This window comes from Halobellus sp. LT62, assembly GCF_037031285.1.
Lineage (GTDB): Archaea > Halobacteriota > Halobacteria > Halobacteriales > Haloferacaceae > Haloquadratum > Haloquadratum salinisoli.
Window position 1 is genome coordinate 1 of sequence record NZ_JAYEZO010000001.1, and the last position, 57,671, is coordinate 57,671.

Below are 57,671 nucleotides of genomic sequence, written 5' to 3' on the forward strand. Positions count from 1 at the left end.
GGAACACGGACTCGCCGCCACCCACTCATACCACATACCCCACACTCCCCCGAGAAACATCCCCACCAGAGAGCCCACGAGACAGCGCGTCTCGTGGGCTCTTTTCATTTCGAAACGCACGCGGTGACCATCAAACCCCGCCCGACCGAACAGACACGCGCATTTTCCCTCCCAGCGCGCGGTCTCATCCGCATCCTTTCTTGATGGCTACTCGGCTCTCGTAGCGGACCGCTAGGCTTAAACGCCGAAACGGAATAGAAATACCTGCGCCAAGGTGGCAGAGTCCGGCCGAACGCGTCCGCCTGCAGAGCGGATCACCGCCGGTTCAAATCCGGCCCTTGGCTTTTCGACAGTTGACCCGCCGAGAGGGGTCTCGGTCACGCCGCGATCTCGACGCCGGTGATCTCGAATCTGGCACCGCCGCTCTCGCTTTCGGTCACCGAAACCGTCCACCCGTGCGCTTCCGCGAGCTGTTTCACGATCGAGAGGCCGTAGCCGGTTCCGTCTTCTCGCGTCGAGTACCCGTGTTCGAAGATCGAATCGCCGATGCTGTCGGGAACGCCCGGGCCGTCGTCGGCGACGTAGAATCCCGGTCCGTGGTCGAGATGCCCGACGCTGACAGTCACCCCTGCCGTCGCGCCGTCTTCCGGGACGCCGTTCTCTCCGGGGTTCCCCTGAGTTTGCGAAGGAGAGCTCGTAGAGCCGTGCTCTACGGCGTCCGTCTGAGCCTGCGAAGACGGGCTCGTGGAACCGTGTTCCACGGCGTTCCGAAAGAGGTTCTCGAACAGCTCTTCTAACCGGCTTTTGTCGGCGGTGATTGTTTCGAGACCGGATTCGACGCGCAACGTGGCCGCCCCGGTTTCGACGTTGTTCCACGCGTCTCGAACGGTGGCTTCGAGATCAACGGGTTCGGTTTCGCCGATGAAGCGCCCCTGTCGCGAGAGTGCCAAGACGTCGTCGACGAGTCGGTCGATCCGATCGAGTGCTTCGAGGACCTGCTCCAACTCGGGCGTCTCGTCCCGTTTGCTCGCCAGTTCGGTGTACCCACGCGCCACCGACAGCGGATTTCGAATGTCGTGTGCGAGGATGTCTGCGAACTCGTCGAGTCGCTCTTTCTGATCTCGGAGTTCGTCCTCGCGCTGCCGGCGTTCCGTGATATCACGGATGACCCCGGTGAAGTACTGTTCGCCGCCGTGGGTGTGCTCTCGGAGGCTGATCAGCGTCGGCACCTCGTGGCCGTTTTTGTGTAATGCCGGCAGTTCGACGCCCTCCCAGTCGATGTTTCGGGATCCGGTTTCGACGTAGGTCGCCAGCGCAGCGCCGTGGACCGGCCGTAATCGCTCCGGGATGATCTTCATTTTCGAGCTACCGATCAGTTCCTCGGGTGAATACCCAAGGATCTCTTCGATAGCGGAGTTGGCGTACACGATCGTACTCTCCGAATCGATCGTCAGCATTCCCTCCGCGGAACTCTCGACCAGCGTTTGGTAGAACTCGTCAGGACCGGCTGGGAGCGCGCTCGGTTCCATTCCGTCTCTCTGCTGGCTACGAACCCGACCCGTAAACACTTATTGCCAACTGACGGACAGCACCTCGTCGTATTCGCCGAATGGGGCAATGAAGTCCGCAGAAGCGTGTCGACGTACCACGGTATCGCGCGTCCGTGAAAACGGTAACCGTTATACGCCACGTGATCAAATTCGGGGATATGCAACGACGCGCCGCGGCGATTTACGTCGCACTCTTCATCGTTATCGGTGCGGCTTCGTACTCGCTCATCGCGACCGCGCAGACGCCGACCGTCGAGTTCGACAATCCCGAGTACGAGCTCGCACAGGGCGACCAGTTCCAAGTCGGAGACCGGGCCTACACCGTTTCGAGCGTTTCCGAGACCACCGGTGAGCTGCAGTACACCGAGGAATCGTCGGAGTACACCGCCACGTGGGAGAACGACTCGACGCAGACCGTCGACGACGAGGAGTGGCGAGTGCTCGTCGACGAGGGTGAGGAACCGTCCGGATTCACGCTCGAAGAGGAGATAAACGAGACGGCGATCCTGCAGGAGGACCCAGACGCCAGTGAGGAGACCGTCGAACAGAACGGGACGCGCTACGTCGTGATCAACGAGTCCGAACTCGTCCCCGCCGACGAGTACTTCCCGGAGCCCGAAACCCGCTCGTACGCCGAGGGCGACTCCTTCCAGTACGAGGGCAACGAGACGACGGTCGATTCGGTCACGGCCGACGCGGTCCAGTTGACGTGGACGGCACCGCGGACGAACACGATCACCGCCGAGCAGGAGGTGAACGTCACGCTGGGCGATGAGACGTACCTCGCGTACTTCCCCGACGGCTCGACGATGCAGCTCACCCAAGACTTCGAGAGCTACGACCGCCAGACCGCCGAGATCGACCGCGTCCAGACGCAGACCAACGGCCTGTGGGGCGTCAGCATCCTCTCGTTCCTCACGTCCGTCTTTATGATCGGCTTCGCGTACCTCCCCTCGCGGTACTGAACGCCGGACGGCCGTTCGGTTTCCTTTCTCGTGCCATCGTTCGTTACAGATCGGTAGAGTGATATACCGCCACAGACTCCGTGCGCATATGTCGACTCAGCGGCCACCGGACATCGGTTCGCGGACGTGTCCCGACTGTGGTGAGGAGATGTCTTTCAACGGCGTGCAACCCGCGGGATACGCGCAGTTCTTCTGCGAGCAGTGTCGGTATCGACGAGACACGTTCGTCGGGAGCGATATCGACGCGTAAACGCTCCTCGCTCCGCCAGTGACACCGGCGTCACTCCGATATTTATGATCGTGGCGATGCTACGGAGCGTATGAGCAACGAACCGAAAGTCACCGCGGAGCGACCGGACAGCCCCTTTCACACGACCGGCACTGACCACATCACCATCTGGGGAAGCAACGAGGAGGACACGCTCGCATTCTATCGGGACCTCCTCGGGATGCCGTTGGTCCTCAGACAGCCGAACCTCGACGACCCCTCGCAGACGCACCTGTTCTTCGACACCGGCGACGGCCGGATCCTGACCGTCTTCGTCGGCGACCGAGCGTCGAATCGCGGCCCCCAGCGCGGCGGCACCGGCTCGGTGCACCACCTCTGTTTCAGCATCCCGCCGGAGGACTTCGAGGACGTCGCGAGCGCGCTCGAAGACGCCGGTCGCAACTACAACGTCTTCGATCGGGGGATCTTCTTCTCGCTCTACACCCACGACAACAACGGTCTCGTGATCGAGCTTTCGACCGACAAATACGACATCCCGGACGACCGCCGCGGCGAGGTGCTCGCGAAGGCCCAAGAGCTGCGTGTCGAGGACGGCGCGGAGTACGCGAAGGACGAGCACCTCGCGGCCGCCCTCGAAGCGCTCGGGCTCGATGCCGACCCGTACGATCTCCCCGACGCGTCTTCGGGCGTCGGCGGCGTGAACTGATCGGCCTCGCGGCCGGGTCACGTCGCAGCGCTGTCGACCCGCTATTCGACCTCGACGAGCACCTTGATCGCTTCGCGCTCGTCCATCGCCCGATAGCCCTCGGCGACGTCGTCGAGCCCGACGGTCTTCGTGAAGACCGGCGCGGGGTCGAGCGTCCCCTGCAGCACGTCCGTCATTAACTCCTCCGCGTACGCGCGGACGGGCGCGACCCCGCCCCGAAGTGTGACGTTGTCGCCGAAGAAGTCGAAGAGGTCGAGCCCGCCGTCCAGCCCGTGCGGGACGCCGACGTAGCCGACCGTTCCGCCGGGTCGACAGACCGCGGCGGCCGTCTCCATCGACGACGCCGCACCGACGCATTCGAGCACGTGGTTCGCGCCGCCGTTCGTCAGCGTTTTGACTTCCTCGATCGCGTCCTCGCCGCGCGCTGCGACGAGGTCTGTCGCGCCGAAGTCGTCGGCGAGTTCGAGCCGATTCTCGTGGTGGCCGACCGCGACGATTCGCTCCGCGCCCAGACGGCGCGCCGCGAGGACGCCGCAGAGGCCGACCGCGCCGTCGCCGACGACGACGCAGGTGTCGCCGGTGTCGACGCCCGCGTTCACCGCCGCGTGGTGGCCGGTTCCCATAACGTCCGTCAGCGGGAGCACCGAGCGGAGCGTCTCCTCGTCGTCGGCGTGGCGGTCGGGCACGCGGACGAGCGTGCCGTCGGCGTGCGGACAGCGGATCTTCTCGCCCTGTGCGCCGCCGTTGTCGCCACCCCAGCCGTCGCCGTTGACACAGGAGGTGTGCAGTCCCTTCCGGCAGAACTCACAGGAGCCGCAACTGATCTTGAACGGCGCGAAGACGCGGTCGCCCGGGTCGACCGAGCGGACGTCGTCGCCGACGGCTTCGACGATCCCCATCGGCTCGTGACCGACGGTCGATCCCGGGTCGCGGTCGCTTTCCCCTCTGTAGAACCAGAGGTCGGAACCGCAGACTGCGGTGTGAGTCACGCGGACGACCGCGTCGGTCGGCGATTCGAGCTCGGGTTCGGGAACGTCCTCGACGCGGACGTCGCGGGGGCCGTGATAGACTGCGGCGCGCATATCTGTTCTCCGTTCGGCGCGAGGAAAAGGCGTGCGGCTTAGCGCGCGTTCGCGGCAGTCGCCGCCGACGTCCTTGGCGGCTCTGCCCGCGACTGTGTCGACCGGATGCGGTCGTAACCGTTATTATTGTTTAGGCATACCTAAAAGTATGTCCGACGTCGAGTCTGCGATTCGAGAGCTGACGGCGGCTCGACGCGTCGTCCGCGACGAACTCCGCGAGACCGAGCGCCAACGGTGCGGGTTCGAGCAGTTCCGGGGAGCGGTAACCGCGCTGGAGGCCGAACGGGGCGTCGCGAGCGGGGCGACCGCACAGCCGACGCCGTCCGCGCCGGGGTGGTCGACGGGAGCGGTCGGTTCGGCGACGGCCACCGCGGCGACGACGGATGACCGGTGTCGCCGCGTCCGCGCGGCGTTCGAGGAACTGGTCCTCCCGCACGTCGAGGAGGAAGCCGGCGGCGTACCGGCGACACTCGCCGCGGAGTTGAGCGGCGAAGTCGCGGTCGCGCTTGCCGCGGAGGGCGGCGGCAATCGATTCACCGAGCCGCTTCGGCGGGCTATTCTCGAACACGTCGACCAGCGTCTCGCCGAGAGCCGGGTGATGATCCGCGCGCTGACGCGCGAGCGCGACTCCCTCGACGAGGCGATCGCGCTGCTGAAGCGCGTCGACCGCGAGCTTCCGGCCGTCGACGACTCGGTGGTGTTGCTCTCGACTGACGAGGAGCTGTGGGAGCGTCGTCGGCGCGCCGCATTGCTCGAAACCGACCTCGAAGCGGCCCTCCGCGACCGACAGTCCACGCTTGGGGACGTCGTCGCCTCGGAGGTGAAAGCCGGCATCGAACACGACACCGTCGTCGAGTACCTCTTCGGCGAGCGTGAGGTCACCTACCCCGCCCTCGACGCGCTCACCCGCGCAGTCCGGGAGTGTCGAGGGCGGATCGACGCGCTCGATTCGACGCTCGACGCGGCGTGAGTCGCCGCCGTCTCAGTTCGCTGGGCTCGCGCGGCGTCACCACTCCAATGAACCGCCGCTCTGGTACTCGGTCACCTGCGTCTCGAAGAAGTTCTTCTCCTTGTTCAGGTCGACGGCCTCGCTCATCCACGGGAAGGGGTTGTCGGTGCCGTAGCTCTCGTCGAGGTCCAGCTGTCCGAGCCGACGGTCGGCGACGTGCTCGACGTACTCGACGAACTGCTCGGGACCCATCCCGAGGACGTCCTCGGGGCAGGCCTCCCGTGCATAAGTCGCCTCCAGATCGACGGCGGTCTCGATCAACTCGCGCACCTCCGCGCCGAACTCGTCGGTCCACGCCTCGGGGTGCTCCCGGCGGATCTGGTTGATGAGGTCGACGCCGAAGCCCACGTGCAGCGACTCGTCGCGCATGATGTACTCGAACTGCTGGCCGATCCCGACCATTCGATTCCGTCGCTTCAGCGCGAGCATCATCGCGAAGCCGGCGTAGAAGAACACGCCCTCCATCACGACGTAGAAGCCGACGAGGTCCCGCAGGAGGTCGCGGACGTCTTCTGTGTCTTCCAGTCGAAATTCGGAGTCATCGATGTTCTGCGTGAGATCGACGACGAACTCGTCCTTCTCGCGGATCGAGGGGATGCGGTCGTACATCCCGTAGAGGTACTCCGGCTCGAACCCCAGCGAGTCACAGCAGTAGATGAACGTGTCCGTGTGGATCGCCTCCTCGTAGGCCTGTCGCAGGAGGTACTGACGGCACTCCGGCGCGGTGACGTACTCGTAGATCGCGAGCACGATGTTGTTCGCCGTCAGCGACTCCGCCGTCGAGAAGAACCCGAGGTTCCACTCGACGAGCTGTCGCTCCGAGTCGGTGAGGTCGTCGCCGTTCCACTGGGTGATGTCCTCCTGCATCGGGATCTCCTCGGGAACCCAGTTGTTGGCGACGCCGTCGCGGTAGTACTCGCGGGCCCAGTCGTAGTCGATCGGCAGGATCTTGTTCGGATCGTGTTCGGCGTCGTGGTTGAGTAGTGGCATCCTCGGTCACCTCACTGACAGACTTCGCAGGTCGGATCCTCGACGCCGGGGAGATCGCCCCCGTCGCGGTCGTTCCGGTCGCCGTCAGCGTGATCGTTGCGGTCGTCGTCAACGCCCTCGGCGTCGCCCGAGTCGTCGGTCGCACCGCCGTCCGCGCCGTCTCCGCCGGAGCCGACACCCCGGCGCTGGGTGCGACCGTACTCATCCATGTCCAGCGTCGACTTCTCGATCTGCGAGGCTCCGAGCGTCCGAAGGTAGTAGGTCGTCTTGATCCCGAGTTCCCACGCCGTCTTGTAGACGTCGTCGAGCAGCGAGCCGTCGGTGCTCGGGAAGAACACGTTGTGCGAGATCGACTGGTCGATCCACTGTCCGCGGTGGGAGGTCAGATCGAGTTGGTGCCGCGGGTCGATCTCGAACGCGCTGCGGTACAGCTCCCGAAGCTCCTCGGGGATCTCCTCGATCTCTTGGATCGACCCGTCGTGGAACTTGATGCGATCGCGCATCTCCGCGTCCCACAGGCCGCGCTCCTTCAGGTCCGCGATGAGGTGGTCGTTGACGACGGTGAAGTCGCCGCTCATGTTCGATTTGACGTAGAGGTTCGAGTAGATCGGCTCGATCGAGGGCGTCGTCCCGTTGATCGTTGAGACGGTCGCCGTCGGCGCGACCGCCATCGTGTTCGAGTTCCGCATCCCGTGTTCGGCGACGTGCTCGCGCACGCGCTCCCAATCGAGCGTCTCGATCCGGTCGGTCGGGATCTCGCGGCCGCGCTCTTCTTCGAGCAGATCGACGGTATCCTGCGGGAAGATGTCGCGGTCCCACTTGCTCCCCTCGAAGGTCTCGTAGGCGTCGCGCTCTTTCGCCAGCCGTGAGCTGTTCAAGATCGCGTGATAGGAGACGAACTCCTGCCAGCGGTTCGCCCGCTCGATTCCCCCTTCAGAGCCCATCGGTGTGCCGACGCGCATCAGCGCGTCGTGGAAGCCCATCACGCCCAGCCCGATCGGTCGGTGTCGCATGTTCGAGCGCTCGGCCCGGTCGGTGGGGTAAAAACAGAGGTCGACGACGTTGTCGAGCATCCGCATCGCGGTTTCGATCGTCTCGGCGAGGGCGTCGCGGTCCAGTTCCGCGTCGTCGCCGTCGCGGTCGGACTCGTCGCCCTCGGCGCTCCCAGTGCTGACGACGTGGTTCGCGAGGTTGACGCTGCCGAGGTTACAGACTGCCGTCTCCTCGGCGCTGGTGTTGAGCGTGATCTCCGTGCAGAGGTTCGAGGAGTGGACGGTGCCGACGTGGTCCTGCGGCGATCGGACGTTACAGGGGTCTTTGAACGTGATCCACGGGTGACCAGTCTCGAAGAGTCGCGTGAGCATCGTCCGCCAGAGGTCGGCGGCGTCGACGCGCTCGTACTGCCGAAGCTCGCCCGAGTCGGCCTGTTTCTCGTATTTGCGGTACAGTTCCTCGAACTCCTCGCCGTAGGTGTCGTGCAGTTCGGGCACCTCGTCGGGCGAGAAGAGCGTCCACTGCTCGTCGGCCTCGACGCGCTTCATAAAGAGGTCCGGCACCCACGCCGCGGTGTTCATATCGTGGGTGCGGCGTCGCTCGTCGCCGGTATTGCGACGCAAATCGAGGAACTCCGGGAAGTCGAGGTGCCAACACGCGAGGTACGCGCAGGCGGCCCCGCGGCGCTTGCCCGAGCGGTTGATCGCGGCGGTGACGTCGTTGCTGATCTTCAGGAACGGGACCGTCCCGGTCGATTCGACACCGGTGCTCTCGATGAGCGCGCCCGCCGCGCGGAGATTCGTCCAGTCGTTGCCGAGGCCGCCGCTCCACTTCGAGAGCTGCGCGTGGTGCTTGTAGGAGTCGAAGATGTGTTCGAGGTCGTCTTCGACGGTCGTGAGATAGCAGGAGGACAGCTGCGGGTGCGTCGTCCCGCTGTGGAACAGCGTCGGCGTCGAGGGGGTGAACAGGTGCCGCGAGAGGACGTCGTAGAACTCCAACGCTCGCCTCTGTGGGTCGTCCTCCTCGATCGCCAGCCCCATCGCGACGCGCATCCAGAACGCCTGCGGGAGTTCGAGTGGTTCGCCGTCCTGTTCGACTCGAAGGAAGTACCGCTGCGTCAGCGTCGACGCCGCGAGGTACTCGAACTTCCGGTCGCGCTCCAGCGCCAGCGCCTCGGCCAACGCGTCGAGGTCGAACCGGCCGTCGGCGAGTCGCTCGTCGAGGCGGTCGACCTCGACGCCGCGCTCGACGTTCTCGACGAACGTCTCTCTGTACAGCGTCTCATACTCGATGTCAGAACCGCCTTCGAGTTCGACCGGCTCCCGGCCGGTCACCTCGCTGAAGTACCGATCGAAGTGGAGTTCGGCGGCGACCCGCTTGTACGCCGGGTCGCGCTCGATCCGTGCCGTCGTCACGTTGACGAGCGCCTCGTACACCTCCTCTCGGGAGGCTCCCTCGTAGAGGTCGCGTTCGGCCTCTCGTTCGAGTTCGGCGGCGGTGTCGTCGTTGACGACGTCGGTCTGTCCGCGCCGCGCTCTGTCGAGTATCGATCGTAGCTCTGCGTGTCGTGTCGTTGATGCGCTAGCCATCTGTTGGTAGTTCTTGATCCGCGTCGGGGCCGGACGCCGCGTTCGACCCCGAACCCGCGTCGGTTTCGTGTGATTCCGCGTCGGTTTCGTCTGTCTGTTCGTCCGCACTGGTCCCGCCGGCGTCCGCTAGTTCCTCGTCGAGAATCCGATCGAGCTCTTCGAGGAACTCCTCGGGGTCGGAGAACGCCTTGTACACCGAGACGAACCGGACGTAGGCGACGGAGTCGATCTCTCGAAGTCGCTCGGAGACCAACTCGCCGACGAGCGTCGAGGAGACGATGCGCGTTCCGCGCTCGCGGAGCTCCCGTTGGATTCCCTCGATCAACCGATCGACGTCGTCGCCGTCCACCGGTCGCTTCTCGACGGCACGTTCGACGCCGTCTCGAATCTTCTCGGGGTCGAACGGTTCGATCGAGCCGTCGCGTTTCTTCACCTGAAGCGTCTCCCACTCGGGTCGCTCGTAGGTCGTAAACCGAAACGAGCAACGGCTGCATTCGCGACGCCGTCGAACGGTCGCCCCGTCCGCGTCGCTTCTCGTGTCTACAACGCTCGTTCGGCCGTGGCCGCAGTCCGGGCAATCCATCGTTGTCACTCCTCATCCCTCCACGCAGGTAATCCCACATATTGTGGGTCAGTTATCTTGACCGCACTATGTCGTATCTGGCGACCCCCGCATAAAGCTTACCCAATTAACTTGATGTAATACAATCTAATTTGTATTAAGTCCCAGCGAAGCAGATCACCGACTCGTGGAGCAGCACCGAGTCGAGGCTATCGGCTCCGCTCTTCTGTCCTGCCAACCGACGGGTGAAAGTCGCCATCGGGCGACGGTGCTCTCGGCGTTTCAGTCGATTTTAACGCCGTCGTGGTCGCGCTTCCCTCCCGAACGGCGATCGGGTCGTAGTGCGGGAGCGCCGGATCGTATCGCCGAAGCGCCGCTCGGTACTCCTCGACGAGTGCCGCGGCTCGGGCCGCCCGCTCGCGAGCGACTCGATCCGAGAGCGAAGCGTCGTAAGCGTCGGTGCGGTCATTCTTGCGACCTCGTTGTGATCGGCGTCGGTTCCCCCGACAGCTACTCGTCGAGCGCGCGGTGCGGCGCGATGTGCGGGCCGGTCGCGCTCTCGGCGTCGACGCTGGCGTCGACGCGGAACACGGTTGACAGGAGTTCCTCGGTGACGACCTCCCGCGGCGGACCCCAGTCGTACGGCGAGCCGTCCTTCATCGCGATGAGGTTGTCGGCGAAGCGCGCGGCCTGTCCGATATCGTGCAGGACGATCCCGACGGTGACGCCGTCCTCGCGGTTGAGTTTCCGCACGACTTCCATCACGCGAAGCTGGTGGTGGAGATCGAGGTACGTCGTCGGCTCGTCGAGCAACAGCACGTCGGTCTCCTGGGCGAGCACCATCGCGATCCACGCGAGCTGTTTCTGTCCGCCGCTGAGGTTCGCCATCGACTTCTCGCGGAGGTGCTCGACGCCGGCCAGTTCGATCGCCCGCTCGACGGCGCGCCGGTCGTCGTCGCCGACGGACTCGAAGAACCCGCGGTGCGGATACCGCCCGTGGTATGCGAGTTCCTCGACCGTGAGGCTCGCGGGCGAGTCGTGCTCTTGAGAGAGCAGGCCGAGGCGGCGGGCGAGCTCCTTCGAGTCGAGCGACTGCACCTTTTGGCCGTCCAACCTGATCGCCCCGTGCTCGGGGGCCAGTTGATTCGCCATCGATTTCAGGAGCGTGCTCTTGCCGCTGCCGTTCGGGCCGACGAGCGCGGTCACCTCGCCGGAGGGAAGCAGGACCCGCTCGCACTCGACGACCGGCTCCGCCGTCGTCGGATAGCCGATTTCGAGCCGTTCGCCCTGTAGCTCGACGGCGTCGCTGGCGTCACCGGCGTCGGACGTCGGTTCGCCCGAGGAGTCGGCCGATTCAGTCGGCGTGGCAGAGGGGTCGTCGCCACGGTCGGCCGCGTCGCTTTCGGCTGCCGCGACGCTCGATTCCATCTCCGATTCCACCCGTTCGAAGCGTCCGTTCTCGCGCATTAGCTCGCACCTCCCGCGTCCGGTTTCCGCGCCGGACCTCCCCTCGCGTGCGTTCTCCTCATCAGATCTCACCCAGCGCCTCCTGTTTCCGCATCAGATAGAGGAAGTACGGGCCGCCGACGAGTCCGGTGACGATTCCGACCGGAACCTGCGTCGACGCGCCGACGAGGAGCTCCAATCCGAGCCGCGCACCGACGTCAGCGGTGACCAAAAGCGCCGGTCCGGCGAAGAGACAGCCGACGATCAGCTTTCGGTACTCGCTGCCGACGACGTTGCGGACCATATGCGGGACGATCAGGCCGACGAAGCCGACGATCCCGGCGACGGCGATGCTCGCGGCCGCTGCGAGGACGGCGACTCCCGACAGCGCGAACCTGACTTTCTCGACGGACATCCCGAGCGAGCGCGCCGTCTGCTCGCCGAGCAGGAGCACGTTCAACTGCCGCGCGCCCAAGAGCGACAGCGCCATAGCGACGATCGTCCACGGCAGCGCCATCCGGACCTGTTCCCAGTCGGTCCCGGTCAGCGAGCCCGTCGTCCACGCGATCGCCGACTGGACCACGCCGATGTCGTCGGCGAAGAAGAACAGCCCGGTCTGCAGAGACTGCAACACTGTCCCGACGATCACGCCCGCGAGGACGAGCCGCACCGGTGAGGTGCCGTTCTTCCACGCGATCGCGTAGACGATGAGAAACGCGACTGCCCCGCCGACCGCGGCGACGACCGGTAGAAAGGCCGATAGCCCCGAGAACACGACGAGCGTGAGCAGGATCAACAGCCCCGCGCCGGAGGAGACTCCGAGGATGAACGGGCTCGCCAGCTCGTTTCGCGTCACGGCCTGAAATATCGCTCCGGAGACGGCGAGGTTCATCCCGACAATGGCGGCGACGAACACGCGCGGCAGCCGGATGTTCCAGACGATGAGGCTCCGCTGGTTCATCTCCGGGAGTTCCGCGCCGAACAGGAACGCTTCCCACGCACGGACGTTGAAGAGCACTTGGGGGTCGAACACCGCCTGCCACGCCTGCCAAACGGTCATCGAGTACGATCCGAAACTCACCTGTATGAGCCCGCCGGCGACGACGACCGCGACGCTCGCGAGACAGAGGCTCACGAGCGGCGCGTCGACGCCGGCGAGCAGCCGCCCGTTCGTCGGCGGCTCCGATTCGGTGAGCGATTCGCCGCTCATCGGCCTTCGCGTTCGCCGGTCACGTCAGAACTCCCCGTTGACGATCGCACCGACGCGTTCTGTGTCGAACAGTTCCTCCTCGACGTCGTACAGCGCTCGCGCGAGCCGCTCGGTCACGACGAGGTTCGTGATCGGCCCCTGATACAGCGGGCCCGCCCGGTAGACGTCGCCGTTCTCCACGGCCGTCAGTTCGCTCGCGACGTTGTGGTCCCGCATAAACGCGACTACCGTCTCGCTGAACTCGGAGGCGCTCTTCGCCTCCTGTCCCCGGACGAGTAGCACCTCGGGGTCGATGTCGAGGAGCGTCTCGTAGTCGATCTCCCCGCGGCTGCTGTGGAAGTCTTTCACGTCAGTCTCCGCGAGCGCGTCTTTCACACCGAGGTCGCGGAGGTGTTTGAAACTCGTCCCCTCGCTTTGCACGTACGGGTAGAACGTCTCGGGCTCGTCGCCGCCGCCCCAGACGACGGCGACCGACGGCCGCTCGCTCCGACCGGGGACGACCGGGGCGAGATTCGACTGGAAGTCGGCGTGGACCTCCTCGAAGGCCTCGAACCGCTCGGTTTCTCGGAACACTTCCGAGAGTTTCTCGAAGGCCTCATACAGCGTGTAATACCGGTAGTCCTCGTGCCACGGGTACGTTCGCGAGAAGATGCTGTTGCCGAATATCGGGCCGACCTGCGTCTCCAGCCGCTCGATGTCGGTCTCCTCCCAACCGCCGCGTTCGAGCGGGAAGTTCGGATCGAAGATGTGGACGTCGGCGTCGAGTTCGTAGAACTGCTCTTTGCCGACGCCGCCGTCGCCCCAGAGCTGTTGGACGGCGTCGCCGTCGACGCTCACGTCGGGGATCTCCTCGTAGTACTGCGTGTGATAGCGACCCGGAAGCCAGACCGCCTTCGGCGGCTCCCGCCCGAGTGCGATCCCCATATCCGCCCAACTGCCGTTGTTGGCGACCCACGTTTCGGGGACCGCATCGAAGGAGACTTCACCGACCGGTTCGATCTCCACCGAGTACGCGCCCTCCTCCTGTGACGGTGCGGCGATTCCACCCGATCCGCCGGTACACCCGGCGAGAAGCCCGGTGGTCGATACTCCCGCACCGTATTGGAGCAGCGCACGTCGTGAAATTTCGCCGTCTAGGCTTGCCATATGATTTAGGCTAGCCTAAACAATAAATCCCTTTCGATGTTTCGGCGAGCCTAATCCTCGGCCATCGCTCGGAAGGATTAAGCCCCCTGACTATATAGCCTAAATAGAGAAAATAGTGGTATATACCAATATGTTCTATCTACTTCGACACCGAGCGGCCGGGGGATCGCGATGATGCAGATCGGACCCGAGAGCGTTCCGATCAACGTGGACGTGGTCAATCTGTTCGTCGCCGGAGCGTTGGGTATGCTTCTCGGCTTAGAGCGCGAGTGGTCCAACAAGTCGGCGGGGATTCGAACCTTCACGCTCACGAGCCTCGTCGGCGTCGCGGCGGCGACGCTCGGACAGACCGTCCTGCTGGCGCTCGGCGGACTGTTGGTTCTCACGCAGGGGATCCTTCTCGGCGTGCGCGGGATTATGGTCGAACTCCGCGGCGACACCGACGCCGAGGGTGGCGGCCTCGCGCTGACGACGTCGACGTCGCTACTGGTCGCGTACGTCGTCGGCGTGCTCGTCGGGATGGACCTGCTCTTGGTGGGCGTCGTCATCGCGATCACGTCGTCGTTCCTCTTGGTCCTCCGCCGGGAGCTCCACACCTTCGCGAACCGCCTCTCACACGAGGAGGTCCGCGGCGCGGCCGAGTTTGCGATCATCGCGTTCGTCGTTTATCCCCTCCTCCCGGCCGGGACGTACGGGCCGTGGGACGCCATCGATCCGCAACTCATCTGGATGCTGGTCATCGCCGTCAGCGCGATCGGGTTCGCGAACTACGCGATTATGCAGCGCTACGGCGGCCGCGGAATGCTGATTACCGGCTTCTTCGGCGGCCTCGTCAACTCGACGGCGGTCATCGGCGAGATCGCGAACCGCGCGAAGTCCAACGCGGGCATCATCGATCTCGCGGTGGCGACGATCCTCGTCGCCGACGCCGCGATGGCCGTCCGCAACCTCATCATCGTCGTCGCGTTCGTCCCGGAGTCCGCCTTCAGCGTCGGCCTCCCGCTCGGTCTCATCGCGATCGGCGGCGTGGCGCTCACGGGCTATGAACGCAACTGGACGGGAGACATCGACCTCGACCTCGACTCGCCGTTCAGCAGCGCGAATGCGCTGACGTTCGGTGGGCTGTTTCTCGCCGTGCTCGTGATCACCGCGGGCGCACAGCAGATGTTCGGCACCGCGGGCTTTCTGGTCACGAGCTTCCTCAGCGGCCTGCTTTCGAGCGGGACGACCACCACGACGGCCGTCTCACTCGCGAGCACCGGTCAAATCACTCCGGCCGTGGCCGCCCAAGGCGTGTTGGCGGGTACCCTCGCCAGCATCTTCGTCAAGGTCTGGCTCGCAGTCGGCATCAACCGAAAGCTGCTCGCGCCGGTTACGATCCGGTCTATTTACCTCTCGCTTCTCGGACTCGCGGGCGTCCTCGCCGTGCAGGTCCTTTGACACCCTCCCCGCCCTGAAGGGCGAGGTTTTAGCCTTGAAACTTCCATAACGTCCCGTGGTCGTCCTCTAACCGAGCAAAAACCGGACGATACGTGAGCGCCGTTATTCTCCCTCACAGAGCGCCGCCAACTCACAATCGTCGATCACGACGCCGTCGACGCCGCGGGCGTTCAGTTCGCGGACCGTGTCCGCGTCGGCGGCCGTCCACGCGTTGACCTCGAACCCGCGCTCGTGGGCGCGCGTGACGACGTCGGTGTCGAGACAGAGATCCACGCCGGGGTGGACGTACTCACAGCCGAGTTCGTCGGCGACATCGAGCGCCGCGCCGACGTCGAAGTCGGTCTCGCGCTCCTCCGTGACGCTTTCCTCGGACTCATCGTCGCCCGTGTCGTCGTAACACAAGAACGCGATCGCCGGTGCGCCCGCCTCGCGGGCGTCGGCGACGTCGCCGGGATAAAACGATGAGACGATCACCTCGTGGTCGTACCCGGCCGCGACCCCGACGGCGTCGGCGGCGACGTCCCGCCCCTTCAGTTCGAGGTTCAATCCCACATCTGCGGGCACCGCATCGAAGACGTCGACCAACCGCGGAACGGGCTCGTCGCTTCCGAGCACCGAGGCCGATTCCAACACGTCGTAGGGCGTCGAGGCGACCTCGCCGGTGACGTCGGTGACCCGGTCGAGCGTCTCGTCGTGAAAGACGACCAGTTCTCCGGATCCGCACCGCTGGACGTCGAGTTCGATCATATCGACAGCCTCGCTGGACCGTCGGAAGGCACGAAGGGTGTTCTCGGGGTACTGCGTCAGGCAGCCGCGGTGTGCGATCGCCCGCAACTCAGTGCTCCGCTTGGGTTTGCACGGCGTCGGACGTCCGCTCGCGCGGGGAGGAGTGATAGATGGCTTCGCCCGACTCGTCGAACACGTGGAGGCGCTCTTCGTCGACGCCGAGTTCGATCGTATCGCCCGCGTCGATCTCGCTGCGGGCCTCGGCCTTGACGTGTATCTCGTCGTCGCCGACGAGACAGTGGAGCAGCAGCGACTCGCCCAGCGGTTCGGTCACGGACACTTCCGCCTCGAAGGTCCACTCCTCGCCGTCGACGTTCCTCGCCAGCGAGACGTCCTCCGGGCGGACGCCGAGGAACGCTGCTCCCGAGTGTCCCGCGAGGTCGTCGGCGTTCGGAAGCGGGAGGTCGAAAGACTCGTGTCGCGCGGCGGCGTCGCCGCCCTCTCCGTCGAGTTCGATGGGAACTACGTTCATCGCCGGGCTGCCGATGAACTCCGCGACGAACCGGGTCGCCGGGTAGTCGTAGAGCACCTGCGGCGGATCCACCTGTTCGATCTCCCCGTCGTTCAGCACGGCCACTCTGTCGCCCAGCGTCATCGCCTCCGTCTGGTCGTGCGTCACGTACAGCGTCGTCGCGTCGATCTCTCGGTGCAGCTGCAGCAGCTCCGCGCGCATCTGCACCCGGAGCTTCGCGTCGAGATTGCTCAGCGGCTCGTCGAGCAGGAACACGTCCGGCTCTCTGACGATCGCTCGTCCGATCGCCACCCGCTGGCGCTCGCCGCCGGAGAGCTCCTTCGGCTGCCGAGCGAGTAACTCGGGGATGTCGAGGATCTCCGCCGCCTCCTGCACGCGCTGGTCGATCTCATCGTCGGTGTAGTCGCTGACGGACTTCATCCCGAACTTCATGTTCTCCGCGCCCGTCATATGCGGGTAGAGCGCGTAGTTTTGGAACACCATCGCGATGCTCCGCTCTTTCGGCGCGAGCTCGTTGACGCGGCGCTCACCGATGCGGAGTTCGCCGCTCGTGATGCTTTCGAGCCCGGCGATCATCCGGAGCGTGGTCGATTTGCCGCAACCGGAGGGGCCGACGAAGACGAGGAACTCTCCGCTCTCGATGTCGAGAGAGATGTCGTCGACCGCGGTTACGTCGTCGAACTGTTTCGTGAGACCGTCGATGTGAATGTCAGACATATTCTATCACTTCTGTTGAATCGCGAGCGTTTCGAGAAGCGGTTTGTGCAGCACGATGAGCACGGCCAGTGGGGGCAGGAGCGCGATCACCGCGCCGGCCATAATGATTCCCCACCGGGTGAGTCCCGACTGCGAGGCCGCTTGGAGGAACCTGAGCCCGACCTGTACCACCTGTTTGTTCTGATCACTCATAATGATGAGCGGCCAGAGGTACTGGTTCCACGCGTAGATGAAGGTGATCACCGAGACGCCGGCGATCATTCCCTTCGACATCGGAATCAACACCTTCCAGAGGAACGTCAACGGCCCGACGCCGTCGAGGTGGGCGTTTTCCACGAGCGAGGCTGGAATCGCCATAAAGTGCTGTCGGAACAGGAACACCGCCGTCGCGCTCGCGATGTACGGTCCCGTGATCGCCATCAGCGTGTTCCCCCAGCCGAGCCGCGCCATCAGATCGAAGAGCGGCACGATCCGAACGGGGACCGGTAACAGGAGGGTGAGCAGGATGAACATGAACACGGCGCGCTCGTAGGGGAACCGGTAGTAAACGAGCGCCAGCGCCGCGAACAGCGACAGCGTCACCTTCCCGACGACGATGATTATCGACATCACGACCGAGTTTATCATGTACTGTCCGAAGTTGTACTCGCCCAGTACCGTCCCGTAGTTCGAGAGCCCTTGGCTCCCGATTCCGACGTTGGTGACTTCGTACACCTCGGTCGTCGTCTGGGTGCTCATAATCAGCGCCAACAGCAGGGGGAGCCCCATCAGGAATATCGACACGATGAGCCCGCCGTGGACGAGGGCCTGCTCGGTGTCGACGTCCTCGGGAAGGAGCCGCGCGAGCGTCGATTCCGAGGTTGAGCTCGTTGCCATCTCTCAGACACCTCCGGTGGAGACGTCCGGCGTTGGCTCCGCTCTTCGCACCGATCGGGACTCTCGTCCCCGTCGCCGACTCAACTGTGTGTTCTCGCTCATCGTTTCACGCATAGGTAGTGTAACTCTCGGACAACCGCAACTGAACGTACATCAGTATCGCCACGACGGCGAACAGGACGACCGACTCCGCGGACGCGAGTCCGAGGTTGCTGAACTCGAAGGCGTCGCGGTACAGTTTGAAGATCAGCAGGTTCGTGGCCTCGTTCGGTCCGCCGCTCGTCATCAGGTCGACGAGCGGGAACGTCTGGAAGAACGCGTAGATGGTGTTCATCACCACGAGGAACACGAGCGTCGGCGACATCAGCGGGACGTACACCCGATACAGCATCTTGAGATGCCCGACTCCGTCTAACTTCGCCGATTCGGTCAGCGTCTCGGGAATGTTGTTCAGCGCGGCGACCATGAAGATGATGTTGTATCCTAACTGCTTCCAGATGGCAACGAGGGCGACGATCGCGAACGCTTGGGGTCCGTTCGTGAACCACTCCAGCGAGGTTCCGGTGAGACTCTCCAGTACGAAGGTGAGGATCCCGAGCGACGGGTGCAGGAGGAACAAAAGCACTGACGCAGCGACGGCCGTGGGCAGCGCGTACGGCCAGATCGCCGCGATCAGGTACGTCGACGAGCCCACGTCGACTTGGAAGAGGAGGTACGCGACGAAAAGCGACGCCGCGAGCGTCCCGATGACGACGACCGCAGCGAAGGCAACTGAGATCGCGAAGCTCCAGTGGTACGTCGACGAGGTGGCGAGGGTGATGTAGTTCTCGATACCCACGAACGTCTTTCGGGTTCCCAGCAGGATCGTCTGTTGGAGACTTAACCTGAAGGTCTCGATCCCCGGGTAGTACAGAAAGGCGATCAGTACGGCGAACGTCGGAAGCAGCAGCAGAAACGCCTGCCACCGCGACTCGTATGGTTTGGTGAATTCCGGCATACTCTCGAAGTGGATGGCCGATTACGAGACTCGGTCGTTGTAGTCCTGCAGCGCCGCGTCGACGTCGCTTTTGACCTGTGAGAGGCCGTCGGAGACGCTCGGGCCGCCGTCTTGGATCATACTCACGTACCCCTCCTCGATAATCGTCCGGACCTCCGGGAACGGACCCATCAGGGCCCCGCTGGTCGCGGGCGTACTTTCGGTCTCGTTGAGCTGATCGATCGCCGTCCGGAACGCCGGATTCTCCTCGTAGAAGCCCTCGTCTTCGAGCTGGGAGATCGACTCTTCGCGAACCGGGAAGTACCCGGTCCCCGTGTGCCACTGCGCCTGCTGTTCGGGCTGTGTCATGTACAGAAGCAGCTCCGCGGTCGCCTGCTGCTGCGCGTCCGAGAGCCCCCGTGGGACCCACAGCGACGCGCCGCCGATCGGGATGCCCGTTCGATCGCCGCCGGGAGAGGGCAGGTACGCCGTGTCGAGCTCGAACCCGTTGTCGGCAGCGCCCTGCTGCATCGGGGCGATACTCGACGTCGAGTAGATGATCATCCCCGTCTCTTGGGTCAGGAACGCCTGCTGGGCCTCGCCCCACGCCTCGATGCCCGGATTGAGGTACTGGTCCTGTTCGTACAGGTCGACCCACCACTCGAAGATGTTCTGTGCGGCCTCGCTCTCGAGGTTCGACTCGGTCGCGCGCCCGCTGCGCCCGTTCTCGTTGTTCACGAGCGTCGTGTTCTGTTGGGCGAACCACGACTCGACGAACCACGAGTGGTTCGGGCCCGTCAACCCAGTCTCGACGACGCCCTCGCTCGTAAGCGTGTTCGCGGCGTCCGTAATGCCCTGATAGGTCGTCGGCGGGCTGTCGGGATCGAGTCCGGCCTCCTCGAAGGCGTCCCGGTTGTACATCATAATCGCGTTACTGGAGTTGAACGGCATCGAGTTGAGCTTCCCGTCCACGCGATAGAAGTCCAACACCGGATCGAGGAAGTTGTCGAAGTTGATCCGGTCGCTCGGGATGATGTCCTCGACGGGAACGAACGCTTGGCTGTCGATAGCCAGTTGCGTCCCGATCTCGAAGATCTGAGAGAGCGCCGGCGGATTCCCGGAACTCACCGCGGATGTAGTCGCGTTGAGGTTGTCGCGGTAGCTGTTGCGCGACGTCGTCTCGACGGTGATTCCGTCGCTTTGCTCCTCGAAGCTGTTCACGATGTCGTCGATCCGCTGAGCGAGGTCGCCGCCCATCGCGTGCCAGAACTGGATCGTGACCGAATCGCTGCCGGAGTCGCCCGCGGTCGTTCCGTTGGAGTCGCCGCCGCTGGAGTCACCGCCGCTGTCGCCGCCTGACCCGTCTCCGGATCCGTCGCCGCCGTCTTGGCTCGAACAGCCGGCCAGTCCCGCGATGGTTGCCGCGCCCGCGCCTTTGATGAACGTCCGTCTGGATCGTGTCAGCTTCATTTGTACTCGATGTAGAATTATATTTTACCCACATAATTCTTTGGTATATTCTATATATACCACTCTGCAATGATTCCCTCTACTTGGTACGTGTCGCGATCTCGGCCTCGAAGACAGAGATCAGTCGGGCGGCCACGATTTCAACATTTAAAAGACCCATTTTACGAAACTTAGCCCGTCCACATAGGTACCCTTCGATCCGATTGACCGAACCGATACACCTCGTCTCGGTTTCTCCGCGCTGTTTTATCGCTTTTCATCCCTGAAACCGTAAAGTTAACGAAAATATGTGAATGAACTGCTTGAATCGATGTGTCGACGTTTCTTAATACGAACCTCGAAGATATGAGTTACGACCCCCTTGAACCGTTTATCCACGATATTCGGCATATTAACGCCTCAGGACCGAGTATGTGGTTGGTGCGGCGTCTTTCGACGTTTCTTTCGTCAACACATCGAGTTCTATATAGTCGAACTTCCCAAAATCATACACGTTATCGCACTGTTTTCGGCCATCGCACCAGACGTTCCACAACCTATAGTATCGCTCACAAGTCTTCACTCACTCGACCGCACGAGTGATCGAATGCGTGGAGGCTCGTCGACGATACTACCCGCTGTATCGTCTAGTCGGGGCGATACAGCACGAGAAAGCGTCGCAAGACGACGCAGGTTCCGAAAAAAGCGTATTCGCGGTTCAGCGAGCCTTCCGGCGGAGGTACGCCGACGTGATCTCACTGAAGATGACGATGCCGAGGATCGCGAGCAGGATCGTCAGCACCTGCTGCCACGCGAAGAAGTTGATCGACGTGTTCAGTTCGACGCCGATCCCGCCCGCTCCGACGAACCCGATGATCGTGGACGCTCGGACGTTGATGTCCCACCGGTAGGTGCTGACTCCGATGAAGGCGGGCTTGATCTGCGGTGCGATCCCGTAGATGGCTGCTTCGACCGAGTTCGCGCCTGTCGCCTTGATCGCCTCGACTTGACCGGGATCGATCTCCTCGATCGCTTCCGCGATGAGCTTCGAACAGAAGCCGATCGAGCGGACGGCGATGGCAAGCGTCCCGGCGAGCGCGCCGGAACCGAAGACGATGACGAAGACGAGCGCCCAGATGATGACGTTAACCGACCGGGAGGCCGAGATGATGAACTTCCCGATCACGAAGCCGAGCCGGTTCGGCGTGGTGTTCTCCGCGCCGAGCAGCGCGACCGGGATCGACAGCAGCACCGCCAGTGCCGTGCCGAGAATCGCGATGTGGATCGTCTCGATCATCGGCGAGACGATCTGTCCGGTGTACGCCACGTTCGGCGGATACATCCGGTTGACCAGATCCATAAACTCCGCGGGCGCGGTGCCGACGTAGTTGTAGTTGATCTGCAGGAGCTGCCACGAGATGGCCGCGGCGACCAGCGCGATCAGGACGAAGAGGTACCGCACGAACCGCTGCCGCGGCGTCCGTCGTTCCCACGTTCGGTAATCGGTCATTGTATCTGCCTCCTGACGTAGGTGCTGATGAACTCACCGACCATGACGATGGCGATGATCGCGAGGATAATCGTCAGGAAGAAGTCGTAGTCGTACTGGTCGAAGGAGCTCAGGAGCGTCGATCCGATACCGCCTGCCCCGACGATCCCGACGATCGTGCTGTGACGGATGTTGATGTCCCAGCGGTAGATCGTCAGCCCGACGACGCGCGGCATCACCTGCGGAACGACCCCGAACAACATCGTCTCGGTCTGGCTCGCGCCGGTCGATTCGACGGCCTCTTTCTGCCCCCCGTCGATATCTTCGATCTCTTCGGCGAGCAGCTTCGCGAAGAAACCGATCGTCTTGTACGACAGCGCGATGACGCCCGCGAGCGCGCCGATTCCGACCGCCTTGACGGCGATGATAGCGATGATGAGCTCGTGGAACGCTCTCGAGACGGTGATGATTCCCCGGCCCAGTACGTACACCGGGCGCGGCGCGATGTTCTCGGCGGCCATAAACGCCACCGGAATGGAGATGATCACGCCGATGATCGTCGCGATGATCGACATCGCGACCGATTCGACTAGTCCCTCGATCAGGAGATCCGTCTTGAACGGCGTGAACTCCGGCGGGAACATCCCGGTGATGAGTCCGACCGCCGAGTCCCACCCCGCAGCCATCCGGGCGGGCGAGATCCGCATATTCCACGCGCTCCACAGGAGGAATACGGCGATGACCGCGTACACCGCCCACTTCACGTAGTGGTTGTAGAACGCGGTCGGTCGCTGCCACGTCCGGCGGTCTGGTTGTTCTGTCGCCATCGGTTATCCTCGGCGCATAGCGCCTTCTTGCGTCGCCGAGTCGGACGCGCTCGAATCGTCGTCCGAGGGCGCTTTCACCGCAGCCTCGTCGGGGATCTCCTCCCCCCGGTAGATCTGTCCGCGGGCGGTCTCGTCGAGGTCCTCGGGAGTTCCCTCGAAGACTTTTTCGCCGTCGCGGAGGCCGATGATCCGATCGGAGTACTCCTCTGCGAGGTCGACCTCGTGGATGTTTATCAGTACGGGGATGTCGTCCTCGTTGGCGATCTCTGTCAGGAGGTCCATAACCGCGCGCGACGTCTCGGGGTCGAGGCTGCTCGTCGGTTCGTCGACCAGCAGGATCTTCGGTCGCTGGAGGATCGCCCGCGCGATGCCGACGCGCTGGCGCTGTCCGCCGGACAGTTCGTCTGCCCGGTTGTTCTCGTGTCCCTCCAAGCCGACGCGTTCGAGCACCTCGTAGGCCCGTTCGACGTCGTCGCCCGCGAATTTCCGGCGGAACGCGGCCCACGTGCTGACGTAGCCGAGCCGCCCTGACAGGACGTTCTCCATCACGGTGAGCCGCTCGATGAGGTTGTACTCTTGGAAGATCATCCCCATGTCTCGGCGGGCGTTCCGGAGTTCCTTCCCCGAGAGCCCTGTGATCTCTAAGCCGTCGAGTTCGACGTTGCCGCCCGTCGGCTCTGTGAGTCGGTTGATGCACCGGATGAACGTACTCTTTCCCGCGCCGCTGGGTCCGATCACCGCGACCGTTTCGTTACCGGTCACGTCGAGTGAGACGCCCTTGAGAGCCTCGTCGCCGGATGGATACGTTTTCTGTAAATCGCTTACTGAGAGCATATCTAATGTATCGTAGCTGGTTGTTACAAAGAAACGAAGCGAGACGGGCGTCGACTACTCTCCGATGTTGCCCGTCTGGTACTCGGTGTCGAGCGACTCTTGGATCTGGAGGATAATGTCCCAGACCGTCGCGTAGTCGATCTCGACCCACGTTCCGCGGCCCTCGAACTCCTCGGCGATCGAGGTGTCGCTGTAGTCGTAATCGAGGAACGCTCGGCGGACGCCCTCTTGGATGTCCGGATGGAGCGTGTGGACGTACGAGAAGGCGGTCGTCGGGAACGGTTCGGATGCCCAGATAGCCTTGATTTGGCTCGGGTCGAGCTGGTCGTCGCGGGCGACGCGGGCGTAACACGTCGAACAGACCGGTGCCGCGTCGTAATCGCCGTTGGCGACGCCGAGGGAACTCTGCTGGTGGCCGCCGGAGTAGCTCACTTCGTAGTCCTCTTCGGGCACGACGCCTTGGTTCGCGAACAGCGCTCGCGGTGCGAGGTTTCCGGAGTTCGAGGACGGGTCGGCGTGAGCGACGTTCTCTATCGGCTCGCCTTCTAAGTCCTCAAGTGAGCCGATCTCCTCGTTGTCCAGTTGCGTGATGAGCCAGAGTCGGTACCCGAAGGATCCCTCGCCGCTGCCGTCGATCTGGACGGAGAACGGGACGGCCCCTGCGATGTTGACCGCGAACGGGACGGTCCCCGTCGAGAACCCCGCGAGGTGGAGCCGCTCGGAGCGCATCGACTCGACCTGTGCCGCGTAGGAATCCAGCGTCGCGTACTCGACGCTCTTGCCAGTCTCCTCTTCGATGTTGTTCAGAAGCGGTTCGAGCGTGTTCTCGTACACCGTCGGGTCCTCGGTGGGAACCAGCGAGAACTGCAGCGTATCGGGGTCGAGCCACTCGCTCTCGTCGTCCGGGGTTTCGGCGACGGGCTGACCGTAGCGCGGCTCGTCGCGCGGGTTCTCCTGCATCCGTTCGAGGTCGGCCATCGCGCCGGTCTCGAATCCGGCTTCGAGAAGCGTGCTAGTCAACTGCGGGAACTCGGGATTCGACGGATCGAACTCCGGATACGTCGACGGATCGACGTGGTCGGGGGCGTCGGAACCGCCGTCGCCGCCGGAGTCTCCACCGGAGTCTCCACCCGAGTCGCCACCGCTGTCACCGCCGGAGTCGCCACCGCTGTCACCGCCGTTTCCACTACATCCCGCCACGCCCGCGAGCGCGGCAGCACCAATACCACTGACGAACTTCCGTCTGTCCACCTGACGCATAATACGTGGATCGATAGTGATAGAACTTAATTCTTTGGATGCGCCTGATGGGCAGTATTCACATAATTATTTTCGGGCTATGATTCTTGTGCATATACCGCCGTTTCGCGGGATCTACCCCGCGAATCTGGTATTCGCGCTGCCGGTTGGATCACTCACCGAGCGTCGTAGAGCTTCCTGAACGCGCGGATGGGGAACCGCGGTTCCACGCGGCTGGGGGGTCGCCCCTTCCCCGACGTGGTTCCGTGCGGCACCCGCTCGATGATTCCGATCTCGGCGAGCTGGTACAGAAACCGCTTGACGGTGCTCGTCGACAGCGACACCGTTTCGACGGCGGCGATCGCTGACGCCGCGGTCGTGACTGACTCTCGGTCGTCGTCGTCGAGATCGATCAACGTCCGCAGCACCGTTTGTTTGTTCGCCGGAAGGGAGAAAATTCGCCCGAGCGAGACGGCCGGTCTGGGGACGGAATCGATCCCCGCGGCGATGTCGGTCTCGCTGAGGTGGTTGTTTCCGTCTGACATCGCGACGTCAGCTGCCCCCAACAACGCCGCTAAGGCGTCGTGTGCGTCGCCGTCTGCCCACTCTGCGATCCGTCTGGCTCCCGCGTGATTGAGCGACTCGCCGGGGAACCCCTCGTTAGCCCGGGTCATCAGCAGGTCGATCAGCACCTGCTCTTGGTACCGGTCGACGGCGAAGCGCGCGTCCGCGTCGACTGGAATCGACGGATCCGGTGCTGTCCGGCCGACAGTGAGCCACGAAACCGCATCGAGCGGTTTCAACGCGTCGAGCAACCACTCAATGCCGTTCGATTCGACCTCGCCGAGGTGATCCACCGCCACTACGGCACCCGCCGCTTGCTGGGAGAGCGTGCGTTCTAACCGCTCGAACATCCAGTCGGTGCCGACTCCCTGCTCCGGGATGGATTCGTCGCTCAGTCCATTGAGGAGGTCGCGGTACAGCGCGAACGTCGTGTTGGATTTCCGGGCGTCGACGTACACGAACGTCGGCACGTCCGTCACCTGCACCCGCGTCGCGGTGTGGATCACCGCTCCCGGCTGCAGTGACACCGATGCGAGTCGATCGAACAGCACGGAGACGACGGCCGATTTCCCGGATCCCTTCGGCCCGTACACGCACCCGTTGGGTGGTAACTCACCACTGAACGCCGGATCGAGATGATCGAGGAGGCGCTCGACGACCGGCCCGCGCCCGACGGGGTCTTCGACGTGTGCGACCGGGCTGAGCCGATCGTAATCGATGATCAGGCGGCGATCCGTCTGAACGCGCTGCCGACGCCGGATTCGCGCATCGATGTCCATCTTACTGCGTTCGCTCCCAGTTCATCGCCCGAGTCACCGCCTCAGTCCATCGCCCGTACCTCTCCGCCGCTACCTCGGTGTCCATCTGTGGTGGGAACCGCCGCGCCCGTTGCGTGACCTCGCGAAGCGCGTCCAGCGACTCCCAGTATCTGACGGCCAGTCCGGCGGCGTACGCCGCACCGAGGGCGTTGGTCGCGTCGACCTCCGGTCGCACCACCGGCCGTTGAATCAGGTCCGCCTGCAACTGACAGAAGTAGTCGTTCTTCGTCGCCGCGCCGTCGACACGGAGTTCAGTGAGTCGCCGACCGAGGTCGGCCTCGACCGCCGAGACGACGTCACGGGCCCGATAACCGATCGATTCGAGCGTCGCCAACAACACGTGCTCGCGCTGGGTCTCCCGCGTCAGACCGAGGATCGTTCCCCGAGCGCTTTCGTCCCACTGCGGCGCACCGAGGCCCGAAAACGCCGGGACCACGTAGACGCCGTCGGAGGAGTCGACGCGTTGGACGGCCGCTGCGATCTCGGTGACGTCCGTCAGGAGCGAGACGTCGCGCAGCCACTCCAGCGCCGATCCCGCCTCGAATACCGGGCCTTCGAGTGCGTAGTGGGCATCTTCGCCGGCCCGCTGAAATCCGACGGTTTCCAACAGTCCGTGCTCCGAGCGGACGCGCTCTCGCCCGGTGCTCACCAGCAGGAACGAGCCGGTTCCGTAGGTGTTCTTCGCCTCTCCGGCGTCGAAACAGGCCTGCCCGAACAGGGAGGCCTGCTGGTCGCCCATCGCGGCGGTAACCGGGACGGAAGCCCCCAGAAAGCCGTCCGGGTCCGTTTCGCCGTAGGCGTCGGGGTCGCTCGACGGACAGACGGTCGGCAGAATCTCCGTCGGAACGTCGAAGGCCGAACACAGCCGCTCGCTCCACGACAGCGTGTCGATGTCGAACAGCATCGTTCGCGACGCGTTGGTGACGTCGGTGACGTGTCGCCCCGTCAGGTTGTACAGCAGCCAACTGTCGACCGTGCCGAAGCGGAGTTCGCCCGCCTCCGCGCGCCGCTGGAGCCGCTGAGAGTCGTCGCCGCCGTGTTCGAGAAGCGAGAGCAACTTCGCCGCCGAAAAGAACGGATCGGGGTGGAGACCGGTGATCTGTCTGATCAACGCGCCCTCCTCGTCGACGACGTCCTCGAACCGCTCTGTCGTTCTGCGGTCGCGCCAACCGATGGCGTCGGCGGCCGGTTCGCCGGTCTCGGCGTCCCACAGCAACGCCGTCTCACGCTGGTTCGCGATGCCGATAGCCGCCAGTTCCGCGGGATCGATCCCGGCGTCTCGAAGGCCGTTCTGCACGACCGATTTCGTGCACTCCCAGATGCGTTCTGGATCCATCTCCATCCGGTTCGGCTCCGAGGCCGATCGCTCGTGTTGGACGTGGGATCGACCGATCGGGGTTCCCGTGCGGTCGAACACGATGAACCGGGTCCCCGTGGTCCCCTGATCGATCGCACCGACGAATGTGTGGGTCGTCATTGAACTCTCAACACGAAGCGGCCGCCTCCCAACGGCCAGATACACCTTGGTATATCACGTGTCGAAATAAATGGTTCGCACGTCGACCCCGTCGATATCTGCTTTCACAGCCCGCTTCAGTCCGGTACTTTCTCCGCTTCGTCCGCCCTCGTTCTTCCATTCGTTCGGTTTCTTTACTGATGGTGTTCGGTCGCATATGAAAATATATGCTGTATGCCCACACAGATCGTGACATCGATGTACTCGTCTGCGCTGCACTCGCCCGTCGCCTCTGCCGTCGACTCGTCCGTCGGTCGCCTCTTGCGCCGGCACGTGAGTTTTATCCGCGAAGGCTCGCTCGAATCGGCTGTGCTCCCCGCAGTGTGCTCCGCCAACGGACTCGACGCGTCAGTGATTCCTCCCAGCTACGGCGGTGAACGATGAGCCGCCCGCTCGCGCTCGATATCGACGGGACGATGACTCGGCCAGACGGCGGCATCGACGAGCGACTGTTCGCCCCCTTGCGTCAGTGGGAGGAGCCGGTCGTCATCGCGACGGGGAAGTCGTTCTCCTATCCCGTGGCGCTGTGTACGTTCATCGGCGTCCCCGAGCGCGTGATCGCCGAGAACGGGGGCATCGTCCTCGTCGACGGCGATCTCACCGTCGACGGCGACGCGTCGGCCGCGCGGGCGGTCGCCGCGGAACTCCGCGAGCAGGGCTACCCCGGTGGGTGGCCCGACCCCGATATGCACAACCGCTGGCGGGAGACCGAGCTCTCGGTGACCCGCGACGTCCCGCGGGACGTACTGGAGGAACTCGCCGCCGAACACGGACAGGCGATCGTCGATTCCGGGTACGCCTACCACGTCAAATCCCCCGACGTCAGCAAGGCCACGGGCCTGCGTCGCGCCTGTGAACTCTTGGATCTTGATCCGAAAGAGTTCGTCGCGGTCGGCGACTCCGCGAACGACGCGGAGCTGTTCGACCTCGCCGGAGACGCCATCGCGGTCGCGAACGCCGACGAGACGGCGATCGCGCGCGCGGACAGACAAACCGAGGGTTCGTTCGCCGACGGCGTCCTCGAAGCGCTCGAATCGGTGGCCTGATGCACGACGCCTCCGACGATTCGCCGATGACCGACCGGCTCCGACTCCGCCGTCCCGAGTACACCGGCGAGAACCGCTGCCGAGCCTGCACGCTCGTCAACGCGGTCGCTCTCGCGGCGCTCGTCGTCGCGATCGGCGCTTGGCGGCCCGTCCTCGCACTCGTCGTCGCGCTCGTCGGCGTCGCCGCGATCTGGCTTCGCGGGTACCTGATCCCGTACACGCCCCGGTTCGCACCCCGGCTCGTGGCGCGGCTCCCCGAGCGGTTCGCCGCCCCGTTCTTCGAGCACCCGCGCCGGTCGGACACGCTCGGTGACGTGGGGAGCGGCGGCATCGGGAGCCACGACGACGGGAGCAGTGGCATCGAGACCGGCGGTGACGGAAACGGCGACGCGACCGGTGGTATCGGAGCCAGTGACGACCGAGCGACGGCCGGGGACGCCGACGGCGGACCCGACGCGGAGGCAGTCTTCGAGGCGCTCGTCTCGGCGTCGGTCCTCGCCGTCGACGACGACCGGCTGGAACCGACCGAGTCGTTCGCGTCGTCGTGGCGCGCGGAAATGACGAGGCTCGCCGAGCGGTCCGACGCCGCCCTCGCCGATGCGGTCGCCGACGGCGTCGCCAACGCCGAGTCGGCGCGCATCGAGCGAACCGGATCCGCGGTATTCGTCGTCGTTACCGGAGCCGACGGGTCCGTCACGTGGCTCCGTCGCCCCGTCGCGCTCGCGGAGATCGGGGCGGTGCGGGCGCTCGCCGAGACCGGCGTCCCCGCGGAAATCCGCCCGATCGCGGCGCACTCGCTGTGTGCGTTTCTGGACGTCTGCCCCGCGTGCGACGCTGAACTCGTCGAGGGTGCGCCCGACGACTGCTGCGGGCACACGCTCTCCGGTCTCGACGGGGACCCGCCGCCGGTGCTCGCCTGCGAGGGCTGCGGCGTCGTCTTCTACCAGTTCGAGTGACCGGCGTCGAAACGGAGAGGCGACCCCACGTCCGGCGCTCAATCGTCGAAGACGTGCATATCGAAGCTGCTCGGCGTCGCGGACGAGCCGCCCCGTCCCGTCGTGATGGCAGATTTCGTCGTCGGCCAGCCCGGCGTTGAGTCGCTCGATCGTCTCGACAGATCCCTTCTCGATCACCTCGAACTCCTCGATCGGGCTGAGAAAATCCACGCGACGACGCGCGTGAGATGCGGCGGTCGGTACTGCGACGGGAGCAGGTAATCGTCGCCGATGGTCCCGAACATCCACCGAAGCCGCTGTTTGAGCATCGCCTTGACCGACGGCGGGGGCTGCTTCCGAAACCGGTTGTCCAAGAGCCGATAGTCGAGGTCGTACGCGTCGGCGGCGTCGACCTTGTGAACCCGAACTTGGATCTCGTCTAGGCCCTACGGCCCGGTGGCCAATTAACTTTGAGAACGTGGTCCAATCTCTCGCGACGGTGGTCTATGGGTTATCGGGGACAGGTGTCCGAGTTCTTGGCAAGGAAGTGTCCGAGTGCTCGGGAAGGGGCGTCAGATCCGACTACCATCGCTTAAGTCATTGCCGGACGACTCGGTGACAACAAGAGCGCTCGTATGACAGACACCGCTGATTCGATCGACGTCCTCCACGTCGACGACGACGGCGCGTTCGCCGAACTGGCGGCGACCTTCCTCGAACGCGTCGCGCCGACGCTCTCGGTCCGGTCAGCGACGAGCGTCGAGGCGGGCCAAACGCTCCTCTCCGAGCACGACGTCGACTGCGTCGTCTCCGACTACGATATGCCGGATCGCAGCGGCATCGAGTTCCTCGAATCCGTTCGTGAGACGCACCCGAACCTGCCGTTCATCCTCTACACCGGAAAAGGGTCCGAAGAGGTCGCAAGCGAGGCGATCTCCGCCGGTGTGACCGACTACCTTCAGAAGGGAATGGGCTCCGAACAGTACGAACTCCTCGCGAACCGTATCGTCAACGCCGTCGATGCCCATCAGTCTCGTCAGTTGTTATCGGAACGGACCCGGCGGCTGGAGACGCTCATCGACACGCTCCCGGGGATGGTCTACCGATGCCGGAACGAACCCACGTGGCCGATGGAAACCGTCGAAGGGGAAGTCGAGTCGCTCACCGGCTACGTGGCAGACGAACTGGAGCGCAACGAGGTGAAGTGGGGCGCGGACCTCATCCACCCCGACGACAGAGAACAGACGTGGGCGGCCGTTCAGGAGGGGCTCTCGACGGACCGCACGTTCGAGATCACCTATCGGATCCGGACTCGCGACGGGCGCACGCGGTGGGTGTGGGAACGTGGTCGCGGCGTGTACGACGGGAGCGAACTGATCGCGCTCGAAGGGTTCATCACCGATATCACAGAGCGGAAGGAGCGCGAAGCGCGCCTCGAACGGACGTCGGCTCGAATGGAGGCGCTGCTGGAAAACTCCCCGGATATGATCGATACCCACACTGGCGACGGAACGATCGTTGAGGTGAACCAACGGTTCTGCGACGTCTTCGGGCAGACCAAAGACGCGTTGATCGGCAGGAAAGTGTGGGAAATCGATCGCGAGAGCGACCCCGAGGAACTCCGCGAAATATGGGACGGAATGGACGTCGGCGACCGCTTCGAAATCAGGACCTCGTTCCGCCGCGTGGACGGCGAGAGCTTCCCGGTGAAAGTTCATCTGACTCGCATCCCCGCGGAGGGACCGGAGCGGCGGTTCCTCGTCATCTCCCGGGACATCTCAGCGCGGGTCGAACGCGAGGAGGAACTGCGGCGCTACGAGCGGATGGTGAATACGATGCAGGAGGCCGCCTGTATCTACGACGAAGACGGCCGGTTCGTGGTCGTCAACGAGACGCTCGGCGAGATCTACGGAACGTCGCCCGAGGCGCTCGAAGGTCGGAAGAGCGATCTCATCGCCGACATCCGAGACGCGGAAGACGGAGATCCCTACCGCGAACTCCTCGGCGGCCAGCGCGACGAGCTCCGCGGCGAGGCCGAACTGACGTTCTCCGACTACGGTTCGGTGATTATCGAATACCGGTTGACGCCGCTCGTCGTCGACGGGACCATCGAGGGAGTTGTGGGCGTGACTCGCGAGATAACCGACCGTCGGGAGAGCGAACGCCGATTCGAGCGGATGCACGAACTGCTCGACCGAACCGAGGGTATCGCCGATGTCGGCGGCTGGGAGCTCGATCCCGACACCGACGAGGTCTTTTGGACCGAGAACCTCTACGCGCTGATCGGCGTCGACGACGACTTCGAGCCCTCGCTCGAGGACCTCCTCGACGCGCACGGGGAGGATCGCGAACTCGTCGCCGACGCGGTGGAAACCGCGCTCGAACGAGGCGAACCCTTCGACGTCGAGGTCCGTTTCAACCGACAGGACGGCGAAACCCGTTGGCTTCGCGTTCAGGGCGTTCCGACGGTCGAAGACGGGGAGGTCGTGACGCTCCGCGGCGCAATCCAAGACGTCACCGAACAGAAAGCGCGGGAACGCGATCTCGATCGGGCCCGCAGACAGGCCGACGAATTGTTCCACGGGATGAACGACTCCGCGTGGGTGATCGGCCTCGACGAGACGTTCCAAGCGGTCAACGACGCTGCCGTGGAGACGCTCGGGTACACCCGAAACGAACTGCTCTCGATGGGGCCGCACGACATCGACGACGGTCTCGACGACGGCAAGATCACGGAACTGATCCGAGAGGTGCCGACGGACGCGACGCAGGTCTTCGAGACGGTTCACGTGACGAAAGACGGCGACCGAATCCCCGTCGAGATCAGCTCCAGTTTGATCTCTTACGACGGGGAGACGATGGTGTTGAGCATCGCGCGCGACATCTCCGATCGGAAGAAACGGGAACGACAGCTGGCCGAGTTCGCGTCGGTCGTGAGCCACGATCTCCGGAACCCCCTCAACGTTGCACAGGGGCGACTGGAACTCGCCCGCGAGGAGTGTGACAACGAGCACCTCTCGGACGTCGCGCGAACGCACGAGCGGATGAACGAGCTGATCGACGACCTCCTGACGCTCGCACAGAGCGGGGCCCGCGCGCTCGAACCGGAACCGATCGAATTGGGGGGCTTCGTCGGAACCTGCTGGCGGAACGTCGCCACCGCGGACGCCACCATCGAGGCGGCGACCGAGGGGACGGTCCGCGCCGACCGGACCCGCCTTCAACAGCTCTTCGAGAACCTGTTCCGCAACGCCGTAGAGCACGGCTCTACGAGCCCTCCTTCGCAAACTCAGGAGGACGCCGTGGAACACGGTTCCACGAGCCCGTCTTCGCAGGCTCAGACGGACGCCGTAGAGCACGATAGTAGCGATCTCACAATTCGCGTCGGAGTGCTGGACGACGGCGAGGGCTTCTACGTCGAGGACGACGGTTCGGGCATCCCGGCCGACGATCGCGACGAGGTGTTCGAGATGGGATACTCGACCGCGCGGGAGGGAACCGGATTCGGACTGAACATCGTCGAACAGGTCGTCGAGGAGCACGACTGGCGCGTCGTCGTCACCGAGAGCGCCTCGGGCGGAGCCCGATTCGAGATACGCGGCGTCGAGTTCGAGTGATCGGCCGTTCGGACTTCAGCACCGGTGCCTCGTCGCCGCTACGCCGACTCCGCTCTGGCGGCGTCGTAGCGTCGCACCAGTACGCGGAGCCACCAGAGCTTCAGACTGACCGAGGCGACGGTGCCGACCACGGCTCCGATCGGTCGCCGTCGAGATGCGGCGTACAGCGCGTAGCAAAAGCCGAGCGCTCCCGCCGCGTTACAGACGTTCGGATAGTCGAGACCGACGGTCGGACGACTCTCCTCGCGGATCCACCACCGCTCGGCGAGGACCGCCCGGGTCATCCACGCGTCGTCGGAATCGGGCGGACTGAAGAGGATCGGGTTCACCACCGTCCAGACGAGTGTAGCGAAGAGTAATCGCCAGTTCCGACGGTAGAGCGCGTAGACGAGTACGGCCCCGGTCGGAACCCGCGACCAACCGCTCTTGGGGTTCGAGTGGCGGTTCCAGAGCGTCGTTTCTACCCGGTTTCGGAGGGTCACTGTCGGAGATGCGCTGTCGAGGGGAATATAATTACGCCCCTGCTGGGAGGGCATTGTTCAGATACGCGATTGCTAGCAGAGACACTGCCTACGGGTGGGGATTTTGAGTCATCCTCCGCACCGTTCCCGGTGATTTCGCTCGTAGCCATAGTAGCGTTTGCAAGTCTTCACTCACGCGATCACACGCTGTCGTACGGTCGGATGAGCAATTAGTTGCAAACGCTACTATAAACAGTACTCGCGAACCGCCACAGAGTGATGTGGTGTTACGCCGAATGACTGTGTATGGCGAGCGACGCTGATGACGGTCTATCGCCCTCCACGACGAGCAACCCCGTTTGGGACCTCTACGGCCGGTACAGCGGGAAGAACCTCAGGTTCGCCCTACTCGGGGCCGGTAACACGATCATCGGACGGATTCTCGGTCTCGTCCCCGCGTTCATCATCGGGCTCGCCGTCGACGCGATCTTCCTGAACCAACGACCGTATCGGCTCCCCGGAATCCCCGCGTCGTGGGTTCCCGCTTCGTCCGCGGAGCAGCTTTGGTTCTCGATCGGCCTGTTGCTCGCGGCGACTGTCCTCGGTGCGGTCGCCTCGTGGTTCGAAGACTGGGGCTGGAGCGTCTTTGCCCAACGCATCCAACACGAGCTGCGAATCGACGCGTACGCCCGAATGCAGCGACTCGATCTCGCGTACTTCACCGGTCAGCGGACCGGCGAGCTGATGAGCATTCTCAACAACGACGTGAACGCGTTAGAAACGTTTCTCGAAGACGGGCTGAGTTCGATTTTCTGGGTCGCTGCCACGTTCGTTGGTATCGGGGCGATCCTCGTTTCGTTGAACCAACCTTTGGCTCTCGTCACGCTATTGCCAGTCCCGTTTTTGGCCGCGTTCACGCTGGTTTTCACACGGGTAATTGAACCGCGATACCTCCAAATCCGCGGGGAGATCAGCGATCTGAACGCGCGGTTCGAGAACAACATCAGCGGGATCGAAGCGATCAAAACCGAGCACGCGGAGGCGTACGAAGAGGGGCGTGTCGAAACCGCATCACGGGGGTATTTGAACGCGAACCTCGACGCCGTTCGGATCCAGATCACGTACTTCCCGGGATTGACGCTCATCGCCGGCGTTGGATTTGCGCTCACGTTCCTCGTCGGTGGGTTTTGGGTGCTCACCGGGCCGCCCTTCGGATTGACTGCCGCCTTGACCCCCGGCGAATTCATTACGTTCGTCATCTACGCGCAGCAGTACGTCTGGCCCATTATTCAGTTCGGAAGCGTCGTCGATGATTACGAGCGCGCGAAAGCCGCAGGCACGCGGGTTTCACGACTACTACGACTAGAGCCGTCCGTACGCGACGTCACCGATGCTGATCCGCTTACAGTTACCGATGGCCGTGTCGAGTACGACGCCGTCTCGTTTGGGTACGGCGACGACGAAATCATCTCGGAGGTGTCGTTCACCGCTGAGGGTGGCGAAACAATCGGAATCGTTGGCCCCACCGGAGCTGGCAAATCGACCCTCCTGAAACTGCTCCCACGGCTTTACGACGTCGACGAGGGATCGATCCGCATTGACGGCCAAGCGGTCCATACCGTCCAGCTCGAAAGTCTTCGACGGGCCCTCGGGTACGTCAGTCAAGAGCCGATGCTGTTCTACGGTACGGTGTCTGAAAACATCAGATACGGCAGCTTCGAGGCCACCGACGACGAAATCCGGCAGGCCGCCCGGCGCGCCCGAGCGCACGAGTTCATCGAAAACCTTCCCAACGGGTATGACACGCTGGTCGGTGAGCGCGGGGTCAAACTCTCAGGCGGGCAGCGACAACGGGTCGCCATCGCTCGAACGATTCTCAAAGATCCCGAGATACTCGTCTTAGACGAGGCAACCAGCCACGTCGACACCGAGACCGAAGCGCTCATCCAGCAAAGCCTCGCCGAGTTCGCCCGCGATCGCACGACGTTCGTCATCGCACACCGCCTTTCGACAGTGCGCCGTGCCGACCGGATCCTCGTCTTAGACGACGGGCGACTCGTCGAATACGGGACTCACGACGAACTGCTCGCCGCGGACGGGTTGTACGCCAACTTCTGGCGCGTCCAAGCGGGCGATATCGAGTCGCTCCCACAGGATTTCCTCGACCGGGCTCGATGTCGACAAGACTCACTCCGACAGCGTGATGAAGACGACCCAGACCGCCTCCCGCGCTGGAGTGATTGGTGACTCATCGGGGGGGCTTCGACCGTACTATAGTAGCATTTGCAACTGATTGCTCATCCGATCGGACGCAGTCGTGCGGTCGAGTGAGTGAAGACTTGCAAATGCTACTATACTGGCCAGTCACCAGGCGTATTCATTCCCCCGTGCACTCCACGGAGGAGCGAGCCACACACAGCGTTCGCGGCGGAATTACTACGTGACCGCTTCGCTAACGGATCCGTATGAACTCATCGACGGTAGTGGATAGACAGTGACGACTGAGTTCCCACCGGAGCGGCCCATCGCTCACGTGTACGATGCGGCATACGCGGGCGTCCCGAACTGGGACATCGGTCGGCCACAGCGGGCCTTCGTGAACCTCGTCGAGGCCGGACTCGTCCGCGGGCCCGTTCTCGATGTCGGTTGTGGCACCGGTGAACTCGCACTTTTTCTCGCTCGGCAGGGGTACGATGTCCTCGGTATCGACCTCTCGGGACTCGCTATTCGGCAGGCCGCCGAGAAAGCGCGCTGGCGACGGGTCCCCGCTCACTTCTTGATTTGGGACGCACTGAACCTCCGCGGGCTCAAAGACGCCGGGTTCTCGTTTCGGACGGTCGTCGATTCGGCGATGTTCCACGTCCTCGGGGACAGCGAACGGGACCGCTTCATCGACGGCCTAGCGGAAGTCATCCAGCGCGGTGGGATGTACTGTGTGTTCGGTGACGCTCGGGACGACGAAACGCGGCTGTACGGCATCTCACCCGCTGAAATTCGGAATCGGTTCCGGGACGCCGACGGGTGGGAGGTCGTCTTTGCGGTCCGGACAGTCTTCGAACGCCGGTGGAGCCGAAACCCGGCGTACTTCGTGGGCGTTAGACGGCGGTGATCGAGTGACGGAACTACTGAGAACGGGTACGACGGGGTTTGCCACGAATCTGGATTCCCCCGTTCATCTGTAAACTTCACAAATGGACCCGACGGGATTCCCGTGAGCGCGAGCGAGCGTGACTACGTCGGGGGAGTGAGATTTCGCGAAGCGAAATCGAACGGACCCGACGGGAGAGCATCTAACCGTCGGAAAAATTGGTAATTCAACGGATCGCGTCGCGAACGCGGACCGACGCGTGTGGTTCACCGCCAACCAACCGATGACTCTCGAACCAATCGACCCGGAAACGGCGGTAGAACTGTACCTCACCGAGAGAGAAACCGAACTGGCGAGCACAACGCTCTCATCTCACCGCTCGCGTCTCGAATTCTTCACCGAGTGGTGCGACGAACAGGACATCGAGAATCTGAATGAACTGACCGGGCGGAAACTCCACGAATTCCGCCTATGGCGACGAAACACCGGCGACCTTGCACCTCCGAGCGAAAAGAGTCAGATGGATACGCTTCGGGTCTTTGTCCGGTGGCTCGGTACGATCGACGGAGTCGATCCGGAGCTCTACCTCAAGGTCCGTTCGCCCTCTGTTAACCCGGAGGATGAAGCCAAGGACGTAATGCTAGAGTCCGACGCGGCCGAGCAGATCCTTCAGTACCTCCAGAAGTACGAGTACGCCTCGATCCAGCACGTGACTGTCTCGTTACTCTGGCATACGATGATGCGCCGGGGAGCGGCTCACGCGCTGGACGTTGAAGACTACAATCCAGAAGAACAGTACCTGGAAGTCGTCAATCGGCCTGATACGGGCACTCGTCTAAAGAACGGGAACCGGGGTGAGCGCCTGATCGCACTTTCGGGTGACCAGTGTCTCCTACTGGACGACTGGATCCGGAACAAACGGCCCGACGTCACTGACGAGTACGGGCGTCGCCCCCTACTTGCAACTAGTTACGGACGGATTGCCCTGAGCACGATCCAAAAGTACGTTTACCGCGCTACTCGGCCGTGTTGCCGGGGAGATGCGTGCCCCCACAGTCGAGATCCTGAAGACTGCGAAGCGATGGTTTCCGACAGGGCATCGACGTGTCCGTCGAGTGTGGGACCGCACGCGATTCGACGCGGGAGCATTACCAACCATCTGAACAGTGATATCCCGGAGACGGCCGTCGGTGACCGTGCCAATGTGAGCTCAGACGTCCTCGAAAAGCACTACGACCGGCGAAATAAGAAAGAGAAAATGGAACAGCGACGCAAGTACCTCGATAATATCTAGGAGAGGAATTACATAGAATATTTCCCACACTAAGAGCAGGAGTCTCTCAGTATAGAGGTCTCAAACATCAACCAATAATCGCTGTGAGCCTCTAATTATTGTGTAGACCAAAATTTGTGAACTTCTTCAACCGTTGATTCCCACCATTGGTGCTTCTCTTCTTCTGCCCAGTCCTCCAAGTCGTCTGGGGTGTTTTTGAGCTCTTCAGATAATCCGAAGAATCCGGTACCCGGTGTCTTTGTACCGCTATTAACAACGATTGCGGAGAGAGGTAGGTGACTGCCGTCATCTTCTATTGTACTGATCGCGGCCAAGACGTACGCGATTCGAGCCCGGTGAATACCCTCTTCATCCATAATTTCACCATATGTGACTACCTCTCCGTCTTTTGCACTATCCTCAAGATAGTCATAGACCTGCTTCACCTTCCGTTGAAAAGTTTCTTCTTTGAGGTATTGTGGTTGGTCACTATCACTAATACTACTGTCCTCATAGTATTTTGTAACTTGATTCTGTAATAGTGTGGGAAGTTTAGTGAGACAATCTGGACATCGAATTCCTTTTGGCTTAACTGATTTACCACAACTTGGACAACTTTCGGTCATAACGCTACCTTGTTGAGAATTGACATCCATCCTATACAAAGTTACCGCCGTATGACGTTATCATCGAAGAGGATTATGTTATAACACGAAAACACACTGATAAATACGTAGACTCTCACTGCGCGCACCCTACTATTATCACCTCTAGTCTGTGTGTCTAGTGATTCACGACACTACTATGTGCGTCCTCGTTGACAGGCCGATATGGCTGATGATGCTCGAACGCTCTACGATACCTATATCGACTACGACCACGTTGACCTAGACATCACAGCGGTCGCAGACCACGTTGCGATGCAGCAAATCGCAGGCGAGAATTTCGAGATGGAAAAGAGGACATTAGAAGACGTTCTCTCAGACCGGAGGTTTAACGTCCCGGAATACCAGCGGCTGTTCTCGTGGAAGGAGAAGCATCATCGACAACTGTGGTCTGACCTTCAACAGTTCGTGGAGGCAGATCTCGTCGAAGACTCAGATGTCTCCGACGTATTCTTCAGCTCGATGTACTTCGCGGTCGACAAAGACAGCAACACACACGAGATCATCGACGGCCAACAGCGACTCACGTCGATCAATATCCTCTTACTCTCAATCCTTGAGGAACTCCGTGCTCTCGATGCTGAATCGATCCAGCAGGAGACAGTCAGCCGGCTAGTGGACGGAAGCATCAAGCAGATCGAATCACTCCTCTATCGTTTCGAGAACCCTCTCAAGGGGAATGTTCCACGTTTATCGCTCAATAAACACGACGATGACGACGATGCAGATCTAGGCTTCTTCGAGGCGCTTATGCTGGGGCCCGAAACTCGGCTGGAATATCTCTGTTCAGATGAACGTGAATACGTTGACGGTCGCCGCGGTGATGCGACGCGAATTTCGGACCTCGCCGAGGCGTTCCGGATTAGCGACCAAACTGTCGAAGAAAAAGCTCCTGATACGTCGTTTTCGAGCTTCATACCGGTTTACGACTCGAACTGGCGGTTACTCGACGCTTACAATTTCTATAAAGACCGTATTGAGGAGGTCGTCGCTGCGGCAAACAACACCGACAGCAAGGCGCTCGCGCTAATTAACCTCAGTCACTACATCCAGAACTCGTACCACGTTGGCGAGTTCATCATCCGGAACGCAGCACCCGATTTCCGGATGCAGATTTTCGAGATCCTCAACGACCGCGGGCTCGAACTCACGAAGATCGACCGCATCCGAGCGGCAGTCGTGAACGCGTTCTTCGATGCTGACGATCGTCAGGAGTACGTAGACAAGTGGGAAGATATCGTGGTCGCATTCGCCACAGATGAAGATCAGATCGACGATTATCTCTCCGTCTATCTCAGCATCGTTGATCCCGAGATCGAGACCGTGGGAGAAGCTAGTGCAGAACTCACCAACGCATTTGCGACACGTAATCTCGAATCCGACGTCCGTCCGCGATTGCGATATCTTGACGACGCCCGAGATTTCCTCGACCACGCCCACGACCTTGTTCAGTACTACAAGGACATCACAAATTCAGCACTGGAGCCCACAGACCTCGCTCTTGCAGAGGCACACGAGAAGTGCCACGAGGTGCTGGTCCGTCTAAACGACCAGCAGATGAACCAGTGGCGTCCGTTCATTTTGGCGCTCTACCACCACACGGTGACGGACTCGAACGCGAGCGGCGAACAGTTCTACGATGTGCTCGACACGGTCGAGAAACTCAACTTCAGACGGCTCCTCGTCGGTGAGGATCCAAACATCTTCCAAGAGATTTTCATAGAAACCGTCCACAGATTTTCGCTATCACCCGAGAAGGAAGACAGCGAGAGCGTATACAAAGACTCGTGCCGTCATCTGATCGACGAGATGCGGTCGTCGAATCCGTCGATGTTCTCTGACCGATTTGTGGATATCGTCACTCAAGCGCAGGCGTGGAACCCTCAGAACGCGAAGCTCTTATTCGGCAAAATAGCGAACGAGCACTTCCGTGAGGACGGTATGTACGTCGAACGCCGTCTGAATATGAGCAGCATCCACCTCGAACACGTCCTGCCTCAGAGCCTCATACACGACGCCGACAACCCGATATGGTTGACCGAGTTCTTCCAACTAGAAGACGACGAGGTCGAAATCGCTGACGCGATTCGGACCTACACCGAGTTATACCTCCGGGACGACGAGCAACTCAGCGAAGACGAGCGCCAACGTCGCGACAGTATTGAGGAGTTCATCACCCAGCGGTTCGTCAACGACCTCGGGAACTTCCTCTTGCTCCGTGACAGCGATAACATCAAGGCGAGCAACCTACCTCTCGCCGAAAAAATGCCCCAGTACTTCGACACTGGTGAGGACTTCCGGAGTATCCATCCAAACCGATACTTCACCGAAACTGAGGGAGTGGTCGACCGAAGTAAACTTGAGGATCTGCTCGAACAGTCCCGTGAAGTTCAGCGAGGAAAACGCGATGAGATCGATCCGACCTTGGTCGACTATTTCAATTCCCTCTGGACGTACGAGGCGTTGCAGGACAGACGTGTTGGCCTTCTTGAGGATACACTCGACATAGTCGGGTTCGAGCAGCTCGACGACGAGTTCGGACTTGCGACCGACCGCGATGGTGTCCGAGCACGGATCCGCAGGCAAACTGAACAGGAGTTTGAAAAACGACTTTCGCTCCGGTCGCTCTGACAAACTGATAAAATTAGCAGACTGAATTCCCTCACCTACGACGAGAATATTCTTTCAGATTCGGTCTTTTTCCATCAGTCGAACGATGCCGCCTCGTCGAATACTTCGCCGAGAATTTCCTGCCGCTGGTGCATCTTGTCCTCCTCGCTCCGGACGTCGTAGTGTTGGTCGATGATAGCCGGCGATACGTTACAGCGGTCGCTGACGACTTCAACTGGGACACCGGACTGTAGCAAGTGCGTGATGTAGCCGCGGCGAATCGGATGCGGCGTAACGCTGGATGGGCACCCTGGGGCTTGGTCGATGTTGTTCGCTGCCTCGCAGTCTGTCGGGTCGCGGCCGTGAGGACAATCGGAACCGATCACGCAAGGCCGTGACCACTTGTAGATATACGTCCGGATTGTTGACTTACTGATCCGCCCATAGCTTGTCGCAAGTAGCGGCTCTCGGTTCGACTCGTCCGTCACATCTGGGCGTTGGTCGGCGAGGTAGTCGTCGAGCACCTCACAGGCCGATGAGGACAGTCCTACTCGGCGCTCTCCGCTGACGCCGTTCTTTATTGGGGTATACGTATTCGGCCGATGGACGATACCGAAGTGAGGTTTCTCCGCCTCGGAGTGATAGTCTTCGATATCGAGCGCTCGGAGGGCACCCATTCGAATACCCGTTTCTACCAGTACGAGCCAGGTTATGTGCTCCGTCGTGGCGTACTCGTACTTCTCAAGGTAGTTGAGAACTTCCCGAGCGCGGTCGATGTGGATGACCGTCTCGTCTGCGTCTTCTCCTTCTGGGATAGCCGGTGACTTGACCTTTTTCCAGAGCCCAGACTGGACGGCATCGATAGTTTCGCACCACCTGACGAACGTCCGAAGCGTATCCATCTGGGTCTTCTCACTGACGACGTTAATCTCCTCTCGACGCCACACGCGATATTCGTGAAGATCGCGTGCCGTGAGGTCGGTCATATCGTCGATGCCCTGCTCCTCGCACCACTCGACGAAGAAGCCCAGTCGGGAGCGATGGGCCGTCACGGTTGAGTCCCGGTGTTCACGCTTTTTATCGTCGAGATACAGGTCCTTGGCTCGTTCAGGCGCAATAGACTCCCGCTCTTCGTCGGCTTGATCGAGTAGTTCCCGGAGAACCTTCTCCGCGTCTTCCTGAACGACGGTCGGCGTTTCGTTATGCACGGTGATCCTCCAGCATTTCTTCGAGGAATCGTGCGCCCGAGTCTGCCGGATAGAGCTCCGGAATTTCGTCCGGGTTTTCGTCTAAGTAGTACCGAATAGCACGTCGAACGACAGAGGAATCTGTCTCTCCGGTTTTCTCGACTATCAGTTCGAGACGCTGTGCGTCGTGTGGGGGAAGCCGCGTCGCGAATGCCTTCGATTTACGGGACCTCATCGACAAGGCGGTTGTGAACCGGGTATATATACTGTCCAATTAATTGGGGGTTGGTACCAACTTCGGAGAATTGGTGGAATCACCAATTAATTACTAATGTTCATCAAATATCGACTCCCTTTCCGGATTCACGATCCTTGATGGCTCTAATTTCCACCCAGATACCTCTTGAACAGATGTCGTGCGCAGGTAGACGAGAAAAATAATCCAATTCCCAACTGGACTACTAATTAAGGATTGAATTGCCGAAATTATTTGCCAATTCTAAGGTGCGTTTGTTTGGTTAGGTTGGTATTGTAGTTCTCAATCTCGTGAAATCACACGCTTGCTGTACTCATCCACGTGGCTACTCAAATTCGAGACGGGATTTTGTTGTCACCTTACGACCGGAAGATGTGCTCAACTATGGGGACTAGAGATTACGCCAATACGTGACCTACGAGATTCGAAAGGCGACGGGGTCGTCGAACGGCATATCTGGAACTGATGTATTCAGGAAAACGGCCTATTCGAATGTGTTACCCTGAGAATACCGGACCTCTCGGTTCCTGTGATTTGTTGGAATGACTCTATCGAAAATTGAAGCATACTAAGATATCAGGGTATACAGTGCTGACACGTCACTAAATCAGCGGGTAACGGGCTGTTACAGACAGATCTCAGAAAGCAAGTATCGGCCCCTGAACTCGAACGATTGACTGAGAATCTGACGTGTAACAGCCTGTTACTGGCGATTCCGTAAAGCTTGTTTTAGTACCGTTTTCTTTCCATCTTGAACCTTTTCGACTTCAATCGGGGTCTTATTCTTATCCTGATGCTGCGTCCTCCAAGAATCGATACCTGTTTTAGATCGACTCTGGATATCTCTCGGTCACGACAGTCCGCGGTAGGATTCAGGCGTCTCAATTCGCTTGGTTGTCAAAGGAGATTGCGAGGCGATACTACTCCGTAACCTATGTACGAGATTCTTAGTTATGACGAGCGGCAGAGAGTCCTAATGAAATAGCACTGCGACTCTTGTTTCCGCGACTGGAAGACCCCCAACCAAAACCGATGAGACAAACCGGGAATATTTATAAAGATGATGTGTGTGCAAACTATTAATTGAGTGCCGGAATGCTGGAGTTCAATTATGAGAAAATATCGTTTTATTGATCTCTTCGCAGGAATAGGCGGTACACGAATCGCCTTCGAGCCGTGTGGGGACTGCGTGTATTCCTGCGAGATTGATGAAGATGCCCGTGAAGTGTATGAACGAAACTGGGGGGAGGCCCCAACTGAAACAGATATTCGTAATATCAACCATATTGAGGACGAAATTCCCAACCACGATATTTTACTTGCGTGCTGGCCTTGTCCCTCTTTCAGTCGATTCGGCAAGAAAGATGGACTGAAAGACGAGAGAGGTATGCTATTCTATGAAATATCCGATATATTGAACATCAAGCAACCAAAGGCATTTATGCTTGAAAATGTCAAAAACCTTAGATTTGTGAACGACGGAGAGGCTTACGAAACCGTTGTTGATGAGCTCGAAAGCGCGGGATATTCAGTGTTTAGTGAGGTACTCAACGCACTCGATTTCGGAGTCCCCCAACACCGAGAGAGACTTATTATCGTCGGCTTTCGAGACGATCTTGCGCCGCAAGAGGACGCGTTCGAGATACCGAAGGAGAGCGCTAATGCACTGGAGTCAGAAAAGGAGCAGCGACAAGCTCTCGCTAAATTGTTAGAAGACGATCCGAATGAGAAGTACAAGGCAAGTGACAAAATAATCACTGACCGCTATAACTCCATAGAGAACCCTTCGGAAGTGCCGGAGCCATCGGTCTGGCACGAGAACCGTGCTGGACAAATTAAGCCTCGTCCCTACTCCAGCGCCCTTAGGGCGTCTTCCTCCTGGAATTATATACTTATCAACGGTCAGCGCCACCCCACTGTTCGCGAACTGTTGCGACTACAAGGATTCCCGGAATGGTTCGAGATGGATGGTGGAAACCAATCGAGGGCACGGAAATTAACCGGCAACACCGTTCCAGTCCCAGCCATCCGTGAGGTCGCAAAAGCGATTGCAATCGAACTAGGCACACCAACTACACAGTCTAGAGAGCAGTCACTTGCTGACGGAGCGGTCTCCGATTAGATTCAGTTTAGCCGACAATTTATATATCTCGTCCCCAAACGATGACCGCTGTCATATGGGGGTCAGTGATATTACATCATATGCCGATTCCTTTCGGCAACGGGTCTTTATGGGGGGATTTCTTCAGGGCACAATTCAAAACGACGGAACCGCCTTTCATCTTGGAACGACGGAGTGTGCCATCGTTGAAAAGGCCCTTCGCGCAGTCGATAGAAGGGAATCACTCCTCATCCATAACCCGTTTCCGACGACCTCACTTCCTGTAGCTATCATAGCTTCGTACGCGTATTCTCAAAATCCGCGTATCCCCGGCAATGAGGAACTGCCGATGCTGGTGTTCCCTGCATCGTCACGTGGGTATCTTAGTGAGATTGATAAGTTCCATTTTCAGACCACGGTATCCGCAGAGGACAACAAGACTCCACTCATCCCCCGAGAATCAATCGGAAGTCTCTCCGAACAATCGGCATCGTGGCACGTGTACACAGCCAAGGACAACTTCGTTTTCGACATCGAGAACCACGACGTGCCGCTCGGTGCGCTGTTCATAGACCTGCGGAAGCCAGAATGGAGCGAACGGCGATTCGACAACATTGAGGAGTTCTGCGAGTCCAATCCCGATATACCGGCGATATTCTATACCGAGGAGATGAATCCAGCTGCCGAACTCACCCAAGAGCGGTTAGGTTCTGAGCCCATCCGCGTGACAGGTGAAATGCTCGCGAACGCGGCGACGACTGACCCTGCCGAAGGGGAAAGTTCGCTAACCGTACAGGAACGAATCCTATCGAGCGGACGACTCGAAGTGCTTCAGTTCCCGGTGACTGATGAGGGGCTTGGTGATCACATTCCCGAGTTCATCGGACTCAAAAAAAAGTGCCAGAAGAGGGATCTCGCATACGTGGATGTTGGCAGAGTGTTCAACCGGCTGCTGAAACAACCATTCAAACCTAAGTACTGGTCACGCAGTGTTGGGTCCAACGCGTTCTACGATGACGTACCTGGATATATCGAGCGTCTCGAGCGACGCGCAGGGAACGTGGAGAGAGGGAGCAATCTTCTGAACAACTACGCACGGAAGGCTAACGAGGTACAGGGATACCTGAACGGGCGACACGCGTTACAAAATACTGTCCTTGACGCCATCCAACGGGCGGGCGATGACGAGGGGCACTCACGCTTCGTCGTCAAAAACACCCCAGCAAAGGAGGCTCTCAGATTGGCGGCTACTGACTCTGGCTATACCATCCCAGAAAACGTCGAAATCATCGAACGGGGCAAGGTGACTCCGATGCCTGACACCCGGTATGTGTTCCTGTATCCACCCTACCGCGATGACTACGTGTTCGAGTTCCCGCCCTCGGAGCAGGTAGCGTTCATCTATCAGGCTCTCTGGTCGAACTATGTGCAGTCCGCCGCACAGGAGGCCACCAAAAAAATCACCGCTACTCATAAGACCCAAAGCATCGGTGAAGGAGGTGCAGTCGGTGACGTTGAAGACCACGTTTTCGACATCGATACGTTGGAAAGCGATATAGAAGGTTATCTGAGGGGAGTAGATTTCGGCGGATCGGATGGGTCCTCTTTGGAAGAATCCGAGGAAGCAGCTTCGGACGGTGAAGAACTCATATTCGAGCTGACTGATGGGTCCTCAAGGCGATTCTCAGAAGAAAGTATCGTCACCATTTACGATCCAGAAGAGGCGAAGATATCGCGCAAGACAGCCAAGAAGGTCGATATAGGTGAGGAGATACTCCTCATCGAGAGCGTGGCAGGCGACCTCTACGACGTACTACTGGACTCTGCTCATAAACGGGATGCTGTTCGTGAAGACGAGGAACTCGTTGCCAACTGGCGGCGGGCACTGAATAACGCGATGGAGCGTGAGGGGCTGTCCTACGAGGATGTAGTCGATGAACTCCAGGAACGAGGGTCCGACATCGAAAGTTGGCACTCGGTGCGTGCGTGGTCCGAAGGGCGGTATATGGGGCCGCTTGACGAGGGCGACTGTCGTCGAGTCCTACACCTTGCTCGTCCCGATTTAGAGGGCGCGTTACTCGAACAAATCCACGAGCAGGTGTGGAAAGCAATGAAGCACCTCAGACTACTCCACCGACGTATTGGTCGGAACGTACGGCGAGCTGTGGAAGCAGAATATAATCCGTCTACAACCTCCTCGTTCGGCAGTGATGTCAACGAGCAGATGGTGAAAAATATTGCTCGGAATATAGACCGCCAGACAATTACGAATATAGAGGCATCCGCTAATGAATAGGAAATCATCCGCTGTAACACCACGAGATCCAAGGAGAATGTACCCAAATGAACGATAGTACGGAACCAACCAGGAAGGTAGGGCGACATCTCAAAAGTAACGATTTCCCAATGTCATCGGGGAATCAAAACCGGACGGACCCAACCCCATATGATGCCATCGGCGCATCGATTCTGAACGACGCTCTCACGCGGGCCCGAGGCCGACACCAGCCGTATTGCGTCTCTGAGGAACCCAAACGCAAGTACTACGTCTCGAACCTCGCGCCCACACACGGCGTAACCGATACCGAGGAGTTCGTCTCGCAAATCAAGCCCAGTGCCCTCACGATGGACTTCCGCCCCGCAAACGACGAGGCGATGCTCGATCCCCTCGACATCGAGTTCGACCTCTACTACCCGAGCTACCCCACTTTCGAGGAGTATCAGACTATCGTTTCCCGGTCGCGACGCGCCGCCAAGCTCCAAGAAGCTGACACCGACGAAGCCCCTGAAGACGTAGATGACACAGACATCGATACAGAGGACCTCTACCGCCTCGATGAGGATTTTCACCGTCGCGTTGACATTCGGATCTCTACGACGCTCGACCTCTCGCAACCCGCTGATGAACGTGAACGCATTACGGGCCTCATTCGAGACGAAGTCGATACGGCACTAAACGCAGCGACCGAGGACGTTTTCGCTACCCGGGATACCGTCGACCCCGAGGATTGGGAGAACTCCTCCCTCGACCTCCACGATCTCGACGAGGACGAGTTCCAGACAGTCATCGATTCGTTCAACCCTGTGTCGTCGGACGACTTCCGATGGGCCGTCTCGTTCGGTATCGAGCATCGGGGCGATGAGGTCGCCCTACGGTTAATGAATGAACCTGTCGGCGCGGAAGAAGAGGAGGCAGGTGCAGATGAGCCGCATATCTTCAACCCCAAAATCGCGACAGAGGCGACGCTCAAGAAGTACGAATTCAACCTCGGCCCCGACGACTACCGATTTGACCAGTTCATCTGGGCGAAGGGCCACAACTGCTCGACGACCGTGGATGCGCTTGATGAGGATGCCCAACGGTTCCGCGTCAGCACCACTGCCACACCGAGCGCGCCAGTCTTCGAGTTCGAGTTCAACACCGACCACGATACGCGATTCAAAGCACTCGCTGGCGACAGCTCTAGCGTCACCACGATCGAAGTGCTGGAAGATATCTCCTCGGGAATGGACAACTATCTGGGGGAGTGGCGTGGTTCGAAGAAAGCAGAGTTCGAGCGCGAGTACGGAGCGGAATCCGACGAGATGGACGAGTTTGTCGCCGCCGCCGATAACTTCGAGGAAGAGATGTCGCGGTTTAACGCGGGTGTCGAACTGCTCCGCAATGAGGAGGACGTGCGCCGAGCGTTTCAGATGATGAATCGCGTCAACAATACCGTCCATAACGAGAAGGCTGATGACTTCGACTCGTGGAGACTCTTCCAACTGGTATTCATCGTCTCAAACCTCCCTAGCATCGTCACTCGCGACCCCGACCCACGTTTCGAGCGTTACGAGACACAGTACGATGATATGGCCGAGGTGCTATGGTTCCCTACCGGCGGCGGCAAGACCGAGGCATACCTTGGCCTCGTGTTGTTCAACCTGTTCTTCGACCGGATGCGCGGGAAAGAAAATGGCGTCACCGCGTGGATTCGCTTCCCGCTTCGCCTGCTCTCCCGCCAGCAGAAACAGCGGTTTATGGAGGCGATGCTGGAGGCCGACGCAATCCGTCGTGCTCCTGAGGACGATGGCGGCCTCGATGCCAAGGGAAAGCCGTTCTCTCTTGGGTACTTCGTCGGGTCGCGCGACTCTCCGAACGACATCGGGAAAAACAACGACCTCGACGAGGACTACCGCGCGAGCCAAGAGAAGCTCGAAGAGGACTGTAAGCATCTCGATGAGTGCCCGCTCTGCGGGAGCAACGTGAACGTTCGCTACGACGAGACGGCCAACAGCGTCTACCACTACTGTACCGAGAGTTCCCTTCCCGATAGCGAGGACTGCGTGGGCCGCCTTCCTATATACGTCACCGACCACGACATTTACCGCTACACGCCGAGCATCCTGCTGGGATCGCTCGACAAAATCGCGGTAATGGGAATGCAGCCGCTGTTCGCCAATCTACTCGGCAACTTCACCACGGAGTGCCCCGCCCACGGCATTGGATACTCCGGGCGTTGTCCTGAGAACCATCTCTGCGATTACGAAAACGACTCTGAGGAGTTCATCGACATCGATCCAGGCGTCCGCGACCATAACCGCCGCGACGAGGTGGAATACTTCGACCCTGTGCCGACGCTCCACCTCGTGGACGAGGTTCACCTGCTCAATGAGGAACTTGGCGCGTTCGCCAGCCACTACGAGACGATGTACCTCTCACTGTGCGAGAAGCTGTACGACGTAACGCCGAAAGTCCTGACCTCGACAGCGACCATCGCGGAGTACGAGCGGCAGATTCGCAATCTGTTCCAGGTGGAGGCGACGCGATTCCCCGAGGAGGGGCCCGATCTCGGGGAAACGTTCTACGGCGAACTTTCCGAGAGTGATGTTGAGCGGGAGTACCACGGACTTACACCAAACAACCGCACCCACCTGTACGCAGTGCTAGACCTCGTGAAGATCTACCACGAGGTCATCCGTGACTACTACGACGAACAGCCGGAGATGGTGGCGTTGCACGCTGGTCTCGATCCGACGGACATCAACGATCTTGACGATACGGTCGCGAGCGTGTTGGACGCCTACGAGACCTCACTGGTGTACTTCACAAACAAGCGCGAGAAGGACACCTATCGGAAGAACATCCGCAAGCAGATCAACGACGAGATGCGTGAGGATGGGTACACGCCACCGCTGGAAGCTCGGCAGTTAACGGCGGATACCCGTGATGACGACACGCTCCCGCGTCTAGAACGTGAGGGCGAGTTTGCGGACTACTCGTTTGATGAGCGCATCGACACGGTCCCCGCCACGTCGTTCGTCGGCCACGGCATCGACGTTGACCGCTTCAACTTTATGCTGTTCTTCGGCTACCCGAGCCAGACATTCCAGTACATCCAAGCGTCCTCGCGCGTCGGGCGGCAAGAGGGGGTCCCTGGCCATGTGCTGGACGTGTTCCGCCCGTTCGACAAGCGTGACCGCCACCGCTACAAGTACTTCGAGAAGCTCCACGAGTACTTGTCGCGTACCGTGGAGCCGGTGCCTATCGACCGCTGGGCGAAGTTCGCCGTCGAAAAGACGTTCCCCGGTATCCTGATGGCCATCCTTATCCAGTACTACCGCCCGCTGATGTACCGGAAGACGGACGCTAGCGGCGATCCCATCACTATCACAGCCAACGGGAAGACAAAGCGGGCGAACGTTCAATCCGCGAACCATCTCTACGAAATGATGAACAACGACGCGGACTTCCCCGAACTCACGAAGAACGCTCTAGCTGAGCTGCTCACAGATGCCTATGTCCTGCGGGATAAACCGACGTATATCGACTATATGCCCGTGGACGCGGACGGCAACTCAGGGCTATACACAAACCAGTACTTCCGCGAGCAGGTCATCGAAGGGCACGCGGGCCAGCCCAGCCGTCTCGATCGAATCTGGCGCGAGTGGAACAATAAGCTCGACACCGAGATGGACACACCGGAGTTCCCCGGTGATGAGGGACCGATGATAAGTCTCCGCGACATCGGGAAGAGTGCAAAAATCACCAACAACGACTATCACGAGGAATTCATCGAGGCTCTCACCCGCGCCTGAATTTGACTCATTAAGGAAATACAATAGGATGTCCGACAACAAGACGATGGAACGGTCCCAGTCGAAGTTCATTTATGACTACCTGCCGTGGAATACCTTCAACCACGCGCATAACAACCTCAGCGGACGCATCGCAGGGTTATCGCCCGAACTCAACGAATACGGGCAGAAAGTGGAGCTTGACCTACCGAAGAGCTATCTCATCAGTCGTATCCACCGCCACGTCTCGAAGTGGCCCAACGCCGAGTCAATCCGCGACGACCTCACGTACGCGAACACGGAGCTTGTGAAGCCCGGGTGGGCGAACTACCTCGTCTACCCGCTCACATTTGAGTGCGATGACTGCGGATCAGTCACAAAGTACTCACGCGATGATATGGACGCGATGGCTAGTGAAGCCAACGACGCTAGGGGGCTTGCGGTCTGCCAGAATCCGAACTGCGGTGAACAGCTCTCAGACCGCGATCAGTTGCCGTTCGTCGCTGTCTGCGAGTGCGGTGCGATAGACGAACTCAACGTCCCAGAGTGCTGTGGCGCGGGGATGCAGTTCAACCGCCCTACGACCCAGATGGGCTCGTGGCACTGGCAGTGTGCCGTCAATCCCAGCTTATGTGCCACCAAGTCGTTCTACGCAACGCCTGTTTATTGCCCGAACGGTGACTGCGATAACCAAGATATGGAGGTAATGAACCACACCTCCAGTAGCGCGTTCTACCCTCAGGTCAAGAACCTGATAAACGTCCAGCCGCAACTTGACGATCTCCACTCCAGTGAACACTATCAGGCCCGTATCGTCTCCGACTACCTCCTCGGTGACGAGGACGCTGAACCGTCTGAACATGAGAAGCGACAGGTTGCGAACGACATCTTGGGGGGTGGCGCGGCCCTGCTGAGTGCAGATGAGGAAGAGGCCCAAGAAGCAATAGAGAAGGCGAAATCCCGTCTTATGATAGATGTACAGGAACACCGCGAAGAGACAGAAGACTGGCTTCAAACTACCTTCGACGACGAGCCTCGAACGAGTCTTGCAGAGGAATTGTATGAGTTCCTGAGCGTCGTCAGTCCCGAGTATGCACCTGCTAGCGGCATCGAATCTGTCTCGTATCAGGAGATGGTGGATAACGACGCTAACGAAACCCATCTCTCGCTCCCGAAGGTACGCAAGTACAACCAAGTCCGCGAAGAACTGAACTTCGCGGAGGTGCGACTCATCAAGGACTTTCCTATTACTGCTGCCACATACGGGTATACACGCACTGCTCCGAATCCACCCGGTGAGAACCGGAATCCAGCCGGGGGCGACACCGAGGAGGAGGGCCGACGTGGAGAGAACAGTGACGAGAGTGGAGAGGATGGTAGCGATGGAGACAAGAACGAACGTCCTGTCGAACTGAACCTGTTCCGTACGGGAGACTACTCCGCACCTCAAATATTCGCCCAGACGAACGACGCTGAGGCGGTACTCGTCCAGTTCGACCTCGAAAAGGTGCTTGTGTGGCTCGACGAGAACGACCTGTTCGACGCTCCCAGCGGACTCTCCGCAACTGTCACGATGCCCGACACCGATGATGAGGAGGCGATGCGACGCTGGTTCATTGCCAATATCAACCCTCCGGGACGCTACGAAGCGCTCCACGACGATGCCCCGGCTGGCACGTCTGAGTGTGTTACCCGTCACTGCTACACGCTTCTGAACACCACGGCGCACCTGTTCATCAACGGAATGGGGGCACTAGCAGGGCACCAGCGCGAGTCTCTCGTGGAACACCTGATGCCCCGCACGATGAGCTTCATCGTCTACAAACGCCCCGACACTGACTTCGCGCTCGGCTCACTGTGGACGCTATTCGAGGAGCAGTTCGACGATTTCAGTGAACACCTCGACGAACTGTACGACTGCTCATATGACCCAGTGTGCCTACACGATGAAAATGGGGCCTGCGAGGACTGCTTGTACCTCGCCGCCATCAGTACCGAGAACGCAAACCACAACCTAGGTCGCGGCACGTTCTACGGCGGAAACTTCGATGGGCGTGATCTGACGGGATACAAAGACATCTCGCTCAACGGAGGCGCATAGCTCTCTCCGCCAGCGAGGGAGAAGAGATGATCTCTACTTTCACCGATCCACCGGTATTTACCGTCAGTGACTATTGAATCTCTGTATCTCATTACTACATATGCCCACAAATCACCTCGATCCCGATGCTGACGCACTGCTCGAAACGGCCAGAATAATTAATCAGTCCGTCTCCCCGGCACATCTTGACAGCGTGCGAGCAAGCCTCGAATACCTCTACCACGGCGACGGCGACGTGACGCCCGAGTCGCTCCAAGACACCACCCACTGCAATCTCTCAACGACCGAGTCTGAGAATATTGTCTACCAACTCGCTGTGGAAAATATCGTCACAAAGGATCATATAAACGAGCCCGCTCTACGTTCGGCCTTCACCGGGGCACGACTGCTGGCCGCACAGGCCCCCGAGCCTGAGAACACTATTGTCGCCACAATCCCTGATGACGACGCACTCGATGCTTGGATGTTCGAAGCCCTTCACGGCAACATACTTGAACTCATTCGTTCTGCCGAGGATACCCTCGTGTTGATGAGTCCCTTCCTTAGCGAAGACGCGTATAACCGTCTCCGCCCCGCCCTCGTCACGGCGGCTGACAACGGGGCGGATATCACGCTCATCACGCGGTACCTCACCTACGGCGACGAGGACTATAACCGCGAATTCGTCCGTGCCGTACTAAACGATGACCGTCTCGCTCCTCAAGTAACAACTTACGAGTACATCGATGACTCCACATGGACTACGTTCCATGCGAAGGTCGTTATTGCAGATGGCGTCAGGGCATATCTAGGTACAGCAAACCTGACTCATAAGGGTCTCGGGGGAAATCTGGAGCTAGGAGTGATATTCCGTGATGAGACCGCCCCCCGACTCACGGAACTGGTTGAAGCTCTTCGCGCGTCGGAGTACCTTCACGAAGTTTCCCTCAGAAGGAGCCAATTTAATCGGTTGTGAGCAGTTTCTATCCTCGCTCTTGCATAGGTGATTGTTGATACCACTGAAGTAGTAGCCTTGGAGTCGAAGAGGACAAGGGTACCGAGTCAGCGGACCCCGAACGGATGATTCAGCTCGATATAATTGGTCGAAACCGGTGGTCGCGGAGTTTCCTTATAAATCCGATAGCGTGACCGTGTTAGCTGTCCCATCACCAGTATGTAGTTCGTCTAATTAGTTTGCTGGGCCTTCTCTACTGGTCCGGTAGGATACCTCTCTTTTTTCCAACGTCGAGCTCCTTCAATTTCTTCAAGAATACTATCCTTTTCCGCCCTTTCTTCTTTCACGCCCTTTTCAGCCATTTTAAGTTGACCTTTGTCATTGAGACCGCGTTTCAGAACACCTAGAATTTCCCTCCGACTGTATTTGCCTCTACGCAGTGAGAGCATCCTCTCGATGGATAAGAATAGCAATTGTCGCAGCAGGTTCACATCACGAACATACACTGGGGACTCAATTCCAGAGTGAACGATTTCATTCCTTTTTTCGGCCAGGTCTTCCGTTATTGATTCGAGTATTTCGAGATCGAACTCATCATAAACTAAGGGGAGAGTCCGCTCTAATGCTTCCTTAGATTTCGCTCCACGGTTATGGAGGGTAATCTCTTCGAGGCCGCGCCAATAATAGAGAAATGCATTCTCATTAGTTGTTGCTGTCAGCCCTGATTGGAGAGCCCTAAACGCATCTGCAATATTGGAATCGACCTCTTCAGTGGCTGCTTCCATAGGGAACTGCCGTAGAGAGTCAAAATCAGACCCAAAACCTCGTGGTAAGCGGAGTCCACTGTATGATTCGTAGCGTGCGCCGATATGATAGTCGTAATACTCGCCTTCCTCCATCACAAGATAAACGCCGGGCCGTACAAACGCTTCAGGTAACGTCCGATCCAAGGAACGAAGCTCTTCTAACGCGGTCTGATCCAAACTCGAGTCTATTGCAGTGAAATTGAGCTTCCCGAGAATGATGTCTAGGTCCTGGCTCAGCAAAGAGATCGCAATCTTACTGTCGCGAGCTTTAGTTTCGAACTCATAGAAAACATTGTGGCGGCTGGAAATAAGTCTCTCTGAAGAATCCTGAATAAATTCATTGTAAGATTGGTTATTATTGATTGTCTCCGAGGGGTTCTTCGCTTCTTCATTTAGCTCATCCCACTGATCCTCCTCGAGCTTTCGGATTGTTGTTGTGTTAGCACTGATAGTCCGTGGTGCGGTTTCATTCCCTCTCTCTCGAATGTTGAGAGGGAACACAATTCGGAACCGTCTCGTTGGAGTGGAAGAAAGTGTAGTTCGTAGTTCTTTCTGAAATGCGCCAGTGACATTCTCATTATCCTGATTTGCTTCATTCAATGATTGGTGAATAAGAAGTTCCAAGTGTTCTTCTTCAAGCTGTTCGTCAACCTGCTCCCATTTCCGAACCTCAGAACAAAGTCGGCGAAGAAGAAGTGCATATTCGTCGGTTCCATCACTGACGACTGGTTCATCACCCTCTGGAAGTTGTAGAATTGCCCGCTCAACACACTCGTTTACGGTGAGCCCGTTTCCGCTCATAGTTCTCTCCTCCCTAAGCCCTCAAATTGATCGAGAACTTCATCCATATATCTGTCATCCATAACACGAGGGGACCGCACCATTTGGAACGAATCTATGACGGACCTAACAATATCACTATCTTTGAATCCATAGGCTCGGAAGACGGAAGCGTCGATTATAGCCTGTGTGGTTCTTCGCTCAGCCTCATCATATAGGGGAGTGATATTGAGATCGTCCCTAAGCGAGGCAAAGGAGTCACCATAACAATTGAGCTGAGCAGCGGATTCCCAAATGAGGTCAAACCAAGGAGTATTATTCGTTAGTCGAGGTACTTGGGATTCCTTAATGAGGTAGTCAGAGAGATGGGTTTCTACTTTTGTTCGTATCAGGTAATCGAATGGAATACTGTTTAGAAAACCCAGAAGACAAAAGAGCTCCTTGGGGTGGTACGTCGACCTGAAGAGGCTGTCTGGTGTCGTGGTACCTATCTGATGCTCTTGGCGACGCCAGTCATACGGATGGATCGTATGTAATGTATTTAGACACACGACATCCGGAGGAATTACCGACGCGATAACGGTCCGCTCATTGTGTGAACTGGCAACATCACGGTAAGCAATACGATATTCATCAAACGGCATCGGAACCTCGTTTTGATCAAGTGTCGTACCATCCCCAAAGGATACCTCCGGAGAGTCAACTATAACGTCAGCAAATCGCCTCTCTAGTTCGCGGAGCTCGCGTTCTCGTATTCGCGTCTTAGCACTTGGTTTATCCTCATCTTCACTAACGCCCCAGTATGAAGGGCCGTCTAAATCGAAGAAGGTGCGGTCGTGGACGAATTGATAGATATTTCGGCCACCGTAGATTGGGTAAGATCCATACTCTTCTTTTTCAAACAGATACTCCGCTTCTCGTGCTTGATTCAGCCCTCTAAACGTTTCAATATCCCAGCCCAAGTCATCTGATAAAGATCTATGCTGGACGATCTTTCGCAGGCTCTGAAGGTCATTTTCCCTTTCTACCGCCGGGAAAGAGAACCGATTTGGAGAGTATTCTCTGATTGTCTCAGGAGAGATCTCCAGAAGTGAATCAGAGGGTGAATCGAGGATATCTAAAGTTGTCTGACGGAATTTCGTCTTGATTACACCTGTTTCCTCTGAACTTTGAAATTGGAGGAGACCAAACCGAAGCTGCCGATGGAGATCTGGAAAAATACCATGATTTTCGAACCCAATAGCGTAATCAACCTTTGTATTCCTGAGAAGATAATCACGCAGAGTGGTGTGATTTGTGCCAGAGAATATCTCATCTGGGATTAACATCGAGACGACACCTTCGTCATCTACAATTGCTTGTGCTCTTTCTATGAACAGGGAACTCAAATTCTTGGATTGGTTTCCCTGAAGCTGATACGATCCACTCTTATGGAAATATTCCTGTTGGTGTTCGATTTCTGTCGTACCACCAGTACCGGTAGAAGACCCGCTAATTGTTTCTCTGAGGTCTAACCAAGGTGGATTGCTGACTACTACATCGAACCCACCTCCTGCGATGATGTCGGGGAAGACAAGGTACCAGTGGAAAGGGTGAAACGTATCCTGCATATCTTCGTCTGAGAATTCCTGGGAGACCATTTCAGAAAGCTGGTTCTGGAAGTCCTGATCAACGCTCCCTTCTAACTCAGATAACATCGATTCTATTCGTGTGATCTGACTCGAATCGGTTGACACTCCTTCACGATAATCTGCCAGTGACTGACGAAGATTAGCATAATTCTGATGATCTGTAGTTAGCCGCGTCTGAAAATCCTCCGTGACAGCCTCTCCTGGATCTACAAACCCAATTAGACTGTTCCCCCTCCAGAAATTAAGCTCAGACTGGAGTTGTAGAGAGCGTGATTGAAGTTGTTCCTGATCAGTGACAGCTGATAAAAGCGAAAGGTTGAGTCGAAACTGGGTTAGTTCCTTAGCCACTGGGTTCAGATCTACGCCGTGTAGATTCCGGCGGGTTGCTACCTCTTTTGCCAAAAGAATTCTATCAATATTGGATTGATAGTCCGGGAGTTCGTCAGTTCTAGAGGAATCACCTGATTCGAGTATGTCAAAACACTCTATGTAAATATCCGAGAGCAAATCAAGCCCTCGTTCAACGAACGAACCGCTTCCAACTGCAGGATCGACAATATGAAAGTCCGATAAAACATCAAAGTACAAATATTCGATTTGTTCTGTGGTTCCTTCTTCGAATACCTGCTCTATCGAGTCATAT

Annotated in this window: 40 protein-coding genes, 1 tRNA gene and 2 pseudogenes (1 of these 43 running past the window's edge); 18 read left to right on the forward strand and 25 right to left on the reverse strand. The window is 59.7% G+C overall.

Translation table 11 applies throughout. From position 1 onward, the window contains the following. The first annotated feature begins 268 nt into the window (after window positions 1-268). Window positions 269-344 (forward strand) — tRNA-Cys (locus U5919_RS00005). Between the two features lie 33 nt (window positions 345-377). On the opposite strand, the gene U5919_RS00010 is transcribed toward U5919_RS00005, so the two are convergent. Further along, window positions 378-1,529, reverse strand: a complete 1,152-nt coding sequence (locus tag U5919_RS00010; RefSeq protein WP_336021485.1) for a two-component system sensor histidine kinase NtrB — start codon at window positions 1,527-1,529, stop codon at window positions 378-380. A gap of 179 nt (window positions 1,530-1,708) precedes the next feature. Between U5919_RS00010 and U5919_RS00015 the strand changes: the two genes are divergently transcribed. From U5919_RS00015 to U5919_RS00025, 3 genes are all read left to right on the forward strand, one after another. Continuing rightward, the gene (locus tag U5919_RS00015) at window positions 1,709-2,515 is read left to right on the forward strand and encodes a hypothetical protein (protein ID WP_336021486.1); all 807 of its coding nucleotides are present in this window, start codon (window positions 1,709-1,711) and stop codon (window positions 2,513-2,515) included. A gap of 88 nt (window positions 2,516-2,603) precedes the next feature. Continuing rightward, on the forward strand, window positions 2,604-2,765 hold the full coding sequence (locus U5919_RS00020; protein ID WP_336021487.1) for an HVO_2142 family zinc finger protein: 162 nt from the start codon (window positions 2,604-2,606) through the stop codon (window positions 2,763-2,765). A gap of 70 nt (window positions 2,766-2,835) precedes the next feature. Beyond that, entirely contained in the window at window positions 2,836-3,450 is a 615-nt protein-coding gene (locus tag U5919_RS00025; RefSeq protein ID WP_336021488.1) for a VOC family protein, read from the forward strand. 41 nt (window positions 3,451-3,491) lie between these two features. Here U5919_RS00025 and U5919_RS00030 read toward each other — a convergent pair whose 3' ends face one another. Beyond that, window positions 3,492-4,532 carry a zinc-dependent alcohol dehydrogenase family protein gene (locus U5919_RS00030; RefSeq protein WP_336021489.1) on the reverse strand — a complete coding sequence of 347 codons (1,041 nt, stop codon included), beginning with the start codon at window positions 4,530-4,532 and terminating at the stop codon, window positions 3,492-3,494. A gap of 148 nt (window positions 4,533-4,680) precedes the next feature. Here U5919_RS00030 and U5919_RS00035 point away from each other — a divergent pair, with 148 nt between their 5' ends. Then, complete coding sequence (locus tag U5919_RS00035) at window positions 4,681-5,502, forward strand: DUF7260 family protein (protein ID WP_336021490.1); 822 nt, start codon at window positions 4,681-4,683, stop codon at window positions 5,500-5,502. A gap of 36 nt (window positions 5,503-5,538) precedes the next feature. Here the strand turns inward: U5919_RS00035 and U5919_RS00040 are convergent, their stop codons facing one another. The 7 genes and pseudogenes from U5919_RS00040 to U5919_RS00065 form a co-directional block, all read right to left on the reverse strand. After that, on the reverse strand, window positions 5,539-6,531 hold the full coding sequence (locus tag U5919_RS00040) for a ribonucleotide-diphosphate reductase subunit beta (RefSeq protein ID WP_336021491.1): 993 nt from the start codon (window positions 6,529-6,531) through the stop codon (window positions 5,539-5,541). Window positions 6,532-6,542: 11 nt separating this feature from the next. Continuing rightward, window positions 6,543-9,113, reverse strand: coding sequence for a ribonucleoside-diphosphate reductase subunit alpha (locus tag U5919_RS00045; protein WP_336021492.1), 2,571 nt, complete (start codon window positions 9,111-9,113; stop codon window positions 6,543-6,545). 97 nt (window positions 9,114-9,210) lie between these two features. Then, a pseudogene (gene nrdR / locus U5919_RS00050) lies at window positions 9,211-9,696 on the reverse strand (transcriptional regulator NrdR); the annotation flags it as partial. Window positions 9,697-9,884: 188 nt separating this feature from the next. After that, window positions 9,885-10,052 (reverse strand): annotated as a pseudogene (locus tag U5919_RS15825) (DUF7551 domain-containing protein); the annotation flags it as partial. Window positions 10,053-10,185: 133 nt separating this feature from the next. Further along, window positions 10,186-11,142 (reverse strand): ABC transporter ATP-binding protein, encoded by a 957-nt coding sequence (locus U5919_RS00055; protein WP_336021494.1) that lies wholly within the window; start codon window positions 11,140-11,142, stop codon window positions 10,186-10,188. Window positions 11,143-11,203: 61 nt separating this feature from the next. Beyond that, window positions 11,204-12,331 (reverse strand): FecCD family ABC transporter permease, encoded by a 1,128-nt coding sequence (locus U5919_RS00060; RefSeq protein ID WP_336021495.1) that lies wholly within the window; start codon window positions 12,329-12,331, stop codon window positions 11,204-11,206. 24 nt (window positions 12,332-12,355) lie between these two features. Beyond that, complete coding sequence (locus U5919_RS00065; RefSeq protein ID WP_336021496.1) at window positions 12,356-13,477, reverse strand: ABC transporter substrate-binding protein; 1,122 nt, start codon at window positions 13,475-13,477, stop codon at window positions 12,356-12,358. 174 nt (window positions 13,478-13,651) lie between these two features. Here U5919_RS00065 and U5919_RS00070 point away from each other — a divergent pair, with 174 nt between their 5' ends. Then, window positions 13,652-14,917 (forward strand): MgtC/SapB family protein, encoded by a 1,266-nt coding sequence (locus U5919_RS00070; RefSeq protein WP_336021497.1) that lies wholly within the window; start codon window positions 13,652-13,654, stop codon window positions 14,915-14,917. Between the two features lie 102 nt (window positions 14,918-15,019). On the opposite strand, the gene U5919_RS00075 is transcribed toward U5919_RS00070, so the two are convergent. From U5919_RS00075 to glpK, 11 genes are all read right to left on the reverse strand, one after another. Continuing rightward, a complete protein-coding gene (locus U5919_RS00075) occupies window positions 15,020-15,751 on the reverse strand; it encodes a glycerophosphodiester phosphodiesterase (RefSeq protein WP_336021498.1) in 732 nt (243 codons plus the stop codon). A gap of 1 nt (window position 15,752) precedes the next feature. Then, on the reverse strand, window positions 15,753-16,892 hold the full coding sequence (locus U5919_RS00080) for an ABC transporter ATP-binding protein (RefSeq protein WP_336021499.1): 1,140 nt from the start codon (window positions 16,890-16,892) through the stop codon (window positions 15,753-15,755). 6 nt (window positions 16,893-16,898) lie between these two features. After that, complete coding sequence (locus tag U5919_RS00085) at window positions 16,899-17,768, reverse strand: carbohydrate ABC transporter permease (RefSeq protein WP_336021500.1); 870 nt, start codon at window positions 17,766-17,768, stop codon at window positions 16,899-16,901. A gap of 106 nt (window positions 17,769-17,874) precedes the next feature. Beyond that, window positions 17,875-18,765 (reverse strand): carbohydrate ABC transporter permease, encoded by an 891-nt coding sequence (locus U5919_RS00090; protein WP_336021501.1) that lies wholly within the window; start codon window positions 18,763-18,765, stop codon window positions 17,875-17,877. Window positions 18,766-18,786: 21 nt separating this feature from the next. Then, on the reverse strand, window positions 18,787-20,214 hold the full coding sequence (locus U5919_RS00095; RefSeq protein WP_336021502.1) for an ABC transporter substrate-binding protein: 1,428 nt from the start codon (window positions 20,212-20,214) through the stop codon (window positions 18,787-18,789). A gap of 697 nt (window positions 20,215-20,911) precedes the next feature. Beyond that, window positions 20,912-21,703 (reverse strand): phosphonate ABC transporter, permease protein PhnE, encoded by a 792-nt coding sequence (phnE, locus tag U5919_RS00100; protein WP_336021503.1) that lies wholly within the window; start codon window positions 21,701-21,703, stop codon window positions 20,912-20,914. Then, complete coding sequence (gene phnE, locus U5919_RS00105) at window positions 21,700-22,509, reverse strand: phosphonate ABC transporter, permease protein PhnE (RefSeq protein WP_336021504.1); 810 nt, start codon at window positions 22,507-22,509, stop codon at window positions 21,700-21,702. The genes phnE (U5919_RS00100) and phnE (U5919_RS00105) overlap by 4 nt, the downstream gene beginning before the upstream one ends. Window positions 22,510-22,512: 3 nt before the next feature. Next, window positions 22,513-23,343: a phosphonate ABC transporter ATP-binding protein gene (phnC, locus tag U5919_RS00110; protein WP_336021505.1), complete on the reverse strand. Its 831-nt coding sequence runs from the start codon at window positions 23,341-23,343 to the stop codon at window positions 22,513-22,515. Window positions 23,344-23,397: 54 nt separating this feature from the next. Then, complete coding sequence (gene phnD, locus U5919_RS00115; RefSeq protein ID WP_336021506.1) at window positions 23,398-24,603, reverse strand: phosphate/phosphite/phosphonate ABC transporter substrate-binding protein; 1,206 nt, start codon at window positions 24,601-24,603, stop codon at window positions 23,398-23,400. A gap of 155 nt (window positions 24,604-24,758) precedes the next feature. Next, window positions 24,759-25,925, reverse strand: coding sequence for a Cdc6/Cdc18 family protein (locus U5919_RS00120; protein WP_336021507.1), 1,167 nt, complete (start codon window positions 25,923-25,925; stop codon window positions 24,759-24,761). Between the two features lies 1 nt (window position 25,926). Further along, window positions 25,927-27,441, reverse strand: a complete 1,515-nt coding sequence (glpK, locus tag U5919_RS00125; protein WP_336021508.1) for a glycerol kinase GlpK — start codon at window positions 27,439-27,441, stop codon at window positions 25,927-25,929. Window positions 27,442-27,860: 419 nt separating this feature from the next. On the opposite strand from glpK, the gene U5919_RS00130 reads away from it, so the two are divergent. From U5919_RS00130 to U5919_RS00140, 3 genes are all read left to right on the forward strand, one after another. Then, window positions 27,861-28,526, forward strand: coding sequence for an HAD hydrolase family protein (locus tag U5919_RS00130; protein ID WP_336021509.1), 666 nt, complete (start codon window positions 27,861-27,863; stop codon window positions 28,524-28,526). Further along, complete coding sequence (locus tag U5919_RS00135) at window positions 28,526-29,482, forward strand: DUF8054 domain-containing protein (RefSeq protein WP_336021510.1); 957 nt, start codon at window positions 28,526-28,528, stop codon at window positions 29,480-29,482. Before U5919_RS00130 ends, U5919_RS00135 begins: the two co-directional genes overlap by 1 nt. Window positions 29,483-30,096: 614 nt before the next feature. Continuing rightward, window positions 30,097-33,078, forward strand: coding sequence for a PAS domain S-box protein (locus U5919_RS00140; RefSeq protein ID WP_336021511.1), 2,982 nt, complete (start codon window positions 30,097-30,099; stop codon window positions 33,076-33,078). A gap of 38 nt (window positions 33,079-33,116) precedes the next feature. Here U5919_RS00140 and U5919_RS00145 read toward each other — a convergent pair whose 3' ends face one another. Next, window positions 33,117-33,560 (reverse strand): DUF6653 family protein, encoded by a 444-nt coding sequence (locus U5919_RS00145; protein ID WP_336021512.1) that lies wholly within the window; start codon window positions 33,558-33,560, stop codon window positions 33,117-33,119. A 285-nt stretch (window positions 33,561-33,845) separates the two neighbouring features. Here U5919_RS00145 and U5919_RS00150 point away from each other — a divergent pair, with 285 nt between their 5' ends. The 3 genes from U5919_RS00150 (at window position 33,846) to U5919_RS00160 (ending at window position 37,921) form a co-directional block, all read left to right on the forward strand. Beyond that, window positions 33,846-35,786, forward strand: coding sequence for an ABC transporter ATP-binding protein (locus U5919_RS00150; RefSeq protein WP_336021513.1), 1,941 nt, complete (start codon window positions 33,846-33,848; stop codon window positions 35,784-35,786). 247 nt (window positions 35,787-36,033) lie between these two features. Beyond that, complete coding sequence (locus U5919_RS00155) at window positions 36,034-36,648, forward strand: class I SAM-dependent methyltransferase (protein WP_336021514.1); 615 nt, start codon at window positions 36,034-36,036, stop codon at window positions 36,646-36,648. 262 nt (window positions 36,649-36,910) lie between these two features. Beyond that, window positions 36,911-37,921: a tyrosine-type recombinase/integrase gene (locus tag U5919_RS00160; protein WP_336021515.1), complete on the forward strand. Its 1,011-nt coding sequence runs from the start codon at window positions 36,911-36,913 to the stop codon at window positions 37,919-37,921. A gap of 95 nt (window positions 37,922-38,016) precedes the next feature. On the opposite strand, the gene U5919_RS00165 is transcribed toward U5919_RS00160, so the two are convergent. Further along, window positions 38,017-38,346, reverse strand: coding sequence for a hypothetical protein (locus U5919_RS00165; protein ID WP_336021516.1), 330 nt, complete (start codon window positions 38,344-38,346; stop codon window positions 38,017-38,019). Window positions 38,347-38,730: 384 nt separating this feature from the next. Here U5919_RS00165 and U5919_RS00170 point away from each other — a divergent pair, with 384 nt between their 5' ends. Next, window positions 38,731-41,196: a GmrSD restriction endonuclease domain-containing protein gene (locus U5919_RS00170; RefSeq protein ID WP_336021517.1), complete on the forward strand. Its 2,466-nt coding sequence runs from the start codon at window positions 38,731-38,733 to the stop codon at window positions 41,194-41,196. Window positions 41,197-41,270: 74 nt separating this feature from the next. Here the strand turns inward: U5919_RS00170 and U5919_RS00175 are convergent, their stop codons facing one another. Then, a complete protein-coding gene (locus tag U5919_RS00175) occupies window positions 41,271-42,383 on the reverse strand; it encodes a tyrosine-type recombinase/integrase (protein ID WP_336021518.1) in 1,113 nt (370 codons plus the stop codon). A gap of 1,346 nt (window positions 42,384-43,729) precedes the next feature. Between U5919_RS00175 and U5919_RS00180 the strand changes: the two genes are divergently transcribed. The 5 genes from U5919_RS00180 (at window position 43,730) to U5919_RS00200 (ending at window position 53,832) form a co-directional block, all read left to right on the forward strand. Further along, window positions 43,730-44,740: a DNA cytosine methyltransferase gene (locus U5919_RS00180; RefSeq protein WP_336021519.1), complete on the forward strand. Its 1,011-nt coding sequence runs from the start codon at window positions 43,730-43,732 to the stop codon at window positions 44,738-44,740. Window positions 44,741-44,795: 55 nt separating this feature from the next. After that, window positions 44,796-47,015 (forward strand): DrmE family protein, encoded by a 2,220-nt coding sequence (locus tag U5919_RS00185; protein ID WP_336021520.1) that lies wholly within the window; start codon window positions 44,796-44,798, stop codon window positions 47,013-47,015. A gap of 47 nt (window positions 47,016-47,062) precedes the next feature. Further along, complete coding sequence (locus U5919_RS00190) at window positions 47,063-50,797, forward strand: DEAD/DEAH box helicase family protein (protein WP_336021521.1); 3,735 nt, start codon at window positions 47,063-47,065, stop codon at window positions 50,795-50,797. A gap of 28 nt (window positions 50,798-50,825) precedes the next feature. Continuing rightward, complete coding sequence (locus U5919_RS00195; protein WP_336021522.1) at window positions 50,826-52,877, forward strand: hypothetical protein; 2,052 nt, start codon at window positions 50,826-50,828, stop codon at window positions 52,875-52,877. A 100-nt stretch (window positions 52,878-52,977) separates the two neighbouring features. Continuing rightward, window positions 52,978-53,832: a phospholipase D-like domain-containing protein gene (locus tag U5919_RS00200; RefSeq protein ID WP_336021523.1), complete on the forward strand. Its 855-nt coding sequence runs from the start codon at window positions 52,978-52,980 to the stop codon at window positions 53,830-53,832. Between the two features lie 209 nt (window positions 53,833-54,041). Here the strand turns inward: U5919_RS00200 and U5919_RS00205 are convergent, their stop codons facing one another. Both U5919_RS00205 and U5919_RS00210 read right to left on the reverse strand, forming a co-directional pair. Further along, on the reverse strand, window positions 54,042-55,418 hold the full coding sequence (locus U5919_RS00205; RefSeq protein ID WP_336021524.1) for a hypothetical protein: 1,377 nt from the start codon (window positions 55,416-55,418) through the stop codon (window positions 54,042-54,044). Continuing rightward, window positions 55,415-57,671, reverse strand: partial view of an Eco57I restriction-modification methylase domain-containing protein gene (locus U5919_RS00210; RefSeq protein ID WP_336021525.1) — the 3' portion only. 1,058 nt of this gene lie beyond the right edge of the window; the window shows 2,257 of its 3,315 coding nt (coding positions 1,059-3,315); its start codon lies off the right edge, out of view — the gene reads right to left on this strand; it ends in the stop codon at window positions 55,415-55,417. Before U5919_RS00210 ends, U5919_RS00205 begins: the two co-directional genes overlap by 4 nt.

Excerpts from the sequence above, each read along its gene's own strand:
- U5919_RS00010 (WP_336021485.1), bottom strand. The coding sequence starts at position 1,529 with ATGGAACCGAGCGCGCTCCCAGCCGGTCCTGACGAGTTCTACCAAACG.
- U5919_RS00015 (WP_336021486.1), top strand. The coding sequence starts at position 1,709 with ATGCAACGACGCGCCGCGGCGATTTACGTCGCACTCTTCATCGTTATC.
- U5919_RS00020 (WP_336021487.1), top strand. The coding sequence starts at position 2,604 with ATGTCGACTCAGCGGCCACCGGACATCGGTTCGCGGACGTGTCCCGAC.
- U5919_RS00025 (WP_336021488.1), top strand. The coding sequence starts at position 2,836 with ATGAGCAACGAACCGAAAGTCACCGCGGAGCGACCGGACAGCCCCTTT.
- U5919_RS00030 (WP_336021489.1), bottom strand. The coding sequence starts at position 4,532 with ATGCGCGCCGCAGTCTATCACGGCCCCCGCGACGTCCGCGTCGAGGAC.
- U5919_RS00035 (WP_336021490.1), top strand. The coding sequence starts at position 4,681 with ATGTCCGACGTCGAGTCTGCGATTCGAGAGCTGACGGCGGCTCGACGC.
- U5919_RS00040 (WP_336021491.1), bottom strand. The coding sequence starts at position 6,531 with ATGCCACTACTCAACCACGACGCCGAACACGATCCGAACAAGATCCTG.
- U5919_RS00045 (WP_336021492.1), bottom strand. The coding sequence starts at position 9,113 with ATGGCTAGCGCATCAACGACACGACACGCAGAGCTACGATCGATACTC.
- U5919_RS00055 (WP_336021494.1), bottom strand. The coding sequence starts at position 11,142 with ATGCGCGAGAACGGACGCTTCGAACGGGTGGAATCGGAGATGGAATCG.
- U5919_RS00060 (WP_336021495.1), bottom strand. The coding sequence starts at position 12,331 with ATGAGCGGCGAATCGCTCACCGAATCGGAGCCGCCGACGAACGGGCGG.
- U5919_RS00065 (WP_336021496.1), bottom strand. The coding sequence starts at position 13,477 with ATGGCAAGCCTAGACGGCGAAATTTCACGACGTGCGCTGCTCCAATAC.
- U5919_RS00070 (WP_336021497.1), top strand. The coding sequence starts at position 13,652 with ATGCAGATCGGACCCGAGAGCGTTCCGATCAACGTGGACGTGGTCAAT.
- U5919_RS00080 (WP_336021499.1), bottom strand. The coding sequence starts at position 16,892 with ATGTCTGACATTCACATCGACGGTCTCACGAAACAGTTCGACGACGTA.
- U5919_RS00085 (WP_336021500.1), bottom strand. The coding sequence starts at position 17,768 with ATGGCAACGAGCTCAACCTCGGAATCGACGCTCGCGCGGCTCCTTCCC.
- U5919_RS00090 (WP_336021501.1), bottom strand. The coding sequence starts at position 18,765 with ATGCCGGAATTCACCAAACCATACGAGTCGCGGTGGCAGGCGTTTCTG.
- U5919_RS00095 (WP_336021502.1), bottom strand. The coding sequence starts at position 20,214 with ATGAAGCTGACACGATCCAGACGGACGTTCATCAAAGGCGCGGGCGCG.
- phnE (WP_336021503.1), bottom strand. The coding sequence starts at position 21,703 with ATGACCGATTACCGAACGTGGGAACGACGGACGCCGCGGCAGCGGTTC.
- phnE (WP_336021504.1), bottom strand. The coding sequence starts at position 22,509 with ATGGCGACAGAACAACCAGACCGCCGGACGTGGCAGCGACCGACCGCG.
- phnC (WP_336021505.1), bottom strand. The coding sequence starts at position 23,343 with ATGCTCTCAGTAAGCGATTTACAGAAAACGTATCCATCCGGCGACGAG.
- phnD (WP_336021506.1), bottom strand. The coding sequence starts at position 24,603 with ATGCGTCAGGTGGACAGACGGAAGTTCGTCAGTGGTATTGGTGCTGCC.
- U5919_RS00120 (WP_336021507.1), bottom strand. The coding sequence starts at position 25,925 with ATGGACATCGATGCGCGAATCCGGCGTCGGCAGCGCGTTCAGACGGAT.
- glpK (WP_336021508.1), bottom strand. The coding sequence starts at position 27,441 with ATGACGACCCACACATTCGTCGGTGCGATCGATCAGGGGACCACGGGG.
- U5919_RS00130 (WP_336021509.1), top strand. The coding sequence starts at position 27,861 with ATGAGCCGCCCGCTCGCGCTCGATATCGACGGGACGATGACTCGGCCA.
- U5919_RS00135 (WP_336021510.1), top strand. The coding sequence starts at position 28,526 with ATGCACGACGCCTCCGACGATTCGCCGATGACCGACCGGCTCCGACTC.
- U5919_RS00140 (WP_336021511.1), top strand. The coding sequence starts at position 30,097 with ATGACAGACACCGCTGATTCGATCGACGTCCTCCACGTCGACGACGAC.
- U5919_RS00150 (WP_336021513.1), top strand. The coding sequence starts at position 33,846 with ATGGCGAGCGACGCTGATGACGGTCTATCGCCCTCCACGACGAGCAAC.
- U5919_RS00160 (WP_336021515.1), top strand. The coding sequence starts at position 36,911 with ATGACTCTCGAACCAATCGACCCGGAAACGGCGGTAGAACTGTACCTC.
- U5919_RS00170 (WP_336021517.1), top strand. The coding sequence starts at position 38,731 with ATGGCTGATGATGCTCGAACGCTCTACGATACCTATATCGACTACGAC.
- U5919_RS00180 (WP_336021519.1), top strand. The coding sequence starts at position 43,730 with ATGAGAAAATATCGTTTTATTGATCTCTTCGCAGGAATAGGCGGTACA.
- U5919_RS00185 (WP_336021520.1), top strand. The coding sequence starts at position 44,796 with ATGGGGGTCAGTGATATTACATCATATGCCGATTCCTTTCGGCAACGG.
- U5919_RS00190 (WP_336021521.1), top strand. The coding sequence starts at position 47,063 with ATGAACGATAGTACGGAACCAACCAGGAAGGTAGGGCGACATCTCAAA.
- U5919_RS00195 (WP_336021522.1), top strand. The coding sequence starts at position 50,826 with ATGTCCGACAACAAGACGATGGAACGGTCCCAGTCGAAGTTCATTTAT.
- U5919_RS00200 (WP_336021523.1), top strand. The coding sequence starts at position 52,978 with ATGCCCACAAATCACCTCGATCCCGATGCTGACGCACTGCTCGAAACG.
- U5919_RS00205 (WP_336021524.1), bottom strand. The coding sequence starts at position 55,418 with ATGAGCGGAAACGGGCTCACCGTAAACGAGTGTGTTGAGCGGGCAATT.